Origin of the sequence: Paraburkholderia sp. RCC_158, from assembly GCF_041355255.1 — a bacterium.
In the GTDB taxonomy this organism is placed as follows: Bacteria; Pseudomonadota; Gammaproteobacteria; order Burkholderiales; family Burkholderiaceae; genus Paraburkholderia; species Paraburkholderia graminis.
Window position 1 is genome coordinate 1 of the sequence record NZ_JBFUPM010000005.1, and the last position, 57412, is coordinate 57412.

Annotated in this window: 46 protein-coding genes and 1 pseudogene (1 of these 47 cut by a window edge); 19 read left to right on the forward strand and 28 right to left on the reverse strand. The window is 63.7% G+C overall.

Annotation, left to right across the window (positions count from 1 at the left end; translation table 11 throughout):
• Nucleotides 1–141 precede the first annotated feature (141 nt).
• The 5 genes from AB6809_RS11585 to AB6809_RS11605 form a co-directional block, all read right to left on the reverse strand.
• Nucleotides 142–723 (reverse strand): hypothetical protein, encoded by a 582-nt coding sequence (locus AB6809_RS11585; protein WP_006046960.1) that lies wholly within the window; start codon nucleotides 721–723, stop codon nucleotides 142–144.
• 117 nt (nucleotides 724–840) lie between these two features.
• Nucleotides 841–1185, reverse strand: coding sequence for a DUF1488 domain-containing protein (locus AB6809_RS11590; RefSeq protein ID WP_029965663.1), 345 nt, complete (start codon nucleotides 1183–1185; stop codon nucleotides 841–843).
• Nucleotides 1182–1748, reverse strand: a complete 567-nt coding sequence (locus AB6809_RS11595; RefSeq protein WP_029965664.1) for a DUF4142 domain-containing protein — start codon at nucleotides 1746–1748, stop codon at nucleotides 1182–1184. Before AB6809_RS11595 ends, AB6809_RS11590 begins: the two co-directional genes overlap by 4 nt.
• A gap of 71 nt (nucleotides 1749–1819) precedes the next feature.
• Complete coding sequence (locus AB6809_RS11600) at nucleotides 1820–2371, reverse strand: type 1 glutamine amidotransferase domain-containing protein (protein ID WP_029965665.1); 552 nt, start codon at nucleotides 2369–2371, stop codon at nucleotides 1820–1822.
• A gap of 185 nt (nucleotides 2372–2556) precedes the next feature.
• On the reverse strand, nucleotides 2557–2904 hold the full coding sequence (locus AB6809_RS11605; RefSeq protein ID WP_006046956.1) for a hypothetical protein: 348 nt from the start codon (nucleotides 2902–2904) through the stop codon (nucleotides 2557–2559).
• A gap of 176 nt (nucleotides 2905–3080) precedes the next feature.
• Between AB6809_RS11605 and AB6809_RS11610 the strand changes: the two genes are divergently transcribed.
• Nucleotides 3081–4451 (forward strand): DNA topoisomerase IB, encoded by a 1371-nt coding sequence (locus AB6809_RS11610; protein ID WP_371026831.1) that lies wholly within the window; start codon nucleotides 3081–3083, stop codon nucleotides 4449–4451.
• Nucleotides 4452–4525: 74 nt separating this feature from the next.
• On the opposite strand, the gene AB6809_RS11615 is transcribed toward AB6809_RS11610, so the two are convergent.
• The gene (locus AB6809_RS11615) at nucleotides 4526–4822 is read right to left on the reverse strand and encodes a hypothetical protein (protein ID WP_006046954.1); all 297 of its coding nucleotides are present in this window, start codon (nucleotides 4820–4822) and stop codon (nucleotides 4526–4528) included.
• Between the two features lie 237 nt (nucleotides 4823–5059).
• On the opposite strand from AB6809_RS11615, the gene AB6809_RS11620 reads away from it, so the two are divergent.
• The 4 genes from AB6809_RS11620 (at nucleotide 5060) to AB6809_RS11635 (ending at nucleotide 8310) form a co-directional block, all read left to right on the forward strand.
• Nucleotides 5060–5575, forward strand: a complete 516-nt coding sequence (locus AB6809_RS11620) for a PRC-barrel domain-containing protein (protein WP_006046953.1) — start codon at nucleotides 5060–5062, stop codon at nucleotides 5573–5575.
• Between the two features lie 202 nt (nucleotides 5576–5777).
• The gene (locus AB6809_RS11625) at nucleotides 5778–6188 is read left to right on the forward strand and encodes a DUF3175 domain-containing protein (RefSeq protein WP_006046952.1); all 411 of its coding nucleotides are present in this window, start codon (nucleotides 5778–5780) and stop codon (nucleotides 6186–6188) included.
• A gap of 162 nt (nucleotides 6189–6350) precedes the next feature.
• Nucleotides 6351–7670 (forward strand): sodium:proton antiporter, encoded by a 1320-nt coding sequence (locus AB6809_RS11630; RefSeq protein WP_029965669.1) that lies wholly within the window; start codon nucleotides 6351–6353, stop codon nucleotides 7668–7670.
• 67 nt (nucleotides 7671–7737) lie between these two features.
• Nucleotides 7738–8310, forward strand: a complete 573-nt coding sequence (locus AB6809_RS11635) for an aromatic acid exporter family protein (RefSeq protein WP_029965673.1) — start codon at nucleotides 7738–7740, stop codon at nucleotides 8308–8310.
• Between the two features lie 312 nt (nucleotides 8311–8622).
• Here the strand turns inward: AB6809_RS11635 and AB6809_RS11640 are convergent, their stop codons facing one another.
• Complete coding sequence (locus tag AB6809_RS11640; protein WP_006046948.1) at nucleotides 8623–9672, reverse strand: aldo/keto reductase; 1050 nt, start codon at nucleotides 9670–9672, stop codon at nucleotides 8623–8625.
• A gap of 241 nt (nucleotides 9673–9913) precedes the next feature.
• Here AB6809_RS11640 and AB6809_RS11645 point away from each other — a divergent pair, with 241 nt between their 5' ends.
• Entirely contained in the window at nucleotides 9914–14575 is a 4662-nt protein-coding gene (locus AB6809_RS11645; protein ID WP_029965675.1) for a DEAD/DEAH box helicase, read from the forward strand.
• A gap of 274 nt (nucleotides 14576–14849) precedes the next feature.
• Nucleotides 14850–16853, forward strand: a complete 2004-nt coding sequence (pdeR, locus tag AB6809_RS11650; RefSeq protein WP_006046946.1) for a cyclic di-GMP phosphodiesterase — start codon at nucleotides 14850–14852, stop codon at nucleotides 16851–16853.
• A 73-nt stretch (nucleotides 16854–16926) separates the two neighbouring features.
• On the opposite strand, the gene AB6809_RS11655 is transcribed toward pdeR, so the two are convergent.
• From AB6809_RS11655 to AB6809_RS11665, 3 genes are all read right to left on the reverse strand, one after another.
• Nucleotides 16927–17814 carry a crotonase/enoyl-CoA hydratase family protein gene (locus tag AB6809_RS11655; RefSeq protein ID WP_029965677.1) on the reverse strand — a complete coding sequence of 296 codons (888 nt, stop codon included), beginning with the start codon at nucleotides 17812–17814 and terminating at the stop codon, nucleotides 16927–16929.
• Nucleotides 17815–18218: 404 nt separating this feature from the next.
• Entirely contained in the window at nucleotides 18219–19322 is a 1104-nt protein-coding gene (locus tag AB6809_RS11660) for a malate/lactate/ureidoglycolate dehydrogenase (RefSeq protein WP_029965680.1), read from the reverse strand.
• Between the two features lie 92 nt (nucleotides 19323–19414).
• A complete protein-coding gene (locus AB6809_RS11665; RefSeq protein WP_006046943.1) occupies nucleotides 19415–20878 on the reverse strand; it encodes a M20 family metallopeptidase in 1464 nt (487 codons plus the stop codon).
• A 208-nt stretch (nucleotides 20879–21086) separates the two neighbouring features.
• Here AB6809_RS11665 and AB6809_RS11670 point away from each other — a divergent pair, with 208 nt between their 5' ends.
• Nucleotides 21087–21398, forward strand: a complete 312-nt coding sequence (locus tag AB6809_RS11670) for a superinfection immunity protein (RefSeq protein ID WP_006046942.1) — start codon at nucleotides 21087–21089, stop codon at nucleotides 21396–21398.
• A gap of 34 nt (nucleotides 21399–21432) precedes the next feature.
• Here AB6809_RS11670 and AB6809_RS11675 read toward each other — a convergent pair whose 3' ends face one another.
• The 3 genes from AB6809_RS11675 to AB6809_RS11685 form a co-directional block, all read right to left on the reverse strand.
• Nucleotides 21433–21702, reverse strand: a complete 270-nt coding sequence (locus AB6809_RS11675; RefSeq protein WP_006046941.1) for a YodC family protein — start codon at nucleotides 21700–21702, stop codon at nucleotides 21433–21435.
• Nucleotides 21703–22197: 495 nt separating this feature from the next.
• Nucleotides 22198–23865 (reverse strand): MFS transporter, encoded by a 1668-nt coding sequence (locus AB6809_RS11680; protein WP_371026724.1) that lies wholly within the window; start codon nucleotides 23863–23865, stop codon nucleotides 22198–22200.
• A 31-nt stretch (nucleotides 23866–23896) separates the two neighbouring features.
• Entirely contained in the window at nucleotides 23897–24535 is a 639-nt protein-coding gene (locus tag AB6809_RS11685; RefSeq protein WP_006046939.1) for a TetR/AcrR family transcriptional regulator, read from the reverse strand.
• A 449-nt stretch (nucleotides 24536–24984) separates the two neighbouring features.
• Between AB6809_RS11685 and AB6809_RS11690 the strand changes: the two genes are divergently transcribed.
• Both AB6809_RS11690 and AB6809_RS11695 read left to right on the forward strand, forming a co-directional pair.
• Nucleotides 24985–27399 (forward strand): filamentous hemagglutinin N-terminal domain-containing protein, encoded by a 2415-nt coding sequence (locus AB6809_RS11690; RefSeq protein WP_371026725.1) that lies wholly within the window; start codon nucleotides 24985–24987, stop codon nucleotides 27397–27399.
• A gap of 219 nt (nucleotides 27400–27618) precedes the next feature.
• The gene (locus tag AB6809_RS11695; protein WP_029965686.1) at nucleotides 27619–29064 is read left to right on the forward strand and encodes a DEAD/DEAH box helicase; all 1446 of its coding nucleotides are present in this window, start codon (nucleotides 27619–27621) and stop codon (nucleotides 29062–29064) included.
• Nucleotides 29065–29140: 76 nt separating this feature from the next.
• On the opposite strand, the gene AB6809_RS11700 is transcribed toward AB6809_RS11695, so the two are convergent.
• Entirely contained in the window at nucleotides 29141–30022 is an 882-nt protein-coding gene (locus tag AB6809_RS11700; protein ID WP_029965687.1) for a LysR family transcriptional regulator, read from the reverse strand.
• A gap of 294 nt (nucleotides 30023–30316) precedes the next feature.
• On the opposite strand from AB6809_RS11700, the gene AB6809_RS11705 reads away from it, so the two are divergent.
• The 3 genes from AB6809_RS11705 to AB6809_RS11715 are packed head-to-tail and all read left to right on the forward strand — an operon-like array spanning nucleotide 30317 to nucleotide 32148.
• Nucleotides 30317–30811 (forward strand): SRPBCC domain-containing protein, encoded by a 495-nt coding sequence (locus AB6809_RS11705; RefSeq protein WP_029965688.1) that lies wholly within the window; start codon nucleotides 30317–30319, stop codon nucleotides 30809–30811.
• A 27-nt stretch (nucleotides 30812–30838) separates the two neighbouring features.
• Nucleotides 30839–31348, forward strand: coding sequence for an SRPBCC domain-containing protein (locus AB6809_RS11710; RefSeq protein WP_029965690.1), 510 nt, complete (start codon nucleotides 30839–30841; stop codon nucleotides 31346–31348).
• A gap of 5 nt (nucleotides 31349–31353) precedes the next feature.
• Nucleotides 31354–32148, forward strand: a complete 795-nt coding sequence (locus AB6809_RS11715; protein ID WP_029965692.1) for an SDR family NAD(P)-dependent oxidoreductase — start codon at nucleotides 31354–31356, stop codon at nucleotides 32146–32148.
• 19 nt (nucleotides 32149–32167) lie between these two features.
• Here the strand turns inward: AB6809_RS11715 and AB6809_RS11720 are convergent.
• From AB6809_RS11720 to AB6809_RS11765, 10 genes and pseudogenes are all read right to left on the reverse strand, one after another.
• A pseudogene (locus tag AB6809_RS11720) lies at nucleotides 32168–33345 on the reverse strand (alpha-hydroxy acid oxidase).
• Nucleotides 33345–35015 carry a thiamine pyrophosphate-binding protein gene (locus tag AB6809_RS11725; protein WP_029965693.1) on the reverse strand — a complete coding sequence of 557 codons (1671 nt, stop codon included), beginning with the start codon at nucleotides 35013–35015 and terminating at the stop codon, nucleotides 33345–33347. Before AB6809_RS11725 ends, AB6809_RS11720 begins: the two are co-directional and overlap by 1 nt.
• A 71-nt stretch (nucleotides 35016–35086) precedes the next feature.
• Nucleotides 35087–36457 (reverse strand): MFS transporter, encoded by a 1371-nt coding sequence (locus AB6809_RS11730; protein ID WP_029965696.1) that lies wholly within the window; start codon nucleotides 36455–36457, stop codon nucleotides 35087–35089.
• 113 nt (nucleotides 36458–36570) lie between these two features.
• Nucleotides 36571–37377, reverse strand: coding sequence for an enoyl-CoA hydratase/isomerase family protein (locus AB6809_RS11735; protein ID WP_006046926.1), 807 nt, complete (start codon nucleotides 37375–37377; stop codon nucleotides 36571–36573).
• Nucleotides 37378–37383: 6 nt separating this feature from the next.
• A complete protein-coding gene (locus tag AB6809_RS11740; protein ID WP_029965697.1) occupies nucleotides 37384–38964 on the reverse strand; it encodes an AMP-binding protein in 1581 nt (526 codons plus the stop codon).
• Nucleotides 38957–39490 carry a (2Fe-2S)-binding protein gene (locus AB6809_RS11745; RefSeq protein ID WP_053859196.1) on the reverse strand — a complete coding sequence of 178 codons (534 nt, stop codon included), beginning with the start codon at nucleotides 39488–39490 and terminating at the stop codon, nucleotides 38957–38959. The genes AB6809_RS11740 and AB6809_RS11745 overlap by 8 nt, the downstream gene beginning before the upstream one ends.
• Nucleotides 39487–40308, reverse strand: coding sequence for a xanthine dehydrogenase family protein subunit M (locus tag AB6809_RS11750; protein WP_029965701.1), 822 nt, complete (start codon nucleotides 40306–40308; stop codon nucleotides 39487–39489). The genes AB6809_RS11745 and AB6809_RS11750 overlap by 4 nt, the downstream gene beginning before the upstream one ends.
• On the reverse strand, nucleotides 40305–43346 hold the full coding sequence (locus AB6809_RS11755) for a molybdopterin cofactor-binding domain-containing protein (RefSeq protein ID WP_371026726.1): 3042 nt from the start codon (nucleotides 43344–43346) through the stop codon (nucleotides 40305–40307). Before AB6809_RS11755 ends, AB6809_RS11750 begins: the two co-directional genes overlap by 4 nt.
• 4 nt (nucleotides 43347–43350) lie before the next feature.
• Nucleotides 43351–43965, reverse strand: a complete 615-nt coding sequence (locus AB6809_RS11760; RefSeq protein ID WP_006046921.1) for a UbiX family flavin prenyltransferase — start codon at nucleotides 43963–43965, stop codon at nucleotides 43351–43353.
• On the reverse strand, nucleotides 43958–45418 hold the full coding sequence (locus AB6809_RS11765) for a UbiD family decarboxylase (RefSeq protein WP_371026832.1): 1461 nt from the start codon (nucleotides 45416–45418) through the stop codon (nucleotides 43958–43960). The genes AB6809_RS11760 and AB6809_RS11765 overlap by 8 nt, the downstream gene beginning before the upstream one ends.
• A gap of 337 nt (nucleotides 45419–45755) precedes the next feature.
• Here AB6809_RS11765 and AB6809_RS11770 point away from each other — a divergent pair, with 337 nt between their 5' ends.
• Both AB6809_RS11770 and AB6809_RS11775 read left to right on the forward strand, forming a co-directional pair.
• Nucleotides 45756–46676 carry a LysR family transcriptional regulator gene (locus tag AB6809_RS11770; RefSeq protein ID WP_029965707.1) on the forward strand — a complete coding sequence of 307 codons (921 nt, stop codon included), beginning with the start codon at nucleotides 45756–45758 and terminating at the stop codon, nucleotides 46674–46676.
• A 24-nt stretch (nucleotides 46677–46700) separates the two neighbouring features.
• Nucleotides 46701–48152 (forward strand): aldehyde dehydrogenase family protein, encoded by a 1452-nt coding sequence (locus AB6809_RS11775; RefSeq protein WP_029965709.1) that lies wholly within the window; start codon nucleotides 46701–46703, stop codon nucleotides 48150–48152.
• A 168-nt stretch (nucleotides 48153–48320) separates the two neighbouring features.
• Here AB6809_RS11775 and AB6809_RS11780 read toward each other — a convergent pair whose 3' ends face one another.
• Nucleotides 48321–49265 carry an AraC family transcriptional regulator gene (locus tag AB6809_RS11780; RefSeq protein ID WP_006046917.1) on the reverse strand — a complete coding sequence of 315 codons (945 nt, stop codon included), beginning with the start codon at nucleotides 49263–49265 and terminating at the stop codon, nucleotides 48321–48323.
• Nucleotides 49266–49450: 185 nt separating this feature from the next.
• Between AB6809_RS11780 and AB6809_RS11785 the strand changes: the two genes are divergently transcribed.
• Complete coding sequence (locus tag AB6809_RS11785; protein WP_029965711.1) at nucleotides 49451–49912, forward strand: (2Fe-2S)-binding protein; 462 nt, start codon at nucleotides 49451–49453, stop codon at nucleotides 49910–49912.
• Between the two features lie 2 nt (nucleotides 49913–49914).
• Nucleotides 49915–52122, forward strand: a complete 2208-nt coding sequence (locus AB6809_RS11790) for a xanthine dehydrogenase family protein molybdopterin-binding subunit (RefSeq protein WP_029965712.1) — start codon at nucleotides 49915–49917, stop codon at nucleotides 52120–52122.
• A 241-nt stretch (nucleotides 52123–52363) separates the two neighbouring features.
• Here the strand turns inward: AB6809_RS11790 and AB6809_RS11795 are convergent, their stop codons facing one another.
• Complete coding sequence (locus tag AB6809_RS11795; protein ID WP_029965713.1) at nucleotides 52364–54604, reverse strand: filamentous hemagglutinin N-terminal domain-containing protein; 2241 nt, start codon at nucleotides 54602–54604, stop codon at nucleotides 52364–52366.
• 164 nt (nucleotides 54605–54768) lie between these two features.
• On the opposite strand from AB6809_RS11795, the gene AB6809_RS11800 reads away from it, so the two are divergent.
• Complete coding sequence (locus tag AB6809_RS11800; protein WP_307259019.1) at nucleotides 54769–54927, forward strand: hypothetical protein; 159 nt, start codon at nucleotides 54769–54771, stop codon at nucleotides 54925–54927.
• A 158-nt stretch (nucleotides 54928–55085) separates the two neighbouring features.
• A complete protein-coding gene (locus tag AB6809_RS11805; RefSeq protein ID WP_029965714.1) occupies nucleotides 55086–55457 on the forward strand; it encodes a YciI family protein in 372 nt (123 codons plus the stop codon).
• Nucleotides 55458–55612: 155 nt separating this feature from the next.
• Here the strand turns inward: AB6809_RS11805 and AB6809_RS11810 are convergent, their stop codons facing one another.
• Nucleotides 55613–56686 (reverse strand): porin, encoded by a 1074-nt coding sequence (locus AB6809_RS11810; protein ID WP_029965715.1) that lies wholly within the window; start codon nucleotides 56684–56686, stop codon nucleotides 55613–55615.
• Between the two features lie 186 nt (nucleotides 56687–56872).
• Nucleotides 56873–57412: the 3' portion of an MFS transporter gene (locus AB6809_RS11815; RefSeq protein ID WP_029965716.1), read on the reverse strand. It continues 903 nt past the right edge of the window; 540 of the gene's 1443 nt are visible here — the last part of the coding sequence; its start codon lies off the right edge, out of view — the gene reads right to left on this strand; it ends in the stop codon at nucleotides 56873–56875.

Below are 57412 nucleotides of genomic sequence, written 5' to 3' on the forward strand. Positions count from 1 at the left end.
CGCTTCACTTCGTTCGCTGTGGTCAACTCACGATGGGACTTGCACCCACAAGATTGCGCCCATGCTGGGCGCACAAAAAAAAGGCCCGACATTAAGTTGTCGGGCCTACTCGCTGTTACGCAGCGCTCATACGAGCGTCCATCAAGCGCGCTTCTCGCTGTACTCGTTGAGCGGCACCGGCTGCTTCAACGGATCGAAGTCGGCCCAGCGCCCCTGCTGCCAACGGCCCGTTGCACGCTCGATCGACACACCGCCCGCTTCACGCAGCACGCGCGCCGCCTCGAGCTGATTGTCGGGCGATACGTGCACGGCGACGAGCACGCCCGAATCGCGCGCCTCCTGGTGAAACACCGCACCGTTTCCTGCGTCGCCGTCCTTGCGTGTGCGCCACATCGCGCCGGCAAGCGAGCCGATATAGGCGCCGACGCCCGCCGCGATCACAGAGACAAGCAGCGGCGCCGAGAACGCCGCAAAGATGCCGACGCCGATGATCGCGCCCGCCACCGCGCCGACCGTCACGCCAAGACCGGCGCCCTTCGGCGCGCCTTTCGCACCGGCGTCGGTATGCACGTCGCCGCCGATCGGAAAACGCGCATGCTGACCGCGCGGATTGACGAAGAAAAGCGTGACGTCTTCTTCGACGAAGCCTGCATTGAAGAGTTTTTGCGCCGCTTCCTCAGCGGCGGGAAAAGTCGTAAAGCGTGCTGCGACGATGAGTGACATAAGGCCTCCTTGCATCGTGATGCGTTTTTACAGACGACGCTCGCGAACCGCGGTGCGCCTTGTGGCGAGGAGTTGACGAAGACCGGCGGCGAGCAGCGGAGCAGCGGCGCGATGGACTCAGGCAGCGTTGCCGCGATCGGGTTCCATGCCTTCCACCCGGAACAGTCCGCTATGCAAGATTACGCCTTCGCCGTTGTTCTGGTCGAGCGCTTCGGCGCATACCGAACGGATCCGGTTGCGGCCCTTGTCGAAGGCCTCCATCAAGGCGCTTTCGAGCGGCGACTGCGCGCCGAAGTGATCCTCGAGCGCCTCGACGGTAATCGCGCAGACAACCGGTTCGCCGTCCACGCGCGCCATGAAGCGAACCGTCAGGTTCGCGCCGTCGAAGGTCGGCTTGTCGTCGGGGAAAGTGATCTGCATAAGGGAGTCCTCATAGGCAGGCCGCGGCAGGATAGCGTTCATGATGAAGAACCCTTCATGGTGCCGGCGAGCTGCTTCGCCATCTCGAGATGATGCTTGATGACGGGCAGCGCGCGCGCAGCCGCAGCCTTCAGTTGCGAGTCGGTGCCGCTCTGGGTTTGCTGCTGGAACAGATCGACCGCTCGCTGATGCGCCTCGACCCCGACCTGCTCGACGTACGCTTCATCGAACTGCTGGCCCTTGAGCGTTTGCAGTTTGCCGACGAGTGCCGAATCGGCCGCACCCGCCGCCGGCAGCCGCTTCTTCGCGGCCAGCGCGGCCATGCTTTGCGAGAGCTTTGTATGATCGGTGATCATCTGCTGCGCGAACTTCTTCACACGCGGATCACGCGAATTCTTCAACGCGATCTTGCTCGCGGCGATTTCGGTGGCGTCGGATTGCGAAGCGTCCTGGATGAACTGCTGATCCGCGGGCGAGAGCTGCGTGCCGCCCGCGGGCGCATCGCTTGCCGGGGCGTCGCTTGCCTGCGCGTGGACCGCGCCGGCCGACGCCACGCCAAGACCGAGCGCGACAGTCATCACTTGTAGGGAATACCGTAGTTTCATGCTTTTTCTCCCTTGCTTACGGAGTCACCGGCGCTGCTCGCTCGCCGCATGCGCGAATCGCGTTGCACCGCTCATGCCGCCTTGCGTTTCGACAGTTGCCCGATCAGCGCCTTGTTGAATGCGGGAATGTCATCGGGCTTGCGGCTCGAAATCAGGTTGTTGTCTTCCACCACTTCCTGATCGACCCATGTGCCGCCCGCGTTGCGAATGTCGTCCTGCAGACTCGGCCAGCTCGTCACCGTTCGACCCTTGATGATTCCCGCCGATACGGGCAGCCACGTGCCGTGGCAAATCACCGCGATCGGCTTCTTCGCGCTGTCGGCGGCTTTGACGAAGGCCTGCGCCTGCGGCAGCAGACGAATCGCATCGCCGTTCACCACGCCGCCTGGCAACACGACTGCGTCGTAGTCGTCGGCGGTGGCTTTGTCGAAAGTCGAATCGACGTCGACCGTGTCACCTTTGTCGACATGCTTGAAGCCCTGGATCTTGCCCGGCTTCTGTGAAATCACATGCACGGTCGCGCCCGCTTCGGCAAGCGCGCGTTTCGGCTCGACCAGTTCGGCCTGTTCGAAACCGTCGACTGCGAGTACCGCTATCTTCAGACCGTCGAGGCTGTTAGCCATTGCGTTTTCTCCTTCAATTCCAGTGCGGGGCTGCGCGCGTTCGACGCGGCGGCCTGCGTGATTTGCTACTCATTGACTATGCGGCAGCAAGGCATGTGCCTGCCGCCCGCGCGTGCCCGTCGATCTGGCTGCGCCGCCCGCTGGGCCGGCGTTGCGGCGCGTTGGGTGTGAACCGGACAGGTCGATTAAAGACCGGTGGGGTCCTCGTCGAGACCGTCGTCGCCGTCATCGGCTGCCGATGGCCGCACGATGTGATCGGGCTCGATATCGCGATCGGGATCGAGCGTCGAATCGCCGTCGGCTGCGGCGCGCTCGCCGGTGCCGGCGCGATCGGTGTCGCTGGCGAGTTCGGCTTCCCCGGTTTCGAGCGCGTGATTGTCCAGTTCAGTTTCGACGTCGAACTCGTGACGCTTCTCGCCGGCGACATCGCTGCCGCTATCGGACGAATCGCTCGGTCCCAACGTGCCCGTCGTGCCGGAGGTCTGCTTCACCACCTGTTGCGGCTCTTCATCGGGATTCAGCGTGCTGCTCATGGCGCTCTCCTTTTCGGTTGGGTTTGCATTTGCGTTTGCGCTTGCGTTGATACGTATGACGTTGTTCGCAAGGACCGTTCCGCCCGCGCACTCGCAGCAGCAGCGCCAGGCACCGGCCTTGCTCCGGGCCATCACTGGCGCAACGCGCTTCACGCTTGAAAGTTCTACCTGCGAAGATGGCTATGACGAACAGCACAACTCAAAACGGTCATGCATCGACCGACGACAGCGCGAAGCAGGCCGCGCCCGCCGCGATGCCGCCTGGTTTGCGCCACGCCGACGACAGCAAGCCTGGCTACACACGCAAGCGCGAGAAAGAAGGCTTCGCGTATTTCGACGTCGAAGGAAAACGCATTGAAGAGGAAGCGGAAATCCAGCGCATCAACTCGCTTGCGATTCCGCCCGCCTATGAGGACGTATGGATTTGCCCCGATCCGCGCGGCCACATTCAGGCGACCGGACGCGACGTGCGCGGCCGCAAGCAATACCGTTATCACTCGCGTTGGCGCGAAACGCGCGACGCGGACAAGTACGAACGCATGGCGGAATTCGGCCGCGCGTTGCCAAGGATTCGCGCCCGCGTCGCGCGCGATCTCGAACTGCCGGGCATGCCTGCCGACAAGGTGTTCGCGGCCGTCGTGCGGCTGCTCGATACGACGCTTGTGCGCGTCGGCAGCGTCGAATATGCGCGCGAAAATCAGTCATACGGTTTGACGACGCTGCGCAAGAAACATGTGAAGGTCGAAGCGGGACAGTTGCGTTTCAGGTTTCGCGGCAAGAGCGGCATCGAGCACGACGTCACGGTCGACGACCCGCGCGTGAAGCGCATCGTGCGGCGCTGTGCGGAACTGCCGGGGCACGACCTGTTCCAGTATCTCGACGACGACGGCACGCGCCGCACCGTCGGCTCCGCCGACATCAACGACTATCTGCGCCGTGCAAGCGGCGCCGACTTCACCGCGAAAGACTATCGGACGTGGGCGGGCAGCGTGTATGCGCTCGCGACGTTGCGGCGCCTCGTGTGCGAGAGCGCCGCGGAAACGCGGCGCCATATCGTCGCGACCGTGAAGGAAGTCGCGGGCCTGCTGCGCAATACGCCCGCTGTCTGCCGGCACTGCTATATCCATCCGGCCGTCATCAGCGCCTTCGAAGCCGACGAATTGCAGACCTTGCCGCCGGGCCAGTCGAGGCGCGGTCTGAAAGTGGACGAAGTGGCGTTTGCCGCGTTGCTCGCACATGCGGAAAAACGCGCGGCGAAACTCGCGCGTCAGGCGGGCGCGAAGGGCCGCAAGCTGCGCGAAGCACAAGCCGCCGACAGCATCAACGGCTCCATTTCGACGCTGCTTCAGAAGTCGCGTGTGATTCGCAAGGAAGCGAACAAGGCCGCGGCGAAAGCCGGCGCAAAAACCGGCCGGGCTGCTCGCGCTAAGGTCAACGAGGAAGTCACGGGAAAGGCCAGCCGGAAAGCCGGCGCGCGAAGCGCGCGGCGAGCCGCGGGGGAGCGCGTCGGCTCGCCGCAGTCCGCGGACAAACCCGCAGCGAGTTGAATCGGCTGACTTCGGACCAGCGCTGCGCTGCATGATTGCACCGCGTACACCGCGCAATTACTTCGGGCAACGAATCACATTTTCTCCTCGAACGCGGCCATCACGAGCCACACGTCGCGCTCGCCGTCGCGGATTTCCGCGGCCAACGCATAAGGATCGCGCGGATCGCAAATCTGCGCGAGCGCTTCATGCGCGATCTCGCCGTTGGGGAACACGCGCTCGGTCAAGGGCCGGACTTCCTGCTTGCCTTCGAACATGCGCTGATCCCTGCGATACACGAGCGTCTGCGATTTCCAGTCGCGAAAGCATTCGAGTACATGCGCGAAATCGCCGCCGCAGATGTTCGACTGATAGTGAATTCGGTTGTTCATGATGAGGTCTCCCACAGATGCGTGGATTCATGATGCTCACCATGAATCGAGCAATCGACATGCCGAGCGCATTCTTTACAACGCGTTCGAAAGCACGGCACCGGCGCAGGAATTTCAATGGGGCGCGCATCATTTACGCGGACCGCGCGAGCGCGTGGCAAACGCTTGGCGAAAGCGGACGAGGAACGCGCGTTGCTGCACTCGTCATCACCCCCAAACCTGCGAAGGAGACAGATCATGGTCATGCAAAGTCAGACGCAAGGCACGCAAGGCGCACGCATCGTCGGTAAAGGCAGCGCGACGGCGGAAGGCCCGGGCCCGGACGTAATGGCGGCAGACACACTCGACGACAACAGAGTGCTCAGCAGCGACGGCGAGGATATCGGCAAGATCAAGGACATCATGCTCGACGTGCGCTCAGGGCGTATCGCGTATGCAGTGCTTTCGAGCGGCGGCTTCCTCGGCATCGGCGACAAACTGCTCGCCATTCCGTGGCACGCGCTCACGCTCGACACCGAGCAGAAATGCTTCGTGCTGAACATGCCGGCCGAGCGCGTGAAAAACGCGCCGGGGTTCGACAAGGACCATTGGCCGTCGATGGCGGACGCGACATGGGCCACGTCCGTGCACCAGTACTACGGCAGCGAGCCGTACTGGAGCCGCGACCGCTTCGACATGCGCGATGACGCCGGCGTCGGCGATATTCCGGCAGGCTCGTCGGACGCGCCGGAAGCCGGTGGCGTGAAGCTGTAATCAGCGAGGCACGCGAAACCGCGCGGTTCGCTGCGCGGTTTATAGACTACGCGCCGGCATGCCGCCGTTGCGGCGGCCGGCGCTTTTAATTTCGAACGAGAGAACGGCGTCGCGAATAGCGCATCACGAATCGCGCATCACGCATGCAAAGCGAGTACGACCCGCAAACAGCACCAGACATCTGGCAAAGGAGGCGGCTCCGATGGCCACCAGCAAGACCACACGCAAGACGAAGCGCCCGAAGGCGCGAAGCCGATCCGGACGTCCGCCGCGGCAACGTCACGCGCAGGCTCATGCGGCGCAGCACAAGAAGGCGTCGCGCGCGAACGGCGGCAAGAGCCCGCACAAGTGGTCGCATCACGTGATGGAAACGAGCGACGCGATGGACCTCCAGCGGGACATCTTCAAGAACGGCAACGCGGACGAAATCGCGCAGTCGCTCAAACAGTCGTCGACGAAAAGCCGCCGCCGCAAAGGCACACCGTTTCAATCGGCGATGTCGATGCTCAACTTCTACATCAACCGCGCGGGCCGAAACCTGCCAAAAACTCGCCGCGCAACGCTGGAGCAAGCCAAGCGCAAGTTGCGCGAAGCGTTTGGACGCGCGCCCTGAAGCCGCTTTCGTCCGCATCCATTCGCCTTTCACCGCATTCATGCGCGCTCTGACGCATCATATGCGCTGCCATGCCCTCATGTGCGCGTGACGCATCAAGGCTTGCGCCCTTCCACCCCGGCCGGCACGCGCCGTTTGCGTGCCGGCCTTGACTGGATGCTCATGCACGAAACTTTGTGGTTTCTCATCGTCGGCTCCGTGCTCGTTTTCATGGGCGTGGCCGCGACGACGCTGCGCCGCCTGCCCGTCAGCGCGGCGATGGTGTATGTCGCGATCGGCTACGCGCTCGGGCCGCCGGGCGTCGGACTGCTGCATCTCGACATGGCCGCCGACGCGCACTTGCTGCGCATGCTCACCGAAGTCGCGCTGCTGGTGTCGCTCTTCGCGATCGGATTGCGCCTGCGCGTCGGCGTGCTCGACAAACTGTGGATGGTGCCGCTGCGTCTCGGCTTTCTTGCGATGCTCGCGACCGTGCCGCTTCTCGCCCTCTTCTGCGTGTACGTGCTTCATCTCGGCTGGGGGCCCGCGATTCTGCTGGCCGCGATTCTTGCGCCGACGGACCCGGTGCTTGCCCACGACGTGCAGGTGCATGACCCCGGCGATCACGATCTGTTGCGCTTCGCGCTCTCCGGCGAAGGCGGTCTGAACGACGGCATCGCGTTGCCCTTCGCGATGGTCGGCCTCGCGTTTTGCGCGATGCACGGCGCGGGCGCGGGCGACGTGCTCAACCTTAAACTCGCCGCGTCCGCCGTGTGGGGCGTGCTCGGCGCCATCGCGATCGGCGCGCTGCTCGGCTGGGTGACGACGCATGCGGTCGCCTGGCTGCGCACGCGCTTTGCGCATGCGCTCGGCCTCGAAGGTTTCTTCGCGCTCGGGTTGATCGGCCTGTCGTTCGGCGCGGCGCAGCTCGCGCACACCTACGGTTTTCTCGCGGTGTTCGCGGCGGGCGTGTCGATGCGCCGCGTCGAATATCGCGCGAGCGGCGGCACGTCGCCGCGCGAAACGATCGGCACCGTCGATTCCGCCGACGTCGAAGCGACCGCGTCCGATCCCGACAAGGCGCACGCGTTCATGACCGAGTCGGTGCTCGGCTTCACGATCGAGCTGGAACGTATCGCCGAAGTGATCATCATGGCGATGGTCGGCAACGTGCTCGCCACGCTCGCCGCGCCGCTCTTCACGTGGCAGGCGCTCGCGCTCGTCATTGCACTCTTCATGTTCGTGCGGCCGGCGTCGGTCGCGTTGTCGTTGATCGGCTCGGCCGCTTCGCCGACGCAGCGCCGTCTGATGAGCTGGTTCGGGATTCGCGGCGTGGGCTCGTTCTACTACCTCGCGTATTCGCTCGAACACGGGCCGGCCGCCGACATCAAGCCGCTCGTGCCGCTCGCGCTCGCGGTGGTGACCGCGTCGGTGGTGATTCACGGCGTGTCGGCGACGCCGCTGATGAACCGCTACCGCCGGCTGCGTCGTAGCGAAAGCTAGAATACGGGCGGCCTTTCGCCGCACGCGTACCTTTCGTTTTCACCAGCCTTTGCTACCTCGCCCGCCGATGACTCCTTCCGATCACCCAGCACGAACGAAACGCGCAAGCGCCGGCGAGTCGCTGTTCGCCTTCCTCAAATCGCTGCCGTTCGGCGAGCGGCTCGTCGAAGGCAGTTTGATGGCATTGCAGGCGGTGGCGGGCGCGAGCCTCGCGTTCGGCATCGGCCAGGCGCTCCACACCGAGCAGGCGTTCTGGGCCGCGATCACCGCCATTGCCGTGAGCCAGCACAGCTATATCGACACGCGCAAGCTGTCGCGCGATCAGTTCATCGGCGCGATGGTCGGCGGGCTGTGCGGGCTCGCGGGCGCGACGCTCGGCGACGGCTATTTCGCGGCCTACGCGGCGACGGTGGCGGCGGCCATCGTGATCTGCTGGATCGTCAACGTGGGCAGCGCGGCGCGGCTCGGCGGCATCACCGCGACCATCATGCTGCTGGTGCCGGGCATCGGTCCCGCGTGGGACAGGGCGATCCTGCGCCTCGGCGAAGTGACGCTCGGCACCGTGTGCGCGTTGCTGGTCGCATGGTTGATGTCGGTTGTCGAAAAACGCGTGTTCGGCGCGGGCGACGATGGGCGCTGAGGGCCAGGGTTCGCCGTTCGGGCCAGGCAGTTGCAGCCGGCGCGTTGTCGTGCGGTGGACGTCGGTAGCGGCGCGGCGTCACGTCGACGTTCTGCTGAAACGCCTTGCCAAGCGCCGTTTGCGATTGATAGCGCATCGTTTCGCCGATTTTCGCGGCGCTGCGCTGCGGTCCGGCGCTGCGGATCGCAGGCGATCGTTGATCGTCATACGGGTTTGCATGAGGAAATCCGTGCAACGGATCGCGCAGCGCGTTCAGCAGCAAGGCCGACGAGCCCGGCGTATCGACGAAGCGGCCGCACTTCACGCAAAGCGTCACACCAGACGGCGCGCTTCCTCCAGTTGCTTGCGGCGCGCCTCGCCCTGGCGCGCGAGCATCCAGCCCGGATACTCGGCGGGCAGCGCGCTCACCTGATCGAGCTTCGCCAGGTCGTCAGCGGTGAGCGCGACGCCGGTGGCCGCGATGTTGTCGTCGAGTTGCTCGACTTTCTTCGCGCCGACGATCACCGACGTCACCACCCGCTGATGCAGCAGCCAGGCCAGCGCGATCTGAGCGACCGACACGCGCTTAGCTTCGGCGATCTCGCGCATCGCGTCGATACAGCCGTACGCGCGTTCGCGATCGACCGGCGGGAAGTCGAACGTGGTGCGCCGGCTGCCCGCTTCACCCTGCTGCTCGCGGCCGTATTTGCCGCTCAGCAGCCCGCCCGCGAGCGGACTCCATACCATCAGTCCGAGGCCTTCGCTTTGCAGCATCGGCACCAGTTCGCGCTCGAGGTCGCGGCCCGCGACGGTGTAATAAGCCTGAAGGGTTTCGAAGCGCGCGAGCCCCAGACGCTCGGCGATGCCAAGCGCCTTCACGATCTGCCAGGCCGCCCAGTTCGACACGCCGACATAGCGCACGTGGCCGTGCTGCACGAGCGTATCGAGCGCGCGCACGGTTTCCTCGATCGGCGTGGCCGGATCGAAACCGTGAATCTGATACAGATCGACATGATCGAGTTGCAGGCGCTTCAAACTGGCCTTCACTCCGTCGATGATGTGATACCGCGACGCGCCCCGCGCATTCGGAAACTCTCCGGTCGGGCCGAACACCTTGGTGGCCACCACGACCTTGTCGCGCGGCACCTTGAGATTTTTCAGCGCCTGGCCGGTGATCTGCTCGGAGAGACCTTCGGCATAGACATCGGCGGTGTCGATGAAATTGATGCCTGCGTCGAGCGCCCGGCCGACCAGCCGCTCGGCGTCCGCCTGCTGCAGATCGCCGATCTGCTTCCACATGCCTTCGCCGCCGCCGAAGGTCATCGTGCCGAGACACAGTTCTGAAACGAAGACGCCGGTACGGCCAAGCTGGTTGTATCGCATTGTCGGAACTCCGTTGTGGATGAGTGGACGGGTTAGCCGTAAAGGGTACTGGAATTGGGTCGGGTCGGTTGGGTGGCGGGCGCAGCAAGTTTGCGGTCGAACCATCGACCGATGCAGCATTTGGCAAACCCCATCAAAACCTGCGAGACTGATTTCCCCATCCCGCGACTGCGGTTTTCTCGCAACGCAGGGGGTTTTCCGTCGTCTGGATATTGGGCATCGCGTCCCCATCTAAACACGTATGACTTCAGCCGCCACCGCCACCACGACAGCCGCCACGCCGCCCGCTGCGCATGCAGCCGAGCACGGCGGCCCGCTCGCGGCCTTCCACCCCGCGGTGGCCGGCTGGTTCCTGAAGACCTTCCCCGCGCCGACCGACGCGCAAGCCGCCGCGTGGCCGCAGATCCGCCGTGGCCGCTCGACGCTCGTCGCCGCGCCGACGGGTTCCGGCAAAACGCTCACCGCGTTCCTGTCCGCGCTCGACGATCTCGTCCAGCAAGGTCTCGCGAACCACGGCGCGCTGCCCGACGAAACGCTGGTGGTCTACGTGTCGCCGCTCAAGGCGCTTTCCAACGACATCCGCCTCAACCTGCAGATACCGTTGCAAGGCATCGCCGCCGAACTCGACGCGCGCGGGCTGCCGCCGCTCGACATCCGCACCGCCGTGCGCACCGGCGACACCACGCAGCAGGAGCGCAACGCGCTCCGAAAGCGCGCGCCGCACATTCTCGTCACCACGCCGGAATCGCTGTACGTGCTGCTCGGCTCGGACTCCGGCCGGCGGATGCTGTCGACCGTGCGTACCGTGATCGTCGATGAAATCCATGCGCTCGCCGGCAGCAAGCGCGGCAGCCATCTGGCGCTCAGCCTCGAGCGGCTCGACGCGTTGTGCGGGCGCCGTCTGCCGCGTATCGGCCTGTCCGCGACGCAAAAACCGGTGAGCGCGGTTGCGCGATTTCTCGTAGGCGGCGCGAGCATCGACAGCGATATTCCGGCTGATTGCGCGATCATCGACGTCGGCCATATCCGCGCGCGCGATCTCGCGCTGGAAATCCCGCCCGTGCCGCTCGAAGCGGTAATGCCGAACGAAGTGTGGGAGCGCGTCTACGACCGGCTCGCCGAACTCGTCGCGCTGCATCGCACGACGCTGATCTTCGTCAACACGCGGCGCATGGCCGAACGCGCCGCGCGTCATCTGACCGAGCGGCTCGGCAAGGAGGCCGTCGCCGCGCACCACGGCAGCCTCGCGAAAGAGCATCGCTTCGACGCCGAACAGCGGCTCAAGCGCGGCGAACTCCGGGTGCTGATCGCGACGGCGTCGCTGGAACTCGGCATCGATATCGGCGACGTCGATCTGGTCTGTCAGATGGGTTCGCCGCGCGCGATCGCGCCGTTTCTGCAACGCGTCGGACGCTCGGGCCACCAGGTCGGCGGCATGCCCAAAGGCCGGCTTTTCCCGACTTCGCGCGACGATCTGATCGAATGCGCCGCGCTGCTCGATTGCGTGCGACGCGGCGAACTGGACGCGCTGCGCATTCCGCGCGCGCCGCTCGACGTGCTCGCGCAACAGATCGTCGCCGAGGTGTCGAGCGCCGAATGGAGCGAGGACGCGCTGTTCGACCTGATGCGACGCGCCGCGCCCTACGCGGAACTCACGCGCGAGCAGTACGACGCGGTGCTGCGCATGCTCGCCGAGGGCTACACGAGCCGCAACGGACCGCGCGCCGCCTACCTCCATCGCGACGTGGTGAGCGGCACGTTGCGCGGGCGGCGCGGCGGCAAACTCGTCGCCGTGACTTCGGGCGGCACGATTCCCGAGAACGCCGACTATGCGGTCGTGCTCGAGCCGCAAGCGATCAACATCGGTACGGTTAACGAAGATTTCGCGGTCGAAAGTCTCGCCGGCGACGTATTCCAGCTCGGCAACGCGTCGTACCGGATTCTGCGGATCGAGAGCGGCCGCGTGCGCGTCGAGGATGCGCAAGGCCAGCCGCCGAACATCCCGTTCTGGCTCGGCGAGGCGCCGGGCCGCAGCGATGAATTGTCTTTGGGCGTCGCACGGCTGCGCGAGCAGATCGGGCGGCTGCTGGAGGCGGATGAGCCGACGGCGGCGGCTGCGCTGCTCGATGCGGACGAGACGGCGGCGGCGTCCGCGGCGCCGCTCATTGCGCAGTCGCCGAAGACGCGAGCGCGGTTGCAAAGCAAGCGGACAACGAATGGCGAAGCGCCCGCCGAAGCCAAGCAAGCCACGCAACCCACAGAAGTCACCCTAGCGACACAAACCCCCAACAACCCCATGCCCGCGCGCCTCGAACGCGCGATCGACTGGCTCATCGCCGAGCTCGGCCTTGACGAAGCCGCGGCGCGTCAGATCGTCGACTACCTCGCGCGGGCGCGCGCCGCACTGGGCGTGCTGCCGACGCATGACACGCTGGTGATGGAGCGTTTCTTCGACGAATCGGGCGGCACCCAGCTCGTGATTCATGCGCCGTTCGGCAGCCGCGTGAATCGCGCGTGGGGCCTCGCGCTGCGCAAGCGCTTTTGCCGCCAGTTCAACTTCGAGCTGCAAGCGGCCGCGACCGAAGACGCGATCGTGCTGTCGCTGACCGGCAGCCACTCGTTCGTGCTCGACGAAGTGTGGCGCTATCTGCATTCGGCGAGCGCCGAAAATCTGTTGATCCAGGCGCTGCTCGACGCGCCGCTGTTCGGCGTGCGCTGGCGCTGGAACGCGACGACCGCGCTCGGACTGCCGCGCTACACCGGCGGACGCAAGACGGCGCCGCAATTGCAGCGCATGCGCAGCGAGGATCTGCTGACGAGCGTCTTTCCCGAACAGGCCGCGTGTCTCGAGAACGTGGTCGGCGAGCGCGAACTGCCGCGTCATCCGCTGGTGGATCAGACCGTCGACGACTGTCTGCACGACGCGATGGACAGCGAGCGCTGGATCGCGCTGTTGCGCCGTATCGAAAGCGGCGACGTGCGGCTCGTCGCGCGCGATCTGCCTGCGCCCTCGCCGCTTGCCGCCGAAATCCTCAACGCGAAGCCCTACGCTTATCTCGACGACGCGCCCATCGAGGAGCGTCGCACGCAGGCCGTGCTCAACCGCCGCTGGACCGATCCGTCGAGCGCCGACGACCTCGGCGCGCTCGACCCCGACGCGATTGCGAGCGTGCGCGACGAAGCCTGGCCGCAGGCGCGCAGCGTCGACGAAATGCACGAGGCGCTCACGGGCCTCGCGTGCATCACCGAGGCTGAGGCACGCGGGAACGAAGGCTGGCCGCAATGGCTCGAGTCGCTCGCGCAGTCGGGCCGCGCAACCCGCCTGCAAATTGCCGCCGACGCCGCCGACGCCGCGCTGTGGCTGCCCGCCGAACGGCTCACCTGCTTCGCCGCGCTTTACCCGGAGCCGGACGGCCCGCGCTTCGCGCCGCCGCTGACCGCGCCGAAGGGCTACACCGACGAGTGGACCGCCGACGACGCCCTCGTCGACGTGCTGCGCGCGCGGCTGACCGGCTTCGGCCCGCTGCCCGCCGCTGCGATTGCGGACACGCTGCGGCTGCCGCAGACATCGGTCGAACAGGCGCTCATCCGCCTCGAAGCCGAGGGCTATGTGATGCGCGGCCGCTTCACGCCGCAAGCGCTCCAGGCACCCGACGCACCCGGCGACGAATGGTGCGAGCGGCACCTGCTCGCGCGCATCCACCGCTACACGGTCAAGCGCTTGCGCCGCGAGATCGAGCCGGTCGAACGCCACGACTTCATGCGTTTCCTGTTCGAGTGGCAGCATCTGACGCCGGACACGCGCAGCGAAGGCCGCGATGCGCTCGCGGCCGTTCTCGAACAACTGGAAGGTTTCGAGGCCGCGGCCAGCGCCTGGGAGGAAGACATTCTGCCCGCGCGCGTGAAGGCATACACGAATACTTCGCTCGACGAACTATGCCGCGCCGGCAAGATCGTCTGGACGCGGCTCACCGAGCGCTCGCGCAGCGCGGCGGGCCCCGTGCGCGGCACGCCTATCGTGTTGCTGCCACGTCCACAGGTGCGCGTGTGGAGCGCGCTGATCGATCCGGCGCGTCAGCCGGAGTTGTCGCCGCGCGCGCAAGCGGTTCACGACGCGCTGTCGCAACACGGCGCGATGTTCTTCGACGAATTGCTGCACGAACTTCGCGTCTTGCGTATCGAACTGGAAAACGCGCTCGGCGAACTGGTGGCGGCCGGTCTCGTGAACTCGGACAGTTTCGCGGGCCTGCGCGCGCTGCTCAAGCCGGCCGCCAAACGCAATGCTTATTCCGGCAGCCGGCGTGTGCGCTCGACGGCGCTGATCGGCGGAATGGACGATGCCGGGCGCTGGGCGCTCGTCAACCGCCCGATTCCGGCGGCCGTCGGCGCGAACGAGACGCCGCCGCAATCACTGCAAAGTCAGCGGCGGCGCACGTTGCCGCCCGAGATCGTCGAACATGTCGCGATGACGTTGCTGCGGCGCTACGGCGTCGTTTTCTGGCGCCTGCTCGAGCGCGAAGTCGATTGGCTGCCGCCGTGGCGCGATCTGCTTCGTGTGTATCAGCGGCTCGAAGCGCGCGGCGTGATTCGCGGCGGCCGCTTCGTCAATGGATTGGCCGGCGAGCAATTCGCGTTGCCCGAAGCGATTCCGTTGCTGCGCGAAGTACGAAGGCATGCGAACGATGGTGCTTTTGTGTGCGTCGGCGGCACCGATCCGTTGAATCTGGCGGGCACGCTGCTGGTCGGGCAACGGGTGCCGGCTGTGGCCGGCAACCGCGTTCTGTATCGTGACGGCGTCGTCGTGGCCACGCTGGTGGCGGGCGCGTTCTGGTTCGACGCGTCGCTCGAAGCAAGCCCGGCTGAGCGCGAGCGCGCGCGGAGCTGGCTGACGCGGCGCTTCTGATGCCTGGCGCCGCGTAAGCGGCGTGAGCCGCATCAGCCGCGGGCGCCGCGCGCCGGATGCGCCGTGCGCGACGCCCCGATGTAAAGAATGCCTCTCCACCCACTCCCCACTCCCTTTTACCGATCGACGCGCGCGCCACACAACCGCGCGTCCTTCATTGTTTTATGGCCCGAATTTCAGTGGCTTCGCTACAATGGGCCCGTCTTTAAGTATGATGAAGACTGTCTGCCGCTATCCGCCATCAGGGCCGAACGGCACACCGCCCGGGGATTCCATGAATGACGACCAACACGAGCAGGTGCTTTTTGCGCAGTTCGGCACAAGCAGCCCTTGCTGGCGTCTGTCGAGCGACAGCAACGCGCTCGAACTGACGCCAGTCACCGGGGACGTGCCGGCCAACGTGGCCATTCCGCTGAATCCCCAGCAGGCATCGCAAATCCGTTGCCTCACGGGCATCACCTCGCATGTGGTTCTCGACGTTCGCCTGTTCGGCGAGCCGCTGCGCCTGCATCTCGTCGGCAGAAAAATCAACAGCATCAGTTGGGCGGGCACGGCCTCGGCTTATGACGACACGGAGTCGGTCGCGCGCGATCTGATGCATGGTTTGTCGTTCGCCGAGCAGGTCGTGTCGGAAGTGAATTCAGTGGTCGTGATCGTCGACCGGCATGGGCGAATCCAGCGCTTTAACCGCCTCGCCGAAGAACTGACGGGCGTGAAGGAAGAGAACATCATCGGGCGCAATGTGTGGGCGCTGTTCATGTCCTCGGAAGACGGCGCGGCGTCGAGCCAGAACATTGCGGGCTTCTTCAATCGCGGCGTGTCGTATGAAGTCGAGCGGCGCGTGAAGACGCTGCACGGCGAGCGGCTCTTCCTGTTTCGCAACAAGTTCGTGCAAAGCGGCAGCGGCATCGACGAGCAATATCTGATCTGCTCGGGCACCGACATCACCGAAGAACGTCTCGCGCAGGAACGCCTGAGGCAACTCGCCAACACCGACTCGCTCACCGGCCTGCCGAATCGCAATGCGATTCAGGACTACATTCGCACCGCGATCGAAGAAGCGGCGCCGGGCGAATCGGTGGGCGTGCTGTTTCTCGATCTCGACAACTTCAAGAAGGTCAACGATCACTACGGCCACGTATTCGGCGACCGTCTGATTCGCGACGTGTCGGCCGCCATCGGCATGTGCCTGAACGAAGGCGACACGCTCGCGCGGCTCGGCGGCGACGAGTTCATCGTGCTTGCGGCAAAAGGCACGGCGCACGAACTCGAAGCGACCGCGCAGCGCATCCTCGAACGCATGCGTACGCCGTTCAGCCTCGGGCTCGTCGAAGTCTATACGGGCTGCTCGATCGGCATCGCGCGCTATCCGGAACACGGCGACAACCTGGAGTCGCTGATCCGCTCGGCCGATACCGCCATGTACGTCGCCAAGGACGAAGGCAAGCGCACGCATCGCGTGTTCTCGCCGGAGATGAACCGCAAGGTCGCCGAGTACATGTGGCTCGACACGAACTTGCGGCGCGGCCTCGACGAAGGCCAACTGACGCTGCACTATCAGCCGAAGCTGGTGCTTTCAACCGGCGTGGTGCAAGGCGTGGAAGCGCTGGTGCGCTGGAATTCGCCGGAGCGCGGGCAGATCATGCCGGCCGAATTCATTCGTTATGCCGAGGAGTCGGGACTGATCGGCGTGCTCGGCCGCTGGGTCATGGAAACGGCCGCCAAACAGGCCGCCAAATGGAAAGCGGACGGCTACAACCTGCGCATCGCCATCAACGTGTCGGCGCGGCAACTGGTGGACACCGCCGTGGTCCGGCACTTCACCGAAGCGCTCGCCGCGGCCAATCTCGAACCCTGCCTCGTCGATGTCGAGTTGACCGAGAGCTGCCTGATCGAAGACGAAGCCGCGGCCATCGACCTCATCAAGCACTTCCGCCAGATCGGCGCGCAGGTGCATCTGGACGACTTCGGCACCGGCTATTCGTCGCTGTCGCAACTGGGCCGCATTCCGCTCGACGTCATCAAGCTCGACCGCAGCTTCGTGCGCTCGATCAACGCCGATACGAAAGCGCAAGCGCTGGTGCGCTCGATGGTCGTGGTCGCGCAGGAACTCGGCTTCAAGGTGGTCGCCGAAGGCATCGAGACCGAATCGGAAGAGGCCTTCATGAAGGGGCTGGGCGTTGAGTACGTGCAAGGCTATCTGTACGCTCACCCGATGCCCGCCGCCGATTTCGAACGCTGGTTGCAGGACCGGCAGAAGCTCAGGCTGATCGCCTGAGCCTGTCAGCCGCGACGGGCAGGGCGGGCCGCATCGCGATTGAGTGCGCTTGAATGCGCTTGGTGCGATAGAGTCAGCCGAAATTGGCCGCGCTCGCGGCCGTCTGCCGCAGGTTGGACGTGCGGCGGTTTTGCAGCATCACGAGCCGTTCCATGAAGGCAAGGTCTTTCTCTTCGATCATGAACGCGGCGTCGACCCAATCCTCGGTGATCTCCATCAACTCGGCGCGCGGCAGTTGCAGCACGCGCTGACGTGCACGCAGCATCGCGCGGATGCCGTTCATTTTCGGCTTGAGCGTGTCGATGAACGTGCGGGTCGCCACATACGCGTCGCCCGGTTCGAACAACTGATCGACGAGCCCTTTTTCCTGATGCCACTCGGCCGTATGCGATTCGCCGCCGCCGATCAGTTCCTCGGCGAGGCGCATGCCGGCCTTGCGCGCCACGAGCGAATAGCCGCCCATGCCGGGGAACAGATTGAAGGCGATTTCGGGGAAGCCCATGCGCGCGTCCGACTGCGCGAGCAGGAAGTGATGCGCGAGCGCCGCCTCGAAGCCGCCGCCGAGCGCGGTGCCCTCCACCATTGCAATCGAGATCGCGCCGGTGTCGAAACCGCGCGCCGCCGCATGAACGCAGTCGACGCAAGCGCGTGCGTAGGCCATCAGCGCCTGACGCTTGCCCGAGCGGATCGCGTCGGCGAAGAAATCGAGGTCGCCGCCCACGTTGTAGATGTTCGGAATCAGCGAACCCGTCACCCAGAAATCGATCGGCAAGCCCGACTCGCGCGCTGCCTGCGCGAGCCCGAGAATGTCGTGCACCAGATCGAGATTGAAACAGGGACGCGGCTGCGCACGCAGCATCATCCACATGACATTGCGGCCTTCTTCGTAGTAAGCGGCGATTTGCGACAGATTGCCGGCTTCGAGGAACGGGCGGCAGGCGTGGTGGTTATGCAGATTCATTTTGAACGGTCCTTTAAGGTTAAACACTGATATTGCAGTGCGAGCCTAAAACAGACCGGAATCCGATGGGAGCGGGATAACCAACAGAGCAACGCAAGGAAATGTCAAACCCTTGCGCGGCGGGCGTCGCAGCGGGGCGATTCCGTGCCGTGACGTGCGCTGGCGCGCAAACGCTTGCGCGGCCAAAATGGTGCGAGATAGCGCGATGTTTTGCGCTATCGATGGAAAGGCCCGGTGGCGCGTGTGAGTGGAAATGCGCGTTGAAAAGGTGAAAGAAAAAGCAATAAAGGCCGATTAGACGAGCCAGTCGAAATTGCTGCTTGCGAATGGGGTTTTGTTGGTGGGGTGGCAGACGGAATATGTATATTGCATGAACGCGCAACCGCTCGTCGGCATGATGAAGGCTATTGGAGCAACGCCGACCAGCGCGCGACTTCATCCGCGCTCATCCCGACCGCGAGTGCCGCCGCGGAGATCTGCGTCCACGTGGCGGCGTCGACGGGAACGCCGTTGGCTTCGCGCTCCGCGCGCGTGACGCGTTCCGGTTCGCCCGGCTCATAGATGCGCTCGGTGCCCACCGCGAGCGGCGAAGCCTTGACCCATGCGATGAAGGCGTCGGCTTCGGCTTGCGCGTCGGGGGCAGCGAACGCGGCCGGATCGACGATAACCGACAGCATGCAGTTGATGATCGCGTTAGTCGTGCCGAGCGTGTCCGCATGCGTGGTGAAGCCGCCCGCGAGCGCGCCGCTGAAAATCTCGCACATGGCCGCGAGCCCGAAACCCTTGTGGCCGCCGAACGGCGTCAGCGATCCGAACGGCGCCTCGTGCATGACCTTGGGATCGGCGGTCGGCACGCCTTCATGGTCGATGAGCGCGCCGGCCGGCACCTGCTTGCGCTGGTTATACGCGACCCGCGTCTTGCCGTAAGCCACGGTGCTGGTCGCGAAGTCGAGCACGAGCGGCGGCTTGCCGGGCCGCGGATAAGCCGCGCAAAACGGATTCGTGCCGATACGGCGGTCGGCGCCGCCGAACGGCGCGACGAGCGGATCGCCGGCCACGTTGACGAAGTGAAACGACACGAGCCCGGCGCGCGCGCACTGCTCGGCCCAGTGACCGATGCGGCCAATGTGATGCGCGCCGCGCAAGCCCACCGCGCAAATGCCGATGCGCTGCGCGCGAGCGATGCCCGCTTCCATCGCCTCGAAGGCAACCACCTGGCCAAAGCCCTTGTGGCCTTCCACGGTGAGCACGGCGCCCGCGTCCTTGACGACTTCCGCATGCAGGTTCAGTTGCAGTTGCCCGTCGGCCAGCGAAGCCGCATAGCGCGGAATCATGCCGACGCCGTGCGAATCGTGCCCCGTGAGGTTCGCCGCCACCAGATGATCCGCGACCAGCTCGGCTTCGCGCGGCGCGCTGCCGGCCCGCTCCCAGATCGCCCTCACGTAGGCGTGCAGTTGGTCGGCCGCGATGCGGGGCGTGCTGGATCGAGCGAGATTGTTATCGGTCATGCGAAGTTAGGCGCTCGAAATCGAGCGCTCGAGTTGGGCACTTATCGGCAGCGAAAATTAGCAACGAAGATCAGCAACGAAAATCCGCCCCCTCAAGGCGCGGCTGCAATCACCTCAGCCACCGCCGCCGTAAGTTTCCTGCCATACGGCACATGCAGAAACTCATTCGGGCCGTGTGCATTCGACTTCGGTCCCAACACGCCGCACACCATGAATTGCGACTTCGGGAAGCCCGCTTTGAGCACGTTCATCAGCGGGATCGTGCCGCCCTGCCCCATGTAGGCGACATCGGCGCCGTAATGCTCGCGCGATGCGTCGTTGAGCGCGGTGGCGAGCCACGGCGCGAGGTCGGGCGCGCTCCAGCCGCTCGCCGCGCCCGCGTCCGGCTTGAACGTCACCTTCGCGTTGTACGGCGGGTCGAATTCGAGCAGCGCCTTGAGTTCCGCGACGGCCTTCTCCGCTTCGATCAGCGGCGGCAGCCGCAGCGACAGCTTGAATGCGGTACGCGGACGCAGCACATTGCCGGCGTCGGCGAGCGCGGGCAAGCCGGCCGCGCCGGTCACCGACAGCGACGGACGCCACGTCGAATTAAGCAACGCCTCTTTCGGATCGGTCGTGGTGGGCAGCACCTGACGGCCGTCCTGGCCGCAAGCCCACGGCAGCTTCTTCCACACATCGTCGCCGAGGATTTGTGCAGTGGCTTCGGCTTCACGCAGACGGTCGGCGGGAATCGGGCTGTGAAAACCCTTCGGCAGCAGCGTGCCGTTAGCGGCGTCTTCAAGCCGGTCGAACAGTTGCCGCATGATGCGGAAGCTCGACGGCGCGATGCCGCCGTAGCCGCCCGAGTGAATGCCTTCGTCGAGCACCTGCACCTCGAGATCGCCGGCGACGAGTCCGCGCAGCGACGTCGTAAGCCACAATTGATCGTAATTGCCCGCGCCCGAGTCGAGGCACACGACGAGCCCGACGTTGCCAAGCCGTTCGCGCAGCGCGTCGACGTAAGGCAGCAGGTCGTAGCTGCCGGACTCCTCGCAGGTTTCGATCAGGCCGACGCAGCGCGGCCGCTCGACGCCTTGCGCGTCCAGCGCGGCGATCGCGGTGATGCTCGCGTAGATCGCGTAGCCGTCGTCGGCGCCACCGCGCCCATAGAGCTTGTCGTTCTCGAGCTTCGGCGTCCACGGACCCAGGTCGCTGCGCCAGCCGTCGAACTCCGGCTGCTTGTCCAGATGGCCGTACAGCACGATGGTTTCGTCGCTGCCGGAACGCGTGGCAGGCGTCTCGAAGAAAATCACCGGCGTGCGGCCCGGCAAGCGCACGATCTCCAGCTTCAGGCCGCGCACCGGCTGCTGCTCGACCCATTGCGCGGCGTCGGTAATCACGCGCTCCAGGTAACCGTGCTTGACCCACTCGGGATCGAACGCCGGGCTCTTGGCCGGCACCGCGATGTAGTCGGTCAGCGCGGGCACGATCTCGTCGTTCCATTTGCGGTCCACGAACTCGCGGAGTGTGTCGGGATTAAGGCGCTGCGTCTGCTGGGTCGTATCGTCGGAGATCATGGTCGCGGTCCGTAACGGTTTCGTTCACTCGAAACGAACATGATAGTCCTGATGGCGAATGTGCTGAAGGGTTCGTCGCTTATCGGTGCAGTGCTGCACGCGCGGAAGCCTTTCAACGAAGCTGCACGTGGCAAACAATCGCGCGACAATCGATGTGAGGTGCCTACGTCGCGTAAGACACGCAGGTCGCGTTTCGGGGAGGCGGCATATGAATGAGCGTGTTGCCATTCAGATCATCGCCGTGGTGATCGCGCTGGCGCTGTATTTCCTGCCGGCGATTCTGGCCGACCGCCGCAAGCGCGTCGACGTGCTGACGCTCGCGCTGTTCAACGCGTGCATGGGCTGGACGGTGCTTGGCTGGCTGCTCGCGCTCTACTGGGCGTTGCAGCCGAACCCGCCGAAGGATCTCGCGGGCGAGGTGGTGGAAAAACGGAAGCTGGTGCGGATGCGCGCGTTTTCGTCGGCGCTGCTGCTACGCGTGCAAAGACGCGACACGGCGCGCGATCATCCCGACAGATAACAAGCGCGCAGCCGTGCGCTCACAGACGACGGCCTTACGCCGCGCGGCCGATCCGGTTCCACTGCACGGAGCCGGCCGGAATGCAGCGCGGCTCGGCGCGCACGCTGGAAGGCGAAAACATTTCGCGACGCAGTTCGCCGTGGTCGTCGAACCATTCGCAGATCAGCCACTCGCCAGGATTGAGCGCCACCGGTCCCGCATACGTGACAGTCATGCGCGGGCCTCCGTCTTTCAACGTGACGACGTCGCCGGCGGTGAAGCAGGCGGGCGGCGCGGCAAGTGCGTCAATGGTAGCGGTTAGCATTTTCAATCCTCTACGGAACCGTTGGCAGTATTTGAATGATTGCGCCAGGCATCGGTCCGACTTGTTCGGGACCGACTGAAGAACACCTCTAAAGCGCGTTCAGATTAACAATCGAAATTAAAGACGGCAAGCGCTTTTTATTGAAAGCGATTTCATAGCGACGATAAAGACATTATGACGCACTGCAATTGCGGGTTAAACCGGAGGCGCTCCCCGCAAGGCCCGCGGACAGCCGTCTGCGGGAGCGCACAGACCGCAAGAATTACTGCCACGGGCCGTGGTGCGGGTAGAAACTGCATGGCCAAAAATGCTTCATAAGTGAAACAGATTTCGGCGCGGATAACGACGCGATGCTATTTTCCAGCGATTCTCAATTACCTATGAATGACTCGCTCATCGGTAAATGCGCTGCAATTAAAAATGAAAACCGTGTGAAACAGCTTAATAATTTTCGCGATGTTATAGCGATGAAAACGATTACCTGGCGCGTCGTTTTCAAAGCGTGCGCGCCGAGCGCCGCAACACGAGCTGCTGATGGCGCAGGAGCAGCACGCTCAAGCCGATGCAAAGAAACATCAGCACCGCGTTAATGGCCAGGCTCAACTGGAACGCGTGGGCGTACGCGGCCGGCGTCGAACCTGCGCCGCTCCCGCCGAGTGCGCCGAAGAATGCGCCGCTGATCGCTGCGGTGCCGAACGCCGAGCCGATCTGCAAGGTCGATGAAACCACGCCCGACGCAAGCCCCGCTTTTTCCGGCGCGACTTCCAGCAGCACGATGCGCATGATCGACGGCAGCAGCAAACCATGACCGACGCCCGCGCACACGAGACCCGCGTAGAACGCCAGGTCCGGCGCGGCCGCTTCGCTTGCGGCCCAGCCGGTTATCGTGAAGCCTAGCGTCATCATCGAAAAGCCCAGCGTGAGCACATGCCCGCCGATGCGCTTCACGACCGCCGGCGAAGTCAGCGGCCCGATCACGAAGCCGATCGCGAACGGCATGATGGCGATACCGGACGCGAGCGGCGTCCAGTGAAGGCCGGTTTGCAGATAGATGCCGTAGGTCAGGAAAAACGCGCTGTTGCAATAGAACAGAAACGCGAGCACGAGGCCGAGCGCGAACGCGCGATTGCGGAACAATTGCAGATCGACGAGCGGATGCCCGCCGCCGCGCTCCACGCGCTTTTCGGTGGCGACGAAGAGCGCGAACGCCGGCACCGCGAGAGCGAACATCGCGAAGGTCCATGCGGGCCAGCCGGCTTCGCGACCGTGCGTCATCGGATAGATCACGAGCAGCAACACTGCGGAAAGCAGCGCGACGCCCTTCATGTCGAGGCCGGTGCGCGTGGCCGGCTGGTTCTCGGGCACGAACTTCCAGGTGCCGAAAAACGCCGCGACGCCGATCGGAATATTGATCAGGAAGATGATTCGCCAGTCGAGGCCGAACGGGTGATACGTGATCAGCGCGCCGCCGCCGAGCTGCCCGACGATCGACGAGAGGCCGAACACGAAGCCGTAAAAACTCATCACGCGGGTTTGCTGATGCAGCGGCACGACGGCGCGGATCGTGGCGAGCACTTGCGGCGCCATGATCGCCGCCGCCATGCCCTGGACGATGCGCGAGATCACCAGCATGTGGCCGCTCGTCGCGAAACCGCACAGCGCCGACGCGATCACGAAGGCAGCCATGCCCGTCATGAACATGCGGCGCCGGCCGAACAGATCGCCGAGCCGTCCGCCGGTAATCAGCAGGACCGCGTACACCGACGCGTAGGCGGATACGACGAGTTGCAGTTGCGCGTCGGTCGCGTTCAGGCCGGTGCGAATCGACGGCAGCGCGAGATTGACGATGAAGTAGTCGAGCGGCGCGAGAAAAGCGCCGACGAACAGCACGGCCAGCGCGAGCCCCTGGCGCGCGAAGCGCGGCGCGGGCGGGTCGGCCGCAGGCGCGGTGTGCGCGGTGTGCGCGGTGTGCGCGATGTGCGCGGTGTGCGCGGTGTGCGCGGTGTGCGCGGTGTGCGCGCCGTGCGCGGCGCTCGCCGCAACCGAGCCGGGACACACGGCGACACGCGAGGCGCTGCAACCTGCTGCGCGTGACACGCCGGCCAAAGCAGCGGACGAAGAGGACGAGATAGACGAAGACGGCGAAATAGGCTCAGATTTCATGACTGATCGTTCAATAAATCGGCAAAAAAATTTAGACGAGGGCCCGCATCGCGACATCGACGATGCCGGTCAGCGCGTCTTCCTTATGGGCGACGCGGCCCAGCACACGCAGACCCTGCATGACGCACAGCAGGAAATCGCCGACGGCTTTTTCGTCGAGCGTGGAATTGAATGCGCCGCTTGCCTGACCGCGGATCACCGATGCGGCCAGCAACGTGGCCATGCGGCGCTGGATGGCGGCGACGCGGCTGCGCAACTCGTCGTCGCCGGGCTGCATTTCGAGCGTGGTGTTGGTGATGAAGCAGCTCCGCTCGCCGGACAACCCGCAGGCGACCCGCGCGTAATGCAGCAATGCGTTGCGCAGCGCCTCTTCCGGCGGCACCGGCGCGTTCAGCCGCTCGGCGAGACGCGCCACCGAACCCTCGGCGTAATGATCGAGCGCGGCGAGCATGATGCCGTGCTTGTCGCCGAATACGCCGTACAGACTGCCCCGCTGCAGACCGGTGGCTTTGCAAAGGTCGTCGATGGAGGTGGCGTGATAGCCGTGGTTCCAGAACACCTGGCTTGCGCTGGCGAGCACGGCGTGCGTGTCGAACTCGCGTGGCCGGCCGCGCGAGCCGATAGGCCCCGCCTTCTTCGGCGACGAATGGGGTTGACCGGTTGGCTTCATGCAACCAATATTATGACTAACCGTTCAACAAATCAACCCGGAATCTCGTAGGCTGCGCGGCGCGTGCATTGTCACTTGTCCCTGCACAATAGACCGCAAAAATTGAGCAATAGCCTCGGAAACGCCGCTGGACTGCCGCGCATTAGGCCTCGAAAAATGAAAGCTGTTTCGAATCTTTAGTGGTCGGCTGCTCTCGCGCAGGGTCGACCATGGATACTCACCGTTGCAATAGCTCGAGACGTCTTTGCCTCGCCCGCAGAGCCGCACCGACGCTCGATCAGCGTCTTTGGCTCTTGCGACAATAAGGCGCAAATAAGGCGCAAAACGCAGAGATATCGGCAGGCATGCACAGGGCCAGCAGCTATTCTTCAGACGCTGTGACCAACGCATTTGCGCTCGGCTCTGCGGGTCATCTGCAGCCCTTCCGCTCGTACGCGGAGAAGGGGTGTATGTCACGTCCAAAACTTCCTCGGCCTGCGCGACGCACACTGCGGCGTCAACATTCAAACGCAGCCTTCCTGCTGGCCATCGGCATTTCGCTGAGTGGGCAGTCCCTGACACCTGTGGCGCTCGCGGCGGGCGGCCTTCCACAAGGCGGCACATATGTGGCCGGCACCGGCGCGATCGCAAGCCAGGGCAACGGCCTCCTGATCACGCAGCCAGGTTCAACGCGCGGGGTGATCGACTGGAACAGCTTTTCGATCGGCAAAACCAACAGCGTCACGTTCGATAACGGCTCCGGGGCGACGCTGAACCGGGTGACGGGTGGTTCACCCTCTGCCATCCTCGGCAGGCTCGGTGCGACGGGCAGCGTCTATTTGATCAATCCGCAGGGAATCGTCGTCGGACCATCGGGCGTTATTACGACCGGCGGACGTTTCGTTGCGTCGACGCTGGACATCTGCAACGACGCCTTCATGCAGGGCAGAGGATCGCTCACGCTGTCGGGCACCTCGAACGCATCCGTGATCAATCTCGGCAAGATCAGTTCGAGCGGCGGCGACATATTCCTGATTGCGCGACACGACGTCGTCAACGCCGGCACGGTCGCAGCGCTCAACGGCACGGCGGAGCTGGCCACGGGCGAGCAGGTGCTGCTGCAGGATTCGGCCGGCAGCAAGCAGGTGTTCGTGCAGACAGGCAGTCAGGGCACGGTCTCCAACAAGGGGCGGATAACCGCCGCGCAGGTCAGTCTGCAGGCCGCCGACGGCAACGTGTATGCGTTGGCAGGCAGAGGCACGCGTATCCGCGCGACGGGCACCGCGAGCCGCGACGGCCATGTGTGGCTCGTTGCCGACAGCGGCCATGTCGGGCAGTTCGGCAAGATCGCCGCAAGCAACGCCGACGGCAGCGGCGGAACGGTCGACACGCAAGCGGCGCAACTGGAATTGGGCGGGCACGCGGTGGTGCATGCAGGCCTGTGGAATCTCTCGACGCCTGCTTTCACAATCGACGGCGCCGCTGCGCATGCGTTGCGGCGCAGCCTGAACTCGGGCACGTCTGTCGATATCACCGCGACGGGTGCCAACGGCGCGACGGGCGACCTGGGTGTCGCATCGAGCGTGCGCTGGCACGGTCCCGCTTCTCTCACGCTTGCCGCCTACCACGACGTCTCCATAGCGACGAGTACGACCCTCGCGAACGACGGCGCAGGCAATCTGACCTTGCGCGCCGACGCATCGGGCATCGACAACGGCGGCAGCGTCATCAACAACGGCACGATCGACTGGTCGAAGAGTACGGGCATCGTCCGCGCGCTCTACGACATGAACGGCAGCTATACCGCCGGGACAAATCTCGCAAACGCCGCATGGACAGCGGCTCCGTATAGCGGTCTCGTCACGCAGGTGACCGGCTATAAGCTGGTCAATTCGTTGACCGACCTGCAGAACGTCTCGCTCGACCTCGCGGGCAACTATGCGGTGGGCAAAGATCTCGACGCCAGTGCGACCGATACCTCATTCGCTTTCTCTTCGCTCGGCAATGCCACCACTCCCTTCTCCGGACAATTCGACGGCATGGGCCACGTTATAGACAGGTTTTCACAGCGCGAACAAGGTTCGCCGGTGCCGGGGCTGGGACTGTTCGGTGTGATCGGGCCGACGGGAGTCGTGCGCAATGTGGGGATGACGAATGCGAAGCTCAGCACGTATGTCTATTTTCCAGCGGGAATCGCTTTCGGCATTCTGGCCGGCCTGAACCAGGGCACGATCACGTACGCCTATACGAGCGGGACGCGCGGCACCGCATCGTTCGAAGGTGCGACGAGCGGTGGACTGGTGGGACGCAACGACGGCCTGATCGAGCGCTCGTGGAGCAGCGCGTTCGTCGGGTCGGCCGGTTTGCTCGGCGGACTGGTCGGCCTCAATGAAAGGACAATTCTGCAATCCTATGCAACCGGCGTTGCGAGTGCGGGCAATCACGGCGTGGCCGGAGCGCTGGCAGGCTTCAACGGCGGTAGCATCTCCCAGTCGTATGCAACGGGCACCTCATATGGCAGTCTGAGCACCGGCGGCCTCGTCTATGAGAACGCCGGCACAATCGAGCAGTCGTTTGCGGCCGGGCTGGTGCAAGGTTATTGCTGCGCGCCGCCGGATACGCCCACCAGCTTCGGCGGCATCGCGGCGTACAACCACCCGGACCCCAACGCGGGGATCTCCGCCAACGTCTACTGGGACAAACAGACGACGACCCGCAGCGTCAGCGCCGGAACCGGCCCGCAACTGCCGGCATCCAACGGCCTCACCACCGCGCAGATGAGCGATCCGGCCAGCTTCGTCGGCTGGGACTTCGGACCGACCGGCGCGTGGGTCATGCCGGCCGGCGCGAGTCACCCGGTCCTGCGCTGGCAACCGGGCCATTAACCGGGCCATTGGCCGACCCATTCACTTTCGCACCGAGCCGCCCTTCTTTCGTCCTGGCGGGATGTGGCTGGTTGCGGCCAGTGGCGCCTTCGCTGTTGATGCAATTTGCGCTGCCACTGGCGGCAGTACTGCTCAACGGTGTCTCGTAGTACAGCTTGTCAGCGCGGCGCAATCAGGCGGTAACCGCTAGAATCTGCGGTTTTAGACAGGAATACGCCAATGTCTTTTGCGTCGCTTGGCCTGATCGATCCCTTGCTGCGTAACATGCGGGACCTCAATTACCAGACACCTACGCCGGTGCAGGCCAAGGCGATTCCTGCTGTGCTGAGTGGCAAGGACGTCATGGCTGCGGCACAAACCGGTACTGGAAAAACGGCGGGTTTTGCGCTGCCGCTGTTGCAACGGCTGGTGCAACAAGGTCCGGCGGTGTCGAGCAACCGCGCGCGTGTTCTGGTGCTGGTGCCCACCCGTGAACTGGCTGAACAAGTGCTGCAAAGCTTTATCGATTACGGTAAAGGCCTCGATTTACGATTTCTGGCCGCCTACGGCGGTGTGAGCATCAACCCGCAGATGATGAAGTTGCGCAAAGGCGTGGACGTGCTCGTTGCCACGCCGGGCCGTTTGCTCGATCTCAATCGCCAGAACGCAGTGCAGTTCGATCAGGTACAAACGCTGGTACTGGATGAAGCCGACCGCATGCTGGATCTGGGCTTTGCGCGCGAGCTCAACGCTGTGTTCGCTGCGTTGCCCGCAGAGCGCCAGACGTTGCTGTTCTCCGCCACGTTTACGGATGATATCCGCGCCCTGGCGGCGGGCATTCTGCATGGCCCCGTCGACATCAGCGTCAGCCCGCCCAATGCCACGGCCAGCAAAATCAGGCAGTGGGTGGTGCCGGTGGATAAAAGGAACAAGCCTGATCTCTTCATGCACCTTGTGGCTCAGAACAACTGGGAGCACGCGCTGGTGTTCGTCAAGACCCGCAATGGCGTGGATTACCTGGCGGCCATGCTGGATGAAGCGGGCTATGCGGTCGACACCATCCACGGCGACAAACCGCAACCCGCGCGCATGCGTGCGCTCGAGCGCTTCAAGACGGGCGAAGTCAATATGCTGGTCGCCACCGATGTGGCTGCGCGCGGGCTGGATATCGACGACCTGCCGCTGGTGATCAACGTTGATCTGCCGATCGTGGCGCAAGACTATGTGCACCGCATTGGCCGTACCGGCCGCGCTGGCGCCAGCGGCGTAGCGGTGTCCCTTGTGTGTGCCGACGAAGCGCCGCAACTGGCCGCGATTGAAGCGCTGATCCGGCAAACGCTGCGCCGTGAAGAGGAGCCGGGTTTTGAAGCCGAACACCGCGTGCCGCAAACCAGCGCGATGGGCGAGACCATCAAGAAACCCAAAAAGCCCAAGAAGCCCAAAGCGCCACAGGCTGCGCCGGGCGCCAGCCAACTGACCAGCAAAAAGCCGCGCCCGCAAATTGGCGAAAGCAAACGCAAGCCTGCAGCGCAGCGCGTAGTGGCGGCAGATAAAGCCACAAGGTTGTCCAGCGGTAGTCCATTCAGCGTGCAAAAGCCGCGCAGCAAAGCCGCCAGCAAACCAGCTGCGAATTCAGCCAAGCCGGCTGGCAAACTCGCTGGTGGCCGCGGCAAACGCCAACCCTGACCCGTGGGGACGAGTAACCGCAGCCCTGGAACAGCGTGGCGGCATGCGGCCCGCTGGCAGGCAAACCGTCCTGGAGCTAAATCCGCTCCGCGAGCGCACCGGCCAGAAAATCCGTCGCACTGCGCACGCGGGTCGGCACAAACCGTCGCTTGGGCCAGATCAAGCTGACCTCCCTTGGCTGCTGTACGAAATCATCCAGTACGGTGACGATGTCCGATTGCTGGAACTCGCCGACCAGCGAGGCGCGGTGAAACATGCCGATGCCGACGCCGCCCAGCACGCCCGCAAGAATCGTCTCCACGCTATTGGACGACAGATTGCCCCGCACCGGCAAACTGAACGGCCCCTGCGGCCCGACGAACGGCCAGTCCGTCATCTCGCCATAGACCAGACAGTTGTGATCCGCGAGATCGGCAGGAGTCCGGGGTACACCGTGCTGCTCGAAGTAACGGCGCGATCCGGCGCACACGAGTGAGGTGGCAGCCACACGACGCACCACCGAATCGGGCTCTTCAGCGGGACTCACGCGAATCGCAAGATCGATCCTGTCTTCCACCATATCCCGCACGGCGTCCGACAGCACCATATCGATGCGCAAGCCAGGATGTCGCGCCAGCAATCCGGGAATCAGTGGAAGCACGTGCAGGCGACCGAACGTCGACGGCGCCGCGATCCTGATGAGGCCCGAAACCTCGAGCGTGGTGCTGGTCAGCTCGCTATCCGCCACCTGGATTTCGTCCACCAGTGGACGCATGCGGTCGTAGTACAGCCGCCCCTGATCGGTCAGCGTCACCTTGCGCGTACTGCGATGGAGCAGCGCCACGCCGAGGCGCTTTTCCAGCGCGTTCACGGCCTTACTGATGGCGGACTGCGACTCGCCAATCCTTCGCGCGGCTGCGGAAAAGCCGCTTGCCTCCACGACGGCAAAAAATGCGTTCAATTCGTCAAACCGATCCATCCCGCGACTCCGGCTACGTCCATTCGACAACTAATTCCAGCGTGGAATAGATCCTATGATAGTTCGCGTGATTATCATTCGATTCGGCGCAAATTACTATTCTCCGCAAGCTAACTCAAAGCAGGAGCACAAAGATGAACTGGGCTCGCTCCGCGTAGGCGGCTCGCTCGTACAGGCGAGAGGCCGCAACTGGGCACCGCTCATCTTCCAGAATCTCATCAAACCCGAGTGAGTCCCGCGCCGGGCCTCACTCGGCAGCATCACAATCCATCGCTCACCCGTTAGAGAACCACCATGTACGAAACAATCAAGTGGCCTGAGGAGATGAAACCGAGCCGCTCTCCGATCCATTTCACCAACGAGCTCGAGGTCTCGGCATCCGTCGAAACAATCTGGTCCCTGCTCACCGATTTCAACTCCTGGCCAGCTTTCTATCCCGGTGTTCAGCACGTGCAGCCGCTTGACGGAGGCGATCACTTTGGCCTTGGTACGACATTCGAGACGAACCTCGCCGGCCAGGACGTCTTCGCATCCGTGCAGGAGTTCGAGCCGATGACCCGCATCGCGTGGGGCGGCTATCCCAAGGTCTCCACAGCGTCCAGGGCCTACCACGCCTGGATCATCACGCCTACCGCAAGCGGGTGTCATCTGTGGACCGAAGAGACGATGCAGGGACCGCACTGGCTGGAACTCGCGAAGCAGGCACCCGATGCGTTCTGGCTCACCCACGAGAAGCTGCTCAGGAACCTCGCCCAGATCGCCACTGCGCGTGAGCATTCCCGCGGCTAACCCAACCGAAAAAGAGGGATTCGATACATGATCGACAAAGTCAACTGGCCGGAACGCTATGACCCGCGTACCTCGGCAATTTACGCGCTCAACGACATCGACGTGAAAGCGCCACCGGAAGTGGTCTGGAAACTGCTCGTCGACGCCGAGCGCTGGTCGCGATACTTTCCGGCCGAAGATCAGGTCCGGATATTGTCCGGCGAGTCGGAACTCGCGCTCGGCACACGCTACAGCCGCGTGACGGTCGGCTATCCGATGTCACTGGTCGTCACTGAATGCGTGCCGAATCGCCGGCTCGCGTGGGCCACAACGGTCGATGGCGATGAAACGGGTTCGAGCGCGTATCACGGCTGGGTGATCACGCCGACGAAAGAAGGTTGTCATCTGCTGACCGAAGAGACACAGCAAGGCCAGTTCTTTGTGGAACTGATCGGTAGCAGACATCCTGGCGCGCTCTATCGCTATCACCAGGATTGGGTCGAATGCCTCGCCCGGGCCGCCGAAGCAGAACTAGAAGTAGAAGCAGAACGGAGATAAGCGCTATGAAGATCGAACTCAATGGCCGCAAGGCAATCGTTACGGGCTCCACTGCCGGCATCGGACGGGCAATTGCCGAAGGGCTCGCGCGCGCAGGCGCTGCGGTCGTACTTAATGGCCGAACCCAGGAGCGGGTCGATGCGGCGCTGCGCGAGATGCGCGCCATTCTGCCGACTGCCGAACTCACCGGCATTGCCACCGACGTCGCGACACCCGAAGGCTGCGCGGCCCTGTTTGCACAAGCGCCGGGGGCCGACATTCTTGTCAACAACGCAGGGACAGCGCGGCTGAACGACTTCTTCGCACAGGACGACAGCGAATGGCTCGACCTCTTCCAGCTCAACGTGATGAGTGGCGTTCGCACCGCCCGCTATTACGTGCCCAAAATGGCGAAGCAGGGCTGGGGGCGCGTCGTGTTCGTCAGTAGCGAGTCAGGGCTGAACATCCCGAAAGAAATGATCGACTACGGCGTGACCAAGACCGCGATGCTCGCGGTGTCGAGGGGGCTGGCCGAACTGGTTGCCGGCACGGGCGTGACCGTCAATGCCGTGCTGCCCGGCCCGACCAACTCTGAAATCCTGTCGAACTGGATGAAGGCGACCGCGCGAGAGCAAGGGATCACGCAAGAGCAGGCTGAACAACAGTTCCTGAAGAACTCGCGGCCCACATCGCTGATCAATCGTTTCGCCACTACGGACGAAGTTGCGAACATGGTTGTGTATGCATGCTCGGAGCAGGCGTCCGCCACGACGGGTGCAGCATTGCGCGTCGATGGGGGCGTGGTTCGTTCAATTGCGTGATTGCATGGGCAGATATTCACTATCCATGAGCCGCATGCCACGACTCACGCGAAACCTGCACAACAAAGTCCCTATTGAGCTTCTCGATCCTCGGACATCCCAGCAATGCGAGGTCTACGTCGATCTCTCTTCTTAGCAACTGCAACGCATGCCGAACGCCCGCATGACCGCCGACGGCCAGGCCGTACATCGCTGGTCTGCCCACGAGGACCATACGCGCTCCCAGCGACAGCGCCTTTTAACGTCTGTGCCGCGGCGAACGCCACTATCGAGGATAACCGGCATGTCGCCGGCAACGGCAGTAATGGCCGGAAGCGCATCGAGCGTGGCAAGCGCGCCGTCGAGCTGCCGCCCGCCATGATTGGAAACGATAATACCGTCCGCGCCTGCCTGTTTGGCCCGGAGGGCATCGTCGGGATGAAGGATTCCCTTCACCACCAGTGTCCCTTTCCACTGACTTCGAATCCAGTGGATGTCGTTCCAGCAGAGCGCTGCACGGCCACTGCGGTGGTCGCCGGTCGCGCCGGTGATGATCGGTCCGCCCCGGTTGGCCGTGAAGTTTTCGAAATGCGGAATACCTTGCGTAAGCAGCGTGCGTCCAAACGTCGACAGAAGCCATCTGGGCCTTGCCAGACCACCATAGACCAGGCGGCGGCTTAGCCGCAGCGGTACGCTGAAACCGTTGCGCAGTTCGTTTTCCCGTTGCGCGGCCAATGGCACGTCAACCGTAATCACGAGAACACCGAACCCGGCCCTTTCGATACGCGCGAGCAATGGCGTGATCGTCGATCGCTCGGCACTCAAATACCCCTGATACCAACTGCCGGGTGCTGCCATTGCCACCTTTTCGAGGGGAACGGTCGACGCTGCGCTCAGAACGAAGGGCACTTTCGCGTCGCGAGCGGCCGCCGCGAGTTGCAGGTCACCCTCATAGGCACAGAGCCCGGCGAGCCCCATCGGCGCTATTCCCACCGGCGACGTGTAACGTTGCCCAAAAATCTCCACTTCCTGCGAGCGCTCGGCGACGCCAGTGAGCATTCTCGGTACGAGTACCCAACGATTGAAAGCCGTGCGGTTTCCCACTACGGCGCGGTGGTCTTCCGCCCCACCGCTTACATAGCCGAAGATGCTGGCCGGTAGCCGCCGGGACGCGCTTCGCTCCAGGTCCGCGATCGACAGGTGATTGCTGAGACGCATCAGACCCCCGGACCGATAATCATATTTGGCGTGAGCAGGTTGGGATCGGTGCGCAGGACGAGAACTGCCGGGCGGCCTGCCTCGCGTGCGCGTTGGAATGCGTCTGGAAAGTCCACCGTGCGCTCAACGCGTTCCGCGTAAGCACCATAAGCGCGGGCAAGTCCGACAAAATCGGGACTCTGCAATGTCGTGCCAATGACCCGCCCAGGATAGTGACGATGCTGATGCATTCGAATGCTGCCGTACATGCCGTTATCGACAACGATCACAATGACTCGCGCATCGTACTGCACGGCAGTTGCCAACTCCTGACCGGTCATGAGGAAGCATCCATCTCCGGCGAAACAGACCGCAGGCCGATCAGGTTTCTGAAGCGCCGCGGCGATGGCGGCGGGCAATCCATATCCCATCGCGCCACTCGTTGGAGCAAGCTGAGTGCGCCAACCGCGATAACGGAAGAATCGTTGAACCCAAAGAGTATAGTTGCCCGCGCCGTTGCTTACGATCGCATCCTCGGGCAACGCTTCGTCGATGTGAGACACGACAGCGCCCAGATCGATTGAACCGCTATTAGGGGGAGGCGCGCGTCGAGCCTCATAGTCGGCGTGCGCGGCTTGCGTCCATTCGGCCCACACGGGCTTTGTCGGCGATTCAAGCCTGGCGACGGCCCGCGCAAATTCCGCCATGCCCGAATTGATGGGGAGATCCGCCCGGTACACACGTCCCAGTTCGTTCGCGTCGCGATGCACATGCACGAGCTTGACTGCCGGCGTTGGGATAGAAAAAAGCTCGTAGCCGAGTGTGCTCGTCTCGCCGAGGCGAGGTCCAATCGCAAGCAGCAAATCTGCTTCCCGTAAGCGCGCGGCAAGCGCCGGATCCATTCCCAGACCCGCTTCGCCGGCGTAATGTCGATCGCGGTTGTCATACAGGTCTTGTCGCCGGAATGTGCAGACAACCGGCAAATCGAACCTGGTCACGAACTGGCGCAGATCGTCGCAGGCCTCGCGGCTCCAGGCCCCGCCGCCGAGAAGAACGATCGGCTTGCATGCCTCGGACAGCAGCTTCTCAACGCGGGCCAACTGTTCGCTCGCCGGTTGCATCGTGATCGTCTGATAAGGGAGTGGCGGCACGACCTTTTCTACTGGTGCCGTCTCAACGAGCATGTCTTCGGGCAAGGCGATCACCACAGGCCCTGGACGGCCCGACGTTGCGACGTGGAAGGTCCGGCTGATCAACTCGGGGATCCGGGCTGCCGAATCGATTTGAGTGACCCACTTGGCCACCTGGCCAAACATCTGCCGGTAGTCGATTTCCTGCCACGCTTCCCTCTCGAGCGTATCGCGTGCGACTTGCCCAACAAAAACGATCATGGGCGTGGAATCTTGCCGCGCGGTGTGTATTCCGATTGATGCGTTTGTCGCTCCTGGCCCTCGCGTCACGAAACAGACGCCTGGTCGATTGGTCAGCTTGCCATGCGCCTCCGCCATGTTCGCGGCTCCACTCTCGTGCCTGCAAACCACGAGCTTGATGTCATCTGCGACATCGTACAGAGCGTCCAGCACCGCCAAAAAGCTCTCGCCTGGAACGGTGAAGATCGTGTTGACCGACTGCGCACGCAATGCATCGACCACGATGCGTGCGCCGGTAATGTCCCGGTTTTCGTTTGCCATACGTGTCTTTTGAAAAACAGTCAGAGTTTCGTCAGTCGCCCGTCCAGCACAAAGCTTCGCATCGCTAATCGTCACGCTCCAGGCATGCCGGCTTCGCTTCTTCGGCTCACCTCCAGGTTGCCTCGTGTTTCCGGGACGATGAATGCCCCGACGAGGAAGAGCGCCGAAACACCGAGAAGAAACCACGACAGCGTCGCGGGCAACTGCTGCTCGTTTGCTGAGAGAAGCGAGACGAACGTCGGCATCATGCCGCCAAGCGCAAATCCGATATTCCACGAAAGCCCGGTGCCGCTCGCCCGAATCGCTGTGGGGAAGCGCTCATTCAGAAAGATCAGCAGCGGCGCGTAACTTGCCCCGCCAAGAACTGCGAGGAGCAGCGTGTAGCCCGCCAATAGAGGCGCGCTGTCTGTCTTCGTCATCAATATGTACAGGATGGGAAGCAGTGCAAGGCGCAGAACACCCGCTCCGATGAATACTTTTTTGCGGCCGAAAAAGTCACTCGCCGCACCGATTGCTATCGCTGCTGCTATTGAAAGCAAACCGGTCGCCATGAGAATGGTTGAAGTCGTACCGTTCGGCAGGTGCTTGACGACCTTCAGGAAGGTCGGCAAATAGCCAGAGCAGAGGTAATAACCTGCACCGCTGGACGTTGTCATGATGACGTTGACGATCATGACCCGGCGATATTCGGCGGAAAAGAGCGTTCGCAGCGGCGAAGATTGCTTCGACACGGCGGCCTTGCGTGCAGCCTTTCGCGCATGCTGCTCTTTCCAGAACGGAGACTCCTCGAGTCTCAGGAACAACAGCGCGCCGAGGAGCGAGGTTATCAATCCGGCAAAGAACATGACGCGCCATCCCCACACTTCGAATTGCGGACCCGGAAACAGCGCCGACGCGATGAAAAAGACAATAGAGGCAAGCAGTCCGCCGATGCCCGCCCCACCCCCGCCGATCAGGCCCGAAACCGCGCCGCGCCAGTGAGGCGGCACGGATTCGGTCCCCAACGTGTGCGAGGAAGCAACGACACCGCCCACAAACACGCCCTGCACCAGGCGAAGAAGCACAAACAGGATTGGCGCTATGACACCAGCCTGTGCAATCGTCGGCAGCGTCCCAAACACGGCCGTGCTTATGCCCACGCCGAACACGGCAATCTGCATTGCACGCTTGCGCCCATTCCGGTCCGCGTACGATCCAAAGAGAGCGGAGCCGATGGGCCGCATCAGCAGCGTCACCGCGAACGACGCATACACGCCTGCGAGAGACAGCGTTGGATGATCCGATGGAAAGAACAGTTTGCCGACGACAGGCGCGACATACAGCAGAATGAACAGGTCAAACAGGTCGAGCGCCCATCCAAAACAGGATGCGGCGGCGGCTATAACAATGCTTCTATTGCTTTGCGTCGCCGTATTCCGCGCGCCAGCTAATGTCGTTTCCATCAATTGTCTCCTTCAATGTACGTCGCCAGAAACGTCAAGTTGTGGCCGGTAGCCGTTCTCCGCGGCGTCATGTTTGTTTGTTGTTGCGCTGCGGATAGTTGAGTGCTTCGGGCCTAGCTGCCGCGAAACACCGGTTTGCGCTTGCCGTGGAAAGCCTCCACTCCCTCGCGGAAATCGTCCGACGCGCGCAGCCGGCTATAGCAATGCCCTTCGAGTTCGATCGCAATCGAGAGCGGCGAGTCTTCCGTATCGTTCAGCAGCTTCTTCGCGGTGCGTTGCGCGAGCGGCGAGAACGCGCGCAGTTCGTCGACAAGCGCATCGGTCGCCGACTCCAGTTCCGCATCGGCTACGCAGTCCACCGCGATGCCCCAGTCGTACGCCTGCTTGCCCGGGATGCGGCGCGAGCGCATCACGATGTCCTTCGTGCGGCCGATGCCGACCATCGACTGCAAACGCGCCGAGCCGCCCGAGCCGGGAATCTGGCCGAGCTTCTGCTCCGGCAGCGCATAAAACGTCGTATCGGTGACGATGCGGAAATCGCATGCCAGCGACAACTCGAAGCCCACGCCGAAGCAGAAGCCGCGATTCGCCGCGATCACCGGTTTCGAGCAGCGCGCGGGCGCCGCGATATTCCACGCGAGCTTCGATACGTGTTCCGGCGACGCTTCTAGAAAGCCCTTGATGTCGCCGCCGCTCGAGAAGTGCTCGCCCTTCGCGCGCACGACGATCACGCGCACGCGGTCGTCCTCGTCGAGGGCTTCGAACACGGCGCGCAACTGGTCGCGTGCGTGCATCGAAATGACGTTGAACGGCGGACGGTGCAGCACGATGTCCGCGCGCTCGCGCTGCGCGTCGATATCGACCGAGAAGCCGTCGAGGTCTTGCAGCAGCGTCTGGCCGCGATGGTTGAGATCGCTCATTGTGGGTTACTCCTTGGTGATTGTGGTTTCTGCAGGTCGTGCGGCCTGCGTATTCGAATCGGTCGTGTACTCGCCCGCTTGCAGCTTGCGGCGCAGAATCTTGCCGACCGGCGACTTCGGAATGTCGTCGACGAAAACGTAATCGCGCGGACGCTTGAAGTTGACGAGATCGGACTGGCGGCACCATGCATCGAGCGATTCCGAATCGATGTACTCGCGGCGCTTGATGAAAGCAACCACGCGCTGGCCCCAGCGCTCGTCCTTGACGCCTGCGACCGCGACTTCGTCGACGGCGGGATGCAGCGACAACACCGATTCGATATCCACCGGCGAGATGTTTTCTCCGCCGCTGATGATCATGTCGTCGACGCGGCCCGTCACATAGAGATCGCCGTCGCGATCGAGATAGCCTGTGTCTCCGGTGAAGTACCAGCCGTCGCGCAAGCTCTTCGCATCCGCGTCCGGACGATGCCAGTAGCCTTCGAAAGCTTCGTCGCCGAGCAGGTCCACGATGATCTGCCCTTCTTCGCCGGTGTCGGCGATCTCATCGGGAGAAAGGGCATCGAGCTTCACCACGCGCAGCCGCGTATTGATGCCCGCGCGGCCCGCGCTGCCGGGTTTCCTGGTCGCATCCTGATCGATGCTGAACGTGTAGACCTCGGACGAACCATAGTGGTTGACGAACAGCTCCGGCTCGAACGCGGCCGAGAGGCGCTTGAGCAGGCCGTCGTTCATCGGTGCGCCGGCGAAGCCGAGCTTTCTGACCGACGAGGTATCCGTGTTCGGAAACGCGCTGTCGGCAAGCAGATCGTGATAAAGCGTCGGGACCAGATAGAGGCAGGTGAGCGCGTGCTTCGAGATGCATTCGAGCGCGAGCTTCGCGTTCCAGCGCCGCACGCAGACGAAAAGGCCATCCACGAGCGCCATCGCGAGCAGCGAGCGCACGCCCATCGTGTGATAGAGCGGCATTACGCCGAGCGTGCGTTCGCCGCGCCGGTACAGGTTCTGCGCGACGTGCGCGAGCGCGCCCGCGCGTTCGTGCCGATGCCGCCGCGGCACGCCCTTCCCTTTGCCCGTCGTGCCCGATGTGTAGAGGATCAGCGAGATGTCGTCGGCGGTGGCGTGCGTCGTGTCGCTCGCAGCGCCGCTGCGCGTTCGTTCGACGATGAGCGTATCGAAGGCGGCGGTGCGGCCAGGAGCATCGTCGAGTCCGATACGCGGCACTTTTTGTGCGGCGGCGCTCTGCGCGACGGCACCCGCGCTGACGGGTTCGTAGACGATCGCCTTCGCTCCCGAGTCGGTCACGCAGTAGTCCAGTTCGTCCGGCTTCGCGCGCCAGTTGATCGGCACGATGACGATGCCTGCAAACTGTCCGGCCCAATGCAGCGTCGCCATTTCCCAGCGGTTTTGCAGCACGACGAGCAGCCGGTCGCCGCGTTGCAGGCCCAGTTCGCGCAGACCGTCGGCGACACTCAGGATCATGCGATGCCACTGCGCGTAGGTCAGCTGCACATCGCCATCGACGAGCGCGAGCGCGTGCGGGCTACGCTCGACGCTCTGCAGGAACGTGCGTCCGAGATCAAGCATGTTCGACCTCCGTCGTGCCTGCCTCGGCCCGGCGGCGCGCCGCAACGTCGAGCACCGCGGCCACGATGGGTGTGTAACCCGTACAGCGGCAGATATGACCCGACAGCATCTGCCGCACCTGCTCTTCGGATGGATTCGGCACGCGCCGCAGATAATCCGCGCACGACATCAAAATTCCCGCCGTGCAGAAGCCGCATTGCAGCGCGTGATGCCGCTGGAACGCCTGCTGAAGGTCGCCAAGCGTCTGATCGGGCGCGAGGCCCTCGACGGTATCGATACGCCGGCCATCGGCCTGCACGGCAAGCATCAGACACGAGCGCGCCGCGACGCCATCGACCTGCACGGTACATGCGCCGCATACGCCATGCTCGCAGCCGACGTGCGTGCCCGTCGCGCCGAGTTCGTGCCGAATGAAGTCCGACAGCAGTTCGCGCGGCTCGCAATGGCCGCTTCGTTCGCGGCCGTTCAGCGTCAGCGCGATCCGCTGCGCTTCGCCGTGCCGCATGATGGTGTCCGTCTTGCTCACTTTGCCTCCTCGATCACGCGCCATCCGAGTTGCCGCACCAGATTCCGGCGATATTTCGCGCCGATGTGCGCGTCGTCCTGTGCGTTCAGTTTCCAGCTCAAATCGTTCAGTGCACCGCGCAGGTCGTCGCCCTGCAGACGAGGCCATTGCTCAGTGACCGGCCGGTCCGCGACGCCGCCGACTGCGATACGGATCGACTCGTCGGTGACGACCGCAGCACACGCGACGATCGCAAAATCGCCGTGCCGCGCGGAGAATTCCGTGAACGCGTAGCGCTCGCCCGGGCGGCGCAGCGGAAAGCGCACCGCTTCAACAAGTTCATCCGGCTCGCGCGCGGTCATCAGCATTCCCTGAAAGAAGTCCTGCGCGGCGAGCGTGCGGCGCTTCCTTCGCGAGCGCAGCATCACGTCGCCGCCAAGCGCGGAAAGCACGAGTGGCAACTCCGCGCTCGGGTCCGCATGCGCGATCGAACCGCACACGGTCCCGCGATTGCGAATCTGGAAGTGCGAGATATGCGGGAAAGCCATCGCGAGCAGCGGCGCTTCGTCGGCGAGCGTGCTGCGCCATTCGACGCTGCCTTGCGTCGCCGCGGCGTTCACGACGAGATGCCCCGCTTGCGTGTCGACGCGCACGGCATCGAGTTCGGCAGTACGCGAGATGTCGATGAGCACCTTGGGCTGTGCGAGCCGCATATTGAGCACGGCCATCAGCGACTGGCCGCCTGCCAGCACGCGCGCGTCTTCGCCGTATTGCGCGAGCGCGTCGAGCGCGTCTTGCGTGGTCATCGCGCGCAGGTAATCGAACGGTGCGGGCTTCATGTGGGTCTCCTGAAACGGGCGAGGAGTCTTGCGATCCACGATCCGTGCGCTTCTACCGGCTTGCCCGCCGCCTGCCGTCCGAGCGATTCGAACAACTGCTTCAGCACGACCTTCGCAGCGCCTTCGAGCATGCGCGCGCCGACCGCGGCGACCTTGCCCGACACCTGGGCTTCGTAGTCGTACGTGAGCCGCGTGCCGCTGCCGTGCGGCGTCAGTTCGACGAGACCGTTGCCGCGCGCGCTGCCGAGCGGCGAGATGCCCGCACCCGCGAGACGCAGGCGACGCGGCGCCTCGATCTCCGACAAGCCGATACGCGCTTCGAAACGGGCCTTGATCATGCCGACGCCGACGGTCACGTCCGCGCGATACTGGTTCGGTGCCGTTTCTTCGAGCACGTGGCAGCCGGGAATAACGTTCGCCAGCGCCTTCGGATCGAGCAGCACGGCGAACACGGCTTCGGGCGTCGCGGGCAGATCGACCGCGCCCTGCGCCGTCAGCGCGCGTCCGCCGCCGGGCGTCGCGGGCTTCGTGGCAGGCGCTTCGCGATATTCCGGCCGCGACGGTTCGGGATCGTCGATGCCGATCATCGCCATCACTTTGGGCGGCGTGAGCGGCAAGCGAATGTCTTCGACACCGAGCGCATCCGCCACCGCATTCGCGATGCACGGCGGCGTGCTCATGTTGTTGCCTTCGCCGAGGCCCTTCGCGCCGAGCGGCGTGAAAGGCGAAGGCGTTTCCAGATGCACGATGAGCGGATCGGGCACTTCGCATGTCGTCGGCATCAGATAGTCGGCGAACGTGCCCGACTGGAAACTGCCGTCCGCGCCGTAGCGGAACTCTTCCATCAGCGCCGCGCCGACGCCTTGCGCGAACGCACCGCGAATCTGGCCATCGGCGAGTGCGGGGTTCAGGATGGTGCCGGCGTCGTGCACGGTCACATAGCGGTCGATGCGCACGCGTCCGGTCGTGCGATCCACTTCGACACCGCACATGTCGAATGCGAAGCCATACGCCGCCGATGTATTGATGCGGTCGTGCTCGTCGGGCGCATCCATGTGCGGCGGCGACCAGAACACGGTCTCGCGCAGGCCCGGCTCTTCGCCTTCGGGCAAGAGCGCGGGCGCCCAGTGCGGCGCATTGCTCGCTGCGCGCGCGAACGGCAACGCGCGGTCGGCGGCGTCGCGCGGATAGACGCGCCCGCCTTCGAAGCGCACGTCGTTCGCCGCGCAGTCGAACTGCCTGGCGAGCACGCGCGCGAGTTTGTCGCGCACGCGCGTCGCGGCGAGATGCACGGTGCCTGCCACCGCGCCCGCGAAGCGGCTCGAATAATTGCCCGCCGCGACCGACCAGGCGTCCTTGTGGGTATCGAACTCGACATTGACGACGATGTCCTTCGGATCGAGCCCGAGCACGTCGGCGACGACTTGCGCGCACACCGTCATGTGGCCCTGGCCTGCGGGCGTCGACGCGATGGTCACCACCACGCCCCCGAGCAGATCGACGCTGACCGTCGCGCTCGCGATCGCGCCGTTCTTCGGTCCGGCTTTTTTGCGCGCGTCGGCGGGCATCACAGTCGTGATATAGCCCATGTTGGAGACCGACGGCTCCACGATCGCCGCGAAGCCTATGCCATAGAACCGCCCTGCGCGTCGCGCGGCGTCGCGGCGCGCGACGAGTTCGTGGTATCCGCCATCGTCGATCGAACGGCGCAGCGCTTCCTGATAGTTGCCCGAATCGAGCAGCGCGCCCGCTGCCGCGCGATACGGGAAGGCATCGGCGGGAACGAAGTTGCGGCGATAGACGTCGAGCACATCGAGCTTCAACTCGATGGCGATGCGCTGGATCAGCCGCTCCAGCGCGAAGTACACCTGCGGTCCGCCGAAGCCGCGCACGAGTCCGGTCGGCGTCTTGTTGGTCAACACGACGCGGTTGCGCACGAGCAGATTCGGGATGGCGTACGCGCCCGTCAGACAGCCGTGCATCCGGTAAAACGTCGCGGGCTCGGGCGCGCGCACGTAGCCGCCGACGTCTTCCAGTTGATCGTAGGACAGCGCGACGATGCGGCCATCCGCTTCGACCGCCGCTTCTATCGTCGAGAGGCGCGCGGTCGCCGATGTGGCCGCGCTCAAATGCTCGAGCCGGTCCTCGACCCATTTCACCGGCGCGCCCGCCTTGCGCGACGCGAGGCACATCAGCACCACGTACGGAAACACGGCCTGCTTCACGCCGAAACTGCCGCCGGAATCGCGCGGTGCCTTATGACGCAGACGATTGGCGGGCACGTTCAACGCCATCGCCATGACGGCGTGCAGCGAGAACGGTCCCATGAAATTCGACGTGACGTCGTAGCCTTCATCGCCGGAAAGGTACTCGGCGATGACTACGCCGCACTCGATCGGCGCACAGGTATTGCGCGGATAATGCGCGACCAGCTTCGCGCGATGCGGCGCGCGTTCGAATGCCGCTTCGGGCTCGCCGTAGCGGAAGTGCCGGTCGCTGATGACGTTGCTGCCCACGCGTTCGTGTAGCGCGGGGCCTTCGTTGCTCGCGGCCTGTTCGATCGACGTCACGGGATCGAGCATCGCATAGTCGACCTTGATGAGATCGAGCGCGTCTTCGGCGAGCGCACGCGATTCCGCCATCACGACCGCGACCGGCTCGCCGACGTAGCGCACGCGGTCCATCGCGAGCGCCCACTGCTCCATTGGCGACTTCACGCCGACGACGAAGGGACGCGACCACGCACGCAGATCGTCGCGCGTTAGCACGGCGCGCACGCCGGCGACTTTGGCTGCGGCTTGCGTATCGATCGACAGGATCTCCGCGTGCGCGTGCGGCGAACGCAGAATCGCGGCGTGCAGCGTGCCCGGCTTCACAGCGATGTCGTCGCCATAGCGACCGCGGCCTGTCAGGATCGCAGGGTCTTCGAGGCGCTGCATCGAGCGCCCGATGTGACGCCGCGGTGTGCTCGCGTCGCGCGTCCCGTTGTCGGCGACACGCGCGTTTATGTCGGCAAATGCGGTTTCGCGCTGATTCATGACGTTACTCCTCACGCGCGGCGCGGCCGCCGAATTCGTCGGCAAGACCGTTCCAGCGGCGCGCAATTTCCTCATGGTCGATACCGAACAGATCGAGAATGCGCCCGACCGTGTGATCGACCACGTCCTCGATGGTCTGCGGATGCGCATAGAACGCGGGCACCGGCGGCATCACGATCGCGCCCATTTCGGTGGCGAGCGTCATGTTGCGCAGATGCGCGAGATTGAGCGGCGTTTCGCGCGCGACCAGCACGAGGCGGCGGCGCTCCTTGAGCATCACATCGGCCGCGCGGGTGAGCAGGTTGTCCGCGAAGCCGTTCGCGACACTCGCAAGCGTTTTCATCGAACACGGGGCGATCACCATGCCTTCGGTCAGAAACGATCCGCTCGCGACCGCGGCGCCAATGTCGCGTACGTTGTGCACGACGTCGGCGAGCGCGTCGATGTCGCCGCGCGCGAGGCCGAGTTCCTGCGCCGCCGTCACCGCGCCGGAAGCGGACACGACCAGATGCGTTTCGTGCGTGCCGAGGCGGCGCAACGCGGCGAGCAGGCGCACGCCGATCACAGCGCCGCTCGCACCCGAAATACCGACGACGATGCGCTTCTTGCGTTCAGTCATGATCGCGCGACAAGTAGGCGTCGAACGCGCTGTTGTCAGCGGCGACGAGTGTGTGCAGATCCACCGAGTCTTGCCCCGGAATGCGCACGCGTGTGAACACATGCGCGGGATACACGACGGGGCGCGTCGCATCGAGGCCCATCTTTGCGCTCACGCCTTGCAGATGCGACGGCGCGTCGTCGGGCTGGCCGACTGTCGTGGACGGATCGAGCGGCGAACCCTGCGCGCCTTCGATCACGACGAGATCGCGGTCGGCCTGGAAGCGCGTCGCGATGGCCCATTCGATTTCGGCGGGATCGTGCACGTTCACATCGGTATCGACAACGACGACCTGCTTGATGTCGTAATGCGCGCCGAACGCGCACAGAATGACGTTCTTCGCTTCGCCTTCGCGCTTCTTGTCGAACTGCACCCACAGGTGATAGCGGCACACGCCGCCGACAGACAGATGAACGTCCTTCACCGCCGGATGGCTGCGCTGCAGATGCGCGAGCAGCGTTGCTTCGCGCGGAATTGCGCCCAGCAGCAGATGCTCCATTTCCGCGGGCACGATCGTATGAAAGATCGGATCACGCCGATGCGTCACCGCGGTCACCTCGATGACTTCGCGCGCTTCCCTCGCGCTGTAGTACTTCGGAAACTCGCCGAACGGGCCTTCCGGCTCGCGGACGTTCGGCAGAATCCGCCCTTCGATGACGATCTCCGCAAACGCCGGCACGTGCACACCATTCGTCACACATTGCGCGACCGGCAGCGGCGCACCATGCAGCGCGCCCGCAATTTCCAGCTCGTCATGATCGATGGGTGTGATCGCTTGCGACGCAAGCATCGTGAGCGGATCGACACCGATCGCGATTGCCACGTCGAGCGCGTCGCCTGCGGCTTCTGCCTCGCGATGAAATGCGTAGAGATGCCGCGGCAGCAGCAGGATCGCCATGCGATTCTGGCCATGCACCTGAATGCGGTTGATCGAAACGTTCTGCACGCCGGTGAGCGGATTGCGCGCGATCACGAGGCCCGCCGTAAGGTAGGGGCCGTTGTCGTACTCGCTGTGCGTGGGAATCGGCAGCAGCGCGTGAAGATCGATGCCGCTCGTATGCACCACTTGCTGACACGGCGCCTCTTCACGTCCGACGAGTTTCGATTCGAGCGGCGCGGCGGCCGCAGCGGAGAAACGCGCGAGCAACGCGGATTCGTCGACGCCCATCGCTTCCGCGATCCACGCACGCTTCGACATGAAACCGCTGACGACGGGCACCGCATGGCCGCCCGGCTGCGTGAAGAAGGCCGCCTGCGTGCCGTCCAGGCACTTGGCGATCGCGGCGAGTTCGTGCTCGAGCGCAACGGGCTTGTCGATCGCCGCGACGCGGCCGCTCCGACTCAGATGTGCAAGCCAGTGACGCAAGGTGCGCGCAGGCCCGACGTCGTTCGCCGGGGCGCCCAGGGACGTCATCGGCGAGCTTTCGCGTGAATTCATTTTGAGTCTCTCTCCATTGCTGCCGGCCTCGGAGGTGCTAACACCGGCAGATTGAAGAGCAGAATATCGACGCCACGGTATAAGCGATAATATTAATTTTTGAACCTAGGCATCAGAAGTACTGATGTCCGTACGGATACTGATGCAAGACAGTCCCCGTTTTGATACCAAGTAAAAAAGGGAAGACGGACCGGGCTTTTGATACGCGCCAACGGTACGAATCGCAGTACACCGGCAAACATGTTGATACCTCGACTCATCGCGTATCAGCGCATATGATTGGCGAAACAGGTATCACGACGAGCGCTGCCCAATGGATCTCAAACAAATTCAGTACTTCATCGCTCTCTTCGAAGACGGATCGGTAACTCGTGCGGCCAAACGGCTAAACATAGTTCAACCGGCTTTGAGCATGCAGATCGCCAAGCTCGAAGACGAGTTGAAGCAGACCTTGTTCGAGCGCGGCGCACATGGAATGACTCCAACTGCTGCCGGTCGTTTGATGTATCGCCTTTATTTGCCGATCATGCGCGATCTCAAGCAAGCGCAGACACAACTGATGCAGCGCGATGAGGTCGTCTCTGGACACGTTTCCCTGGGACTGATTGCGTCTGTCAGCGAGAGCGTGCTTGCGGATGCGCTTTCGCGCTTTCACGAGCAGTACCCGCACGTCGAAGTAACGGTAGCCGACGGCTACAGTGCGACTTTTATCGATCTCGTGACAGGCGGACAGCTTGAAGCCGCGTTGATCAACCGGCCACGCGCCCGCTTATCTCTTGACTCGGAGCCATTGCTGGACGAAGAAATGGTGTTGGCAACCGGCGTGAATGGCGGACCCACATTGCCGCCCGTCATTGAGCTCGCACAAGTGCAGGAACTGGATCTTGTGTTGCCGACAAAACGTCACGGCTTGCGCGGCGTGCTCGACGCGGCCGCGCAATCCGCAGACGTGCTTCTGGCGCCCCGTTTCGAGATCGATGTTCTGAGCGCCATCGTCAAGCTCGTCGAAAACACCGGGTTCGCCACGATTCTTCCTCGCATCGTGGTCGAACGTTCGGTGCAGCGCGGCACCATGCGCGCGCATCCGATCCTTGCGCCGCGAATCGTGCGGCACATCGTGCGAATCAGTCACCCTCGCCGTCCGATAAGTGCTGCTACGGAAGCGCTAACAGCGATCATTGCCGACGAACTACGGAAGGTATCGGCCGGCGCATCCGACACTGTCGATTCTTAACAACCACGCCCACTGGATAGTTAAATGGAAAGAGACGCTATGAATTGGATCGCCGGCGAATGGGCCGGCAAGCCCGTGCTCGCAAGCTCCGATCCTTCGAACGGAGAGACGCTCGGCCGGTTCGTCAGCTCGAACACGCAAGACGCGGACGCCGCCGTCGCGGCTGCCCGCCATACGTTCGATCACACAACGTGGGCACAGGATGCCCGTCGACGTCAGGATGTTCTGCTTCGCTGGGCGCAAGCTCTCGAGTTGTCGGTGGAACCGCTAGCGGAATTGCTGACGCGTGAAAACGGCAAGACTATTGGGCAGGCGCGAGGAGAAATACGCGCCGCGATTTCCGAAGTGCGCTACTACGCGGGACTCGCGCGCCACATTGCCGGTCACGTCATCGAGCCCGAGCCAGGCACCATCTCGACGATGTTGCGCGAGGCCGCCGGCGTTGCTGCGATCATCGTGCCGTGGAACGCTCCCGCCCTGCTGCTCGTGCGGTCCCTTGCGCCCGCCCTCGCTGCCGGATGCACGGCCATCGTCAAGCCGGCTGCCCAGACGTCATTGATCACCGCGGCAATGATCCGTTGTCTCGACCAGCCGGCGCTTCCCGCCGGTGCTGTCAATCTGCTTCTCGAAAACGGCGCAGAAGCCGCTGCGCGACTGGTCGAGTCCGCCGATGTCGATGTGATCAGCTTTACGGGTTCGACGGAAGTCGGCAAGCGAATCATGCGCGCCGCTGCAGACAGCATGAAGCGATTGTCGCTTGAGCTAGGCGGCAAATCGTGTTGTCTCGTCTTCGAGGACAGCGACGTTAAGGCCATTGCACCTCGTCTTGCCCGGGCCGCGACCATCATCTCCGGACAACAATGCACCGCTGCACGGCGAATACTCGTGCATGTGTCAAAGGCGGACCAAATGCGAGACGAACTCGTCAAAGCACTCGCAAGCCTCAAGGTTGGCCCAGGGATCGATCCAGCTTCCGACATTGGCGCGCTGATCGATGTTGCGTCCCGCGACGCCGTCCAGACCACGGTTGAACGAGCGTGTGACCTTGCAGATCGCGTGCTCTTGCGCGGGACTTCGAGCGGACCGGGCGCCTTTCTGTCACCGACACTGGTCGAGCACGGAGATCCTCACGCCTTCTTTTGCCAGGACGAGATCTTTGGCCCGTTCGTCACGTTAGAGACCTTTGAGACCGAAAAGGAAGCCGTTGAAAAGGCAAACAACACCGTTTTTGGCCTGTCCGCGAGCGTGTGGACCCACGACTCGGCTCGGGCTTTCCGGATTGCGCGTGCGCTGCGTGATGGGACCGTCTGGATCAACGACCACAACAGGTTGTTCGCAGAGGCCGAAACTGGCGGCTATCGGCAGAGCGGACTGGGCCGGTTGCACGGCTATGACGCGCTAGCGGACTTCACGGAGATCAAGCATATCTGTGTCGGTGCAGGAGTCCTGGAAGGCATCGAAGTGCTTGGCTCGTGACGGAATCAGATAACCGTTGACCTCGATTGCAAAAAACGCGATGGCTCAATCAGAACACGGCACGTAAATATGGGTCCCGCGTGCATCAGGGTGGGCGGGCTTAAGGGAATGCGTGACGGTCTGGATCTACCTGCTTTTCCAATACGGACGGACTCAGCCGTCGCCAGCCTACTCTCCGAACCCCACCATGTTCCGGCGCCTTAGCTGCGCCACATCGCGAAGTGGAGGCGCCCCAAACAACCGGCTATATTCGCGGCTGAATTGGGAAGGGCTGTCATACCCGACCCTGATCGCCACCGACCCAACATCGCCGTTCTGCCCAAGTAACATTCTCCGGGCCTCTTGCAGTCGCAACTGTTTCTGGTATTGCAGCGGGCTCAGCGTCGTGACGTTCTTGAAGTGGTGATGGAGCGACGACACGCTCATGTTCACGTGCTGCGCGAGCATCTCCATCCGCAAAACCTCGGTGTAGTGATTCTGGATCCACTCAATCGCCCGCGCGATCCGGTTCGTCGGACTCCCGTTGACGGCGATATGCCGCAGCCGCTTGCCCTGCTCGCTTGTCATCAGCCGATAGAGCAGCTCCTTCACGATAAGCGGCGCGAGAACCGGGATGTCATTCGGAGTATCGAGCAATCGCGCGAGCCGCAGCGCCGCATCGAAAACCGGCGCCGACAGCGAGCCGACCGCGATGCCTTCGCCCGCCGACGCGGCGCCCGGTTCCGGCAGACGCACTTGCGTCGCCAGTTCGGCGATGCACTGCGGATCGAGTGCGAGCTTCACGCACAGGTACGGCGCGTCGGACGACGCTCGCGTGACCCGCGACGTCATCGGCAGATCGACGGACGTCACGAGGCAATGCAGATGATCGTAGTCGTAAGCCTGCCCTCCGACCACGACCCGCTTGGCGCCTTGCGCCGCGAATACCAACGCGGGGCTCGCCACGCCGCAGCCGAGATCGACGGGCGTGGAGTACCGGTAGAACGCCAGCGAGGGAATCGCCGTCTGATGCGCGCCGTCCACGGGCGCGAAGCGGCTGACGAGCGCGGCCAGCTCGCGGCGTGCCGTTTCGCGCGACGCCGAAGCATCCAGCCAGGAAGAATTCTGTTTCATGCGCGTTGAGCTCCGTTGACGGAACCGAGCATAACCAGGCGCTGCCGCGCAACGAGGGTTGTGCTGCTCCATTTGCAGCATTGTTCAATAATTTTGCAGGATTGTGTAAGCGCAACGGCACGCACTCGGTCACACTGCCGCGTACACCCGGCGCCAAGTTCGGGCCTTCCCCACGGAGAGGTTCCATGTCCACATCGTTTGTCCTGAACGGCAAGAACGTTACGCTCGATGCCGATCCCACAACCCCGCTTCTCTGGGCGATTCGCGAGAACGCGGGTCTGCACGGCACGAAGTTCGGCTGCGGCATGGCGCAATGCGGCGCCTGCACGGTTCATCTGGAAGGCGAAGCCACGCGTTCGTGCGTGCTGCCGCTCGCCGCCGTCGCGGGTAAGCGCATCACGACTATCGAAGGTATCGAAAGCCGGCCCGCGAAAGCGATCCAGGCTGCATGGGTCAAGCTGCAGGTGCCGCAGTGCGGATACTGTCAGTCTGGTCAGATCATGTCCGCGACCGCCTTGCTCGAACGCAACACCACGCCCACCGACGCCGACATCGACGCCGCGATGAACGGCAATCTGTGCCGCTGCGCGACCTACGCCCGCATACGCGCGGCCATTCACGAAGCCGCCGCCACCCTGAAGGCCTGACCATGACGACCGATCTCGATCTCCCGGATGCCGTGCGCCCGTCGCGCCGGACCTTCCTCAAAGCAGCCGGCGCAGTCGCGGCAGTCGGCCTCACCATCGGCTTCGAATGGGCGGGTACGGGCCGCCGCGCGCTCGCCGCCACGGCGCCCGAGGCGGCGTTCGCACCCAACGCCTTCCTGCGCGTCGCGCCGGACAACAGCGTGACCGTCATCGCGAAGCACGTCGAGATGGGCCAGGGCGCGTACACCGGCATCGCGACGATCGTCGCCGAGGAACTGGATGCGAACTGGCAGGACGTCCGCGTCGAAAGCGCCCCCGCCGACGCGAAGCGCTACGCGAATCTCGCGTTCGGCATGCAGGGCACGGGCGGCAGTTCGGCGATGGCCAACTCGTGGATGCAATTGCGCGAAGCCGGAGCGAAAGCGCGCGCGATGCTGGTCTCCGCCGCCGCCGCGCAGTGGCGGACGCCCGCGTCCGAGCTGACGACGCGCCACGGCAGCGTTCATCACGCGGCCACGAACCGGACCGCGACCTACGGCTCGCTCGCGTCGGCCGCGGCCCGGCTACCGGTGCCGGACAAGGTCGCGCTCAAATCGCCAAAAGACTTTCGTTTGATCGGCCACCAGGCGCCGCGCGTCGACGTCCCTCCGAAAACCGACGGCACCGCGCAGTTCACGCTCGACGTGACGTTTCCCGGCATGCTGGTCGCGTTGCTGCAGCGTCCGCCTCTCTTCGGCGCGACGGTCAGATCGTTCGACGCGTCGGCTGCGAAAGCCGTGCCGGGCGTGGTTTCGGTCGTGCAGGTGCCGGGCGGCGTAGCGGTGGTCGCGAAGGGCTTCTGGGCGGCCAAGCAGGGCCGCGACGCCCTGAAGATCGAATGGGACGATTCGAAGGCCGAGAAGCGCAGCTCGGACGCGATCATGGCCGAATACCGGCAGCTCGCCGAACAGCCCGGCGCATCCGCCCGCAAGGACGGCGATGCGACGCAGGCGCTCGCGGGCGCAGCGAAGAAGATCTCCGCCACCTACTCGTTCCCCTACCTTGCTCACGCGCCGATGGAGCCGCTCGACGCCGTCGTCAAGCTCACCGCCGATAGCTGCGAGATCTGGGCCGGCGACCAGTTCCAGACCGTCGACCAGGGCAATGCCGCGCGCACGGCGGGGCTCGACCCGCAGCAGGTCAAGATTCACACGCTGTATGCGGGCGGCAGCTTCGGGCGGCGTGCGAACGCGCGGTCGGACTATATCGTCGAGGCCGTGTCGATCGCCAGGGCGCTGGGCGCGAACGGCACGCCCGTCAAACTGCAGTGGACCCGCGAGGACGACATCCACGGCGGCTTCTACCGGCCGATGTACTTCCACAAGCTCGACGCGGGCCTGAGCGCGGACGGCAAGCTGGTCGGCTGGCGGCACAGGATCGTCGGCCAGTCGATCCTCGGCGGCACGCCGTTCGCGAGCGCCATGATCAAGAACGGCATCGACGCGACCTCCGTCGAGGGAGCCGCCAACATGGCATACGCGATTCCGAACATCTCGGTCGAACTGACGACCACGCAGACCGGCGTGCCGGTGCTGTGGTGGCGGGTGGTCGGCAGCTCGCACACGGCGTTCGCGGTCGAGGCGTTCATTGACGAAGCCGCCCATGCAGCAGGCAAGGACCCGTTCGTGTTCCGCCGCGATCTGCTCGCGCACGAACCGCGCATGCGGGCCGTGCTCGAACTCGCCGCGCGAAAAGCGGGCTGGGACCCGGCCAAACCGTTGCCGAAAGGCCGCGGACGCGGCATCGCGGTGGCCGAGGCGTTCAAGACGTTCGTCGCGCAGGTTGCGGAAGTCTCCGTCGACAAGGACGGTAACGTGAAGATAGAGCGTGTCGTCTGCGCGGTGGATTGCGGTACGCCCATCAATCCCGACATCATCGCTGCACAGATGGAAGGCGGGATCGGCTTCGGTCTCGGCGCGGTGTTGCACAGCGCGATCACGCTGAAGGACGGCAAGGTCGAGCAGAACAACTTCGACGGCTACCAGGTACTGCGAATCGCCGAGATGCCCAAGGTCGAAGTGCATATCGTGCCCTCGGGCGAGGCGCCCACGGGTGTCGGCGAGCCGGGTGTCGCGCCGGTCGGACCCGCGGTCGCGAATGCGATTTTTGCAGCCACCGGCGAACGGCTTCACAGCTTGCCGTTTCCGGCCGCTGCGAAGAAAAGCGCCTGACGGTCGATTCTTCCGCCCCTTTGGTGCCGAATGTTCGGCCTGTCCTACGTGAAGGTGAGGTCGCGAACGGTTCCATACGTGGATCCGTTCGTGCCTCGCTCAAAGGGGGGTTGGAAAATCAGGCGGTAGCGTCGCTGAATGCACCGTTGACGAACGATGAGCGCGTCGAACAGCGTCGCGGTATCGGTCGCACCTTGGGACTCGCCGGAGGGCGCCGACGGCTGGCGGCATCGATCAAACTTCAATGTTCGACTTGCCAGCGCAGCACCGGATGCGTCGCGCCGGCCGGCATCGCCCACGCGCCATCGCTGCCGAAGTTCCAGCCCACGAAGCTCTTTGGGTCGCTCATCTGCGCAGTGGTCAGTCCGTTCGAAGCGGGCAGATTCCCGCCGCTCTGGGCCTCTCCTGTCGTTTCGGTATTCCAGTACACGTCGCTGCCAAGACCGGTGCAAGATATGCAGACGCCACCGCGCAGGGTTGAGTAGACGCCGCCTGTCGCGAACGCCTCCGATACCGTTCCGCTGTTGTCGTGTACAAGCCCGGCGGATGAGCCACGCGACGCAACCGCGTACACGATGCCAGTAGCGTAGGACTGCGATATCGTTCCCTGATTGTCATAGACCAGACCGCCACCTGCGCTGCCGTGGTAGACCCTGGCACTGCTTCCGGAACGCCCGATCGTTCCATAATTGGTGCCGACGAGGCCGCCCATCGACGTGGTCGAGAAATTGGACTGCGGGCCGATGACGCCCGACGTAAACGTATTCATAATTTTGCCGTGATTGCTCATGGCAAGAATGCCGGCGAACAGTCCGGACGGTAGTGAATATCCCGCTGACGCGTTGAGGAGGCTGACGTCGCGCACTACGGCGTTTGCGGCAACATCACTGATGAACGAGATGTCTGGATGGAGATTCGACACGCTATGCCACATGCCGTCGAACTGCCCGGTGAACGCAGTCTTGCTCGCGAAGCCGAGCGTCTTGAACGCGTAACCCGTCGCGTCGATGTCGTGGCCGAGCGCGTAGTTGCCGTTCATATCGCTCTCGATGCTCTGAAGATCCTGCGCCGTATTGACCAGCTTGTAGCCGGTGATCTGCGTAACCAGTCCACTGTAGTCGGGCGCCACCCACGCACTGTTCGCGAGCAGGGTGCCGGGCGAATAACTGCCGTTCATGTCATACAGCGCGCTCACCGTGCCGGTGCTTCGCGACCAGTCGATCGTGCCGTTGTTCGTAAGGCTGCCGCCATTGTTCACGCTCGCCGCGTCCGTGCGCAGTGTCAGCGCGCCGCTGCCCTGGTTGCTCAACGTGACGCCCGGGCTGACTGTCAGGCTATGCGCCGTGTTCAGCGCGAGCGATGCGCCGCCGGTCCATTGAATGCTTTGATCAGCAACGAGGTCGCCGCTCTGGCCGTTCGCGCCGGTGGTCGTCATCGAAATGGATGTGCCGTCGTTGAGGCTTCGCGTGAAGGAGCGCGATGCGCCGTTGTCGAACGTGTAGGTGGGCAGCCTGACGTTCCACTGACCCGCCACGACCTTCGCGAAGTCGCCCCAGAAGGTGAAGAGCCCCGTGTCCATATCGACCGTGCCGCCTTTGCCGTCCGCGTTCTTCGCGGCGATGTTGCCCGCGAGAATCACCTGTCCTCTCGGACCGGCGACGAGCCACACGTGACCGTCGCGCAAAGCGGTGCCGGTCGCGCGCAAGACGTCGGCGTTGCCGGCGAGCGCGTAGATGTTGCCATCGACGGCCTGAAGGTTCACCTGCGCCGCTTCCACTGCACCCGTGTTGACGATCGCGCCGCCGCTCGCCGTCTGCACGAACATCTGTTGCGAACTCGACGAGTCCTGCAAGAGCACCTTGTTGCCTACCGCGATCTCGGCGGTGCCGTTCGGCGCGCTGATGTTGCCGTAGTTGTCGACTTCGCTCGCCGCAATAAGCAGCACATCGCCGTTGGTCGACCCAATGTTGCCGAGATTCACCACGCGCTGCGTCGACTGACCGGAAAACGTGAGAGGACCGCCGGCCATAAACGATTCGTTGTCGGTGTCGAGTGTCGAGGCAACGAAGCGCCCGCCTGTTGTGATTACGCCCTGCTGACCGACCACCACGCCTTGCGGGTTGATCAGGTAGACACTGCCCGTTGCGTTGAGCTTGCCGAGAATCATCGACGGCGTGCCGCCTGTTACGCGATTGAGCGTCGCGCCCGCGCCGTTGTCGATGTTGACGGTATTGGTCTTGCCGATCGAGAAACTGTTCCAGTTAATCACGCCGCGCGATGAGCCCGGTTGCGTGACGGTCAGTGTATTGCCGGAAGTCGAGATGGAGCCGCTGCCGCTTACGTAGGCGCCGCCTTGCGGCAGGACGCCGGCGGCGAGCACCGGCGCGGCGCACGAAAGACCTAGAAGGCAGACGACGACGGAGACAGCAGGCAGCCTGCGCGCACCATCGGGCGCGAGCAGCGACGATGTATTGAGCGGCATATTTTCCTTTCCCGCAAAAGGATTGGGATGCCACTCGGCCCAGCGGGGTGTTTCAGGGTGTGGCCTTCAAAGCATAGACATAACCTGAGTACTTAACTAACAGCAAACTTTCAGCGTTTTGCGACGTCATTCCCTGACTTTGCGCCGGATTTGACGAACTGCATATGGGCACGACAGCCACACTGGATTGCTACGAGTCGGACGACGGGAAGACGTCGTGGCGGCTGTATGAAGAGCTGTTCGAGTCGGGCGCGGTCTATCTCGAAGTCACGGGCGTCGCGGTCGCCTCGAACTCACCGCGCAGGCGCAGACCCGCCTCGTGATGCGCCTGCCACTCGACATGGCCAAGCGTCTGGCGACCGCGAACGTTATGACCCGAAGCGGCGACGTTGGCAGGACCTGCCACAAAATTTTCCGAAAACATTGTCGATTCCCGACCATCAGCTTCGTCGTCAGTACATACCCACTCAAAGGATCTCCTATGAAATACCTCGGATTGGCCTACTTCACCCCCGAAAGGTTTGCCGCGATGCCACCGGACGACGTCAAGGAACTGGTGAGCCGATGCCCCGCGTTGGACGAGAAGATGCGTGCTACCGGCAAGGTTCTGATTTCCGCGTCGCTTGGCGATCTGGACGGCTGGAGGACACTTCGCCCGCGCAGTGGCAAAACGCAAGTGACCGATGGACCGTACACCGAGTCGAAGGAAGTCGTGGGCGGCCTGTTTATCATCGAAGCAGATAGCCTTGACGAGGCGTTGCGCATCGCGTCCATGCACCCGGCCGCCACTCTGGGCGAGGAAGGCGGATGGGCCGTTGAACTTATCCCCATGGATTTCTACCTGGCTCGATAGCGGCCGCAGCGCCTGTCTCAAGAATAGTGGGCGCCTTTCTCCACAAACACCTTCCAGGCTTCGTCGTTTCTGCCCCGCAGTGCGCGTTCCCTATCGGACCGGGAGGAATGGCGCGCGCTGGGTCCCATCAAGCAGGTAATGCGGACCAGGTCAGGTTAGAAGGTATGACGAACGCCGACCGCAAAAGTATTGCCAGTGGGGTGCGCGCTCAGCTTGTCGTAAGAGTAGATCGCGTAGATGTCCGTCCGTTTGGACAGGACGTGGTCGTAACCAAGAGACGCCGTGTTGCGAAGGCTGTTGGTCGCAGCCGTACGCCCGGATCGTTGCGTGCGTGCCCACTCGGCAAGCAGGAAATCAGCAGGTGAAAAGGGAATCGACAAACCGGCCTCGTACGTGTGGCTACCAGTAGGTGTACTCACGTCGCTGGTCATCGCCCACGCCCCAAACAGCGTCACGACCTTGAAGTCGTACGCTGCACCCGCGAGATAGGCGTACTGCGCGCCCACCGGCCCCGCCGCGGTGTACCGTACGCGTTGGCCGGACAGTACTGCCGTGAGGCCGTGTCCCTGATAATTCAGGTGAACACCGACATTACCGATGCCAGGCGAACCCGCGACGCCACCGAGACCGTAGATTACGGTCGCGCCGAAGCCTCTGTAGTTTGGCGTCGTGTATTTGGCCGTGTTATTCCACACCGTATCTCCGATGATCGTGCCGCCATAGTTCGTCACGAATGTCTGCAGCACCAGCGGAGAAAAGACGGTCGACGATCCGAACGGATTGACCATCGATTCTGCGGTATACGTCGGATTTCTTTGCCGTCCGAAGGTCAACTGGCCGAAGTCGCCCTTGAAGCCCACATACGCATTGCGTGACCAGAACGGGTCCGCCGCGCTGCGACCCTGCGCGCCGTTTTGCGGTTGGAAAAAACTCTCAAGGGCAAAGATGGCGCTGACACCGCCGCCAAGGTCTTCCTTGCCGCTGATTCCCCAGAACGAAGTGGTAAGTCCGCCGCTTCCCATCAGCGCAGTAGATTGCGGCGTGTCGCTACGCTTGACGCTTCCGACGTAGGTCCCCACGATCCCATAAAGCTGGACCTGTGAGCCGCTATCTGCCCGTGCGTCGACAGGAGTGAATGCCAGACCGGAGCAGAAAATCGCCGTCACTCCAAGCGTACCGGCAACTTTCCGCGCTTGAAGGCGGACCATGACCCGTTGTGCCTTTTTCATTTCGGTTGTCTCCATTCATTGTTTTATGAGCGACCTTTTCCACGGTCGTCCTCTCAGTACTACTGATGGACCACCATGAATCCGTAGCGCTTGTTGCAAGCACGTCGCTGAAGCTAACGGTGTGACGAGCGAGGAAGCTCCTTCCCTTGAGTCATCTCAGGAAGGAGCCGTCAGCAGTGCAGTTGGCTACGGGGAAATCTCTTCGAGCGCGCGATTGGTCGTCTCCACCATTCGGCCGGCGACGAGGAAGCCCACTGCACTGACCACGGCAAACATAATGAATACCGCCGCGATGCCTTTCCCTGTCAATACGACGCCGACAATCGCTGGCGCAGCGGCAGACGCTGCTCGCAGCCAGGAAGTAGCGAGACCCGTGCCGATCGCGCGCATCCGGGTCGGGTAGATTTCAGGCGTGTACAGGTATAAAAGAACCGTTGTAGTTGCCATCACCGCGTAGGCCGACGATCCCAGCAGCATCACCGACCATGCGCTGCCAGCGCCATGAATGCCGAGAACGGCGAGCAGAATTCCGCTGATGACAAAGCAGGCCATTGCCCAGCGGCGGCGCCCCACTCGATCGATCAGCAACGCGCACGCGAGCACCCCGCACGTACTCAGGACATTCGAGATCGACGCCATGTGAAGCGACTCTTGCAGCGGCAGATGGTAGACCGTCCTGTAGAGGCTCGGCAGCCAGTTGTTGATGCCGTTCGCCACGAAATAAGA

What these genes read in the sequence shown, in the direction of transcription:
- AB6809_RS11795 (WP_029965713.1), bottom strand. Translation starts at nt 54,604, where the DNA reads ATGCCGCTCAATACATCGTCGCTGCTCGCGCCCGATGGTGCGCGCAGG.
- AB6809_RS11805 (WP_029965714.1), top strand. Translation starts at nt 55,086, where the DNA reads ATGAAATACCTCGGATTGGCCTACTTCACCCCCGAAAGGTTTGCCGCG.
- AB6809_RS11715 (WP_029965692.1), top strand. Translation starts at nt 31,354, where the DNA reads ATGAAGATCGAACTCAATGGCCGCAAGGCAATCGTTACGGGCTCCACT.
- AB6809_RS11710 (WP_029965690.1), top strand. Translation starts at nt 30,839, where the DNA reads ATGATCGACAAAGTCAACTGGCCGGAACGCTATGACCCGCGTACCTCG.
- AB6809_RS11750 (WP_029965701.1), bottom strand. Translation starts at nt 40,308, where the DNA reads ATGAAGCCCGCACCGTTCGATTACCTGCGCGCGATGACCACGCAAGAC.
- AB6809_RS11680 (WP_371026724.1), bottom strand. Translation starts at nt 23,865, where the DNA reads ATGAAATCTGAGCCTATTTCGCCGTCTTCGTCTATCTCGTCCTCTTCG.
- AB6809_RS11655 (WP_029965677.1), bottom strand. Translation starts at nt 17,814, where the DNA reads ATGAATCTGCATAACCACCACGCCTGCCGCCCGTTCCTCGAAGCCGGC.
- AB6809_RS11635 (WP_029965673.1), top strand. Translation starts at nt 7,738, where the DNA reads ATGACTCCTTCCGATCACCCAGCACGAACGAAACGCGCAAGCGCCGGC.
- AB6809_RS11665 (WP_006046943.1), bottom strand. Translation starts at nt 20,878, where the DNA reads ATGATCTCCGACGATACGACCCAGCAGACGCAGCGCCTTAATCCCGAC.
- AB6809_RS11615 (WP_006046954.1), bottom strand. Translation starts at nt 4,822, where the DNA reads ATGAACAACCGAATTCACTATCAGTCGAACATCTGCGGCGGCGATTTC.
- AB6809_RS11775 (WP_029965709.1), top strand. Translation starts at nt 46,701, where the DNA reads ATGGAAAGAGACGCTATGAATTGGATCGCCGGCGAATGGGCCGGCAAG.
- AB6809_RS11645 (WP_029965675.1), top strand. Translation starts at nt 9,914, where the DNA reads ATGACTTCAGCCGCCACCGCCACCACGACAGCCGCCACGCCGCCCGCT.
- AB6809_RS11660 (WP_029965680.1), bottom strand. Translation starts at nt 19,322, where the DNA reads ATGACCGATAACAATCTCGCTCGATCCAGCACGCCCCGCATCGCGGCC.
- AB6809_RS11595 (WP_029965664.1), bottom strand. Translation starts at nt 1,748, where the DNA reads ATGAAACTACGGTATTCCCTACAAGTGATGACTGTCGCGCTCGGTCTT.
- AB6809_RS11740 (WP_029965697.1), bottom strand. Translation starts at nt 38,964, where the DNA reads ATGCTTGATCTCGGACGCACGTTCCTGCAGAGCGTCGAGCGTAGCCCG.
- AB6809_RS11585 (WP_006046960.1), bottom strand. Translation starts at nt 723, where the DNA reads ATGTCACTCATCGTCGCAGCACGCTTTACGACTTTTCCCGCCGCTGAG.
- AB6809_RS11690 (WP_371026725.1), top strand. Translation starts at nt 24,985, where the DNA reads ATGTCACGTCCAAAACTTCCTCGGCCTGCGCGACGCACACTGCGGCGT.
- AB6809_RS11670 (WP_006046942.1), top strand. Translation starts at nt 21,087, where the DNA reads ATGAATGAGCGTGTTGCCATTCAGATCATCGCCGTGGTGATCGCGCTG.
- AB6809_RS11755 (WP_371026726.1), bottom strand. Translation starts at nt 43,346, where the DNA reads ATGAATCAGCGCGAAACCGCATTTGCCGACATAAACGCGCGTGTCGCC.
- AB6809_RS11780 (WP_006046917.1), bottom strand. Translation starts at nt 49,265, where the DNA reads ATGAAACAGAATTCTTCCTGGCTGGATGCTTCGGCGTCGCGCGAAACG.
- AB6809_RS11785 (WP_029965711.1), top strand. Translation starts at nt 49,451, where the DNA reads ATGTCCACATCGTTTGTCCTGAACGGCAAGAACGTTACGCTCGATGCC.
- AB6809_RS11730 (WP_029965696.1), bottom strand. Translation starts at nt 36,457, where the DNA reads ATGGAAACGACATTAGCTGGCGCGCGGAATACGGCGACGCAAAGCAAT.
- AB6809_RS11700 (WP_029965687.1), bottom strand. Translation starts at nt 30,022, where the DNA reads ATGGATCGGTTTGACGAATTGAACGCATTTTTTGCCGTCGTGGAGGCA.
- AB6809_RS11605 (WP_006046956.1), bottom strand. Translation starts at nt 2,904, where the DNA reads ATGAGCAGCACGCTGAATCCCGATGAAGAGCCGCAACAGGTGGTGAAG.
- AB6809_RS11705 (WP_029965688.1), top strand. Translation starts at nt 30,317, where the DNA reads ATGTACGAAACAATCAAGTGGCCTGAGGAGATGAAACCGAGCCGCTCT.
- AB6809_RS11620 (WP_006046953.1), top strand. Translation starts at nt 5,060, where the DNA reads ATGGTCATGCAAAGTCAGACGCAAGGCACGCAAGGCGCACGCATCGTC.
- AB6809_RS11765 (WP_371026832.1), bottom strand. Translation starts at nt 45,418, where the DNA reads ATGACGTCCCTGGGCGCCCCGGCGAACGACGTCGGGCCTGCGCGCACC.
- AB6809_RS11685 (WP_006046939.1), bottom strand. Translation starts at nt 24,535, where the DNA reads ATGAAGCCAACCGGTCAACCCCATTCGTCGCCGAAGAAGGCGGGGCCT.
- AB6809_RS11725 (WP_029965693.1), bottom strand. Translation starts at nt 35,015, where the DNA reads ATGGCAAACGAAAACCGGGACATTACCGGCGCACGCATCGTGGTCGAT.
- AB6809_RS11625 (WP_006046952.1), top strand. Translation starts at nt 5,778, where the DNA reads ATGGCCACCAGCAAGACCACACGCAAGACGAAGCGCCCGAAGGCGCGA.
- pdeR (WP_006046946.1), top strand. Translation starts at nt 14,850, where the DNA reads ATGAATGACGACCAACACGAGCAGGTGCTTTTTGCGCAGTTCGGCACA.
- AB6809_RS11675 (WP_006046941.1), bottom strand. Translation starts at nt 21,702, where the DNA reads ATGCTAACCGCTACCATTGACGCACTTGCCGCGCCGCCCGCCTGCTTC.
- AB6809_RS11790 (WP_029965712.1), top strand. Translation starts at nt 49,915, where the DNA reads ATGACGACCGATCTCGATCTCCCGGATGCCGTGCGCCCGTCGCGCCGG.
- AB6809_RS11640 (WP_006046948.1), bottom strand. Translation starts at nt 9,672, where the DNA reads ATGCGATACAACCAGCTTGGCCGTACCGGCGTCTTCGTTTCAGAACTG.
- AB6809_RS11600 (WP_029965665.1), bottom strand. Translation starts at nt 2,371, where the DNA reads ATGGCTAACAGCCTCGACGGTCTGAAGATAGCGGTACTCGCAGTCGAC.
- AB6809_RS11760 (WP_006046921.1), bottom strand. Translation starts at nt 43,965, where the DNA reads ATGACTGAACGCAAGAAGCGCATCGTCGTCGGTATTTCGGGTGCGAGC.
- AB6809_RS11810 (WP_029965715.1), bottom strand. Translation starts at nt 56,686, where the DNA reads ATGAAAAAGGCACAACGGGTCATGGTCCGCCTTCAAGCGCGGAAAGTT.
- AB6809_RS11610 (WP_371026831.1), top strand. Translation starts at nt 3,081, where the DNA reads ATGGCTATGACGAACAGCACAACTCAAAACGGTCATGCATCGACCGAC.
- AB6809_RS11695 (WP_029965686.1), top strand. Translation starts at nt 27,619, where the DNA reads ATGTCTTTTGCGTCGCTTGGCCTGATCGATCCCTTGCTGCGTAACATG.
- AB6809_RS11735 (WP_006046926.1), bottom strand. Translation starts at nt 37,377, where the DNA reads ATGAGCGATCTCAACCATCGCGGCCAGACGCTGCTGCAAGACCTCGAC.
- AB6809_RS11590 (WP_029965663.1), bottom strand. Translation starts at nt 1,185, where the DNA reads ATGAACGCTATCCTGCCGCGGCCTGCCTATGAGGACTCCCTTATGCAG.
- AB6809_RS11770 (WP_029965707.1), top strand. Translation starts at nt 45,756, where the DNA reads ATGGATCTCAAACAAATTCAGTACTTCATCGCTCTCTTCGAAGACGGA.
- AB6809_RS11630 (WP_029965669.1), top strand. Translation starts at nt 6,351, where the DNA reads ATGCACGAAACTTTGTGGTTTCTCATCGTCGGCTCCGTGCTCGTTTTC.
- AB6809_RS11800 (WP_307259019.1), top strand. Translation starts at nt 54,769, where the DNA reads ATGGGCACGACAGCCACACTGGATTGCTACGAGTCGGACGACGGGAAG.